Below are 55998 nucleotides of genomic sequence, written 5' to 3'. Positions count from 1 at the left end.
GGCGTCAGCGCCAAGCAGGCCGCGGCTCCGCAGGCGGACGAGGCGATTGCCTCCAATGTGGTGGGCGTCTATAGCTCGGGCCACGTCAGCTCCTTGTTGACCAAGTCCCGCACCGCCAAGCAGGAGTGGCAGGCGCTCAGCCGCAGCGCGGTAAGCGGCGTCAGTTACGCCGGCAATTGCTCGGTGAGCCAGCAGTCGCAATCGCGCGACGGCGTGGTGGCGGCGGGCGCGATGGCCGATGAGGCCGCGGCCTATCTGAACGGCTCGCCATCCAGCACTCCGCGCTATACCACGTGGTTCGGCAAGTTCAGCCAGGCTAACTGGGCCACAGCCAAGTCGCATTACGTGAAGATCAAGGATGCGCTGGACAGCAAACCGATCCAGCTGGATTGCAGCTGCACCGACGGCGGCACTTATGCCTACGTTTATCCGTCGCAGCCTTACACCGTTTACCTGTGCGGCGCGTTCTGGACCGCTCCGACCAAGGGAACCGACTCCAAGGGCGGCACCCTGGTGCATGAGCTGTCGCATTTCACCGTCGTCGCGGGCACTCAGGACCATGTCTACGGCCAGGCCGGCGCCAAAAACCTGGCCAAGAGCAGTCCCGCCCAGGCGCTGGACAATGCGGACAATCATGAATATTTCGCCGAGAATACTCCGGCGCAGCAGTGATTAGGCCGGTTGTCTGACCGTTCCATCCCCGCCGCGGCGCCTGCTGCGTCGGGGATGTTTGCATTGCGGCGCAGATGGCGTATCGGCTAGGCCGGGGCGGGATGGCTGGTCTATTATGTGCCGCAGCGGCGGCCGATAGTGGGCTATGCTATTGACAAGGGCAGGGTTCGGGTGACGGCCCGGCTTAACGGCCAGGCCGCAATGTCATGCCGACCGGCAGCATACATGGGCTAGAGGGAGCGATGTCGTCGACGACCATTTTGCTGGTAGAGGATAGCGCCACCAACCGGTACTTCATCGAGCAGTTTGTCATGGAGCTGGGCTATCAATGCGTGGCGGCTAAGAATGGATTGGAAGCGGTGGCCTATTGCAGGGACAAGGTGCCGGATTTGATCCTGATGGATGTCATCATGCCGGAAATGGACGGCCTGCAGGCAACCGCCGAGCTGCGCCGGATGTTTGGCGAGCATTGGGTGCCCATCATCTTTCTCACCAGCCTGAACGAATTGGAAAGCGTGGTGGGAGGGCTGAAGTCGGGCGGTGACGACTATCTGGCCAAGCCGGTGAGCTTCGATCTGCTGTCTGCCAAGATCCATGTCTTCCTGCGCATCGCCGAAATGCAGAACCAGATCAATCAGGATGCGGTGCGGCTGGAGAAATACTATCGCGAGAACGAGGTCGAGCAGCAGCTGGCGCTGGAGCTGATCGAGCGGCTGATAGGCCAGCGCACCTCCAGGCCGGACCACGTCTGGCAGTATCTCAGCCCGGCAGCCGGTTTCAATGGCGACCTGATCATCATTTGCCAGCCGCCGTCCGGCGGAGAGCACATCATGCTGGCCGACTGCACTGGCCACGGCCTGACGGCGGCCATCAGCGCCTTGCCGGCGATCGACTGTTTCTATGAAATGACCCAGGCGGGCTGCGGCATGGCCGAGATCGCCAGAGGGGTCAACCAGAAGTTGCACCGCCTGCTGCCGGGAGGGCGCTTTGTGGCGGCGGCGCTGATCGCCATCGATCCGGACGGCGTGCGGGTTAGCATCTGGAATGGCGGCGTGCCATGCGTACTGCTGTTCAACGAGCGGGCCGAAGTGGCCGCCAGCTGCAACTCCACCCATCCGCCATTGGGCATTTTGCCGGCCGAGGCGTTCGACGATTCGATGCAGTCGCTTGATTGGCAGCCGTCGCAGGTGCTGGTGGTGAGTTCGGACGGCATCACCGAGGCGAAGGACGGCAACGGCGTGATGTTCGGTTTGCCGGGGGTGGTGGAGGCGGTGGGCAGGGGCTGGCCCGCCCGGATTGGCGAGGGCGTTCTGGAAGCGGTCAAGGCGCATATGCATGGCGACGCGGCGAGCGACGATATTTCCCTGCTGGTGATCCGCCACGCGGCGGCCGAGCAGCCGCCGGGCGGCTAAACGGCGCAAACGCGCGCGCGGCCGGTTTTCTTGGCCAGATAGAGCTGATCGTCGGCCAGTTGAATCAGGTGCTGGCTGTTGTTGTCGGCGTCCGGTTCGACGGTGGCCACGCCCAAGCTGAGGGTGACGACATCGGCGGCCGCCGAGTCGGCATGTTCGATATGCAAGGCGCGGATCGCCGCTTCCATCTTGATAGCCACGGAGACGGCACCCGCCAGGCTGGTTTCCGGCAGCAGACAGGCAAACTCCTCTCCGCCCAGGCGCGCCGCCAGGTCATAGGGCCGGTTCAGCTGCAGTTGCAAGGTGTGCGCCACCTGTTGCAGACATTCGTCTCCCGACAGGTTGCCGTAGCGGTCGTTGTATTTCTTGAAATGGTCGATGTCGGACAGGATCAGGGCCAGGCTGGCGCGGTGGCGCTGGCAATGCCGCCATTCACGGTCCAGCCTTTCATTGAACAGGCGCCGGTTGGCGATGCCGGTCAGACTGTCGGTGAAGGCCAGCTCCCGCAACTGGTCGGCCTGGAATTTCAGCGTGAGATGGGCATGGACCCGGTTGCGCAGCGTCGCCGGCGTGACCGGCTTGGTGACGAAGTCCACGGCGCCGGCCTCCCAGCAGGCCATTTCCTGCTCCTGGCTCTGGAGTCCGGTCACGAAGATGACCGGGATGTCCCGAGTGTCCGGCCACTGTTTCAACAGCCGGCATACCTCCATGCCGTTCATCCCCGGCATCTCCACGTCCAGCAACAGCAGATCGGGCGGCGTGTTCTGACAGAAGGCGATGGCCTGCTCGCCGTTGGTGGCCATGAAAACCTCATGCAGCGGGTGCAATATCTGGTGGGCGACCACGATATTGGTCGGCTGGTCGTCCACTATCAGTATCCGGCCGCGGCGGCAGCCTTGGCTGCCGGATGTCGGGGAGGGGATGTCGTCGTTCATGACTGGTCTACCTTCTGCCGTTGCAGGATCTCCGCGCACAGGCTGGCGGCTGCCGCGAAGTTCATTTTCATGATGGCGTCGTTGAGCTGGTCGAACTCATTCGGCATGACGCGATAGTATTGCTGCCTCAGCTGGTCGAAAACGTTCATCGCGTCCAGATTGGACATGCTCAGCATGTGCCGCAGGCCGACCAGGCCGATCTGCAGGTCTTCGGCGTCCTGTTCGGTCGGGGCGTCCGAGTTTGTTTCCACGGCGGCGAGCGGCAGCTGCTGAGCCTCAAGCCGGGCGGCAGCCTCCGCGCGCTGCGCAGCCTCTTGCAGCGGCGAAAAGTCTTCCGGCCAAGGCTGGGCGGGATCGCGCATGGCTTTTTCCTCCGCGGCGGCCAGTCCGGCCAACTCTTCGGCGCCGACGGTGGCGGCCAGGCCCTTCAGCGTGTGCAGGGCTTGCACGGCCTGGTCCCGCTGCTGCTGTTGCCGCGCGTTTGACAGATTGGCCAGCAGCGAGTGGATTTCATCGCAGAAACTGAGCAGGGTGTGGCGGTAGATTTCAAGATTGCCGCCGAAGCGCGGGATGGCCGCCTGGCTGTTCATCACCCGATTACCGCCCGCCGTCGCCTGCGGCGGAGGCGACGGGGCCATCGGCGGAGCCGATTGGCGGCTGGTGTGGTGCAGGATGACTTCCACCAGTTGGGTCAGGTCAAAAGGTTTGCCGACGTGATCGTTCATGCCTGCCGTCAGCGCGGCTTCGCGGTCGGCCGGCATCACATTGGCGGTCATGGCGATGATGGGCAGTTGCTCGGCGGAGAAGCTGGCGCGGATCAGCCTGGTGACGGTGTAGCCGTCCATATCGGGCATTTGGATGTCCATCAGCACCAGGTCGTATAAGGGGGAGGCTTTCTGCATGGCAAGCAGCGCCGCCTGTCCGCAATCGGCCACATCCACCTGCGCGCCTTCATTGTTCAGCAGTTCGCGGGCGACCTGCTGGTTGGTAAGGTTATCCTCCACCAGCAGCAGGTGAAGTCCGTTCAGCCGGGGCTCGAGATCCGCTGGGCGGCTGGGTTGCGGGGTGGGTTGGCCATGGTTGGCGTGGGCGTCTGCCACCGCGTCGAACAGCATGGAGGCGGTGATCGGCTTGATCAGCAGGCTGTCGAAGATGCCGGGATTCAGCTTCTGCCTCTGGGCAAACAGTTCGCGTCCATAGGCGGTGACCATCACGATCACCGGCGTGTGCTTGCCGCTTTGCATCTGCCGCAGATGGTTGCAGGTTTCCCAGCCGTCCATGCCAGGCATACGCCAGTCTATCAGGATGATGTTGTAGTCCCTTTCCGGGCCGCCTTCCGCTACCATTTCCAGCGCTTCCTCGCCGCTGCGGGCGACGTCCACCTGCCAGCCGAAAGAGCTCAGGATGGCGCCTTGCGCTTCGCGCGCGGTGTCGTTGTCCTCGATCACCAGGCAGCGCAGGCTCTGCAGCGAGATGCGGCTGGCCTCCGGGGGGGACGATGCGCTTTCCGCCCTGTCGCATTCGATGGTGAAGCTGAAAGTGCTGCCTTGTCCCTGCGTGCTTTTCACATCAAGTTGGCCGCCCATCAGGCTGACCAGGCGCTGGCTGATGGCCAGGCCCAGGCCCGAGCCGCCATAGCGGCGCGCGGTGGAGGTCTCCGCCTGTGAAAAGCCTTCGAAGATGCGCTGGCACTGTTCCGGCGAGATGCCTATGCCCGTGTCGCGCACGGCGAAGGCGATTCTCATCAACTTGCCTTCCTGGTGCAGCAGCCGGGCCGACAATACCACTTCGCCGTGCTCGGTGAACTTGATGGCATTGCCTGACAGGTTGATCAGGATCTGCTGCAGGCGCAGGGCGTCGCCGATGATCCAGTTGGGCAGCTCGGGATCGATGTCGAACAGGATTTCGACATCCTTGCTGCCCACATTGGAGGACAGGATCACACCGATGTCGCGCAGCAGCTTGTCCAGGCTGAAAGCATGGGGGTCCAGCGTCAGCTTGCCGGCCTCCACCCGCGAGAAGTCTAGGATGTCGTTGAGAATGGCCAGCAGCGTGCGCGCCGCGGTGCTGGCTTTCTCGGTGTAGTCGGCTTGGCGCATGTTCAGGCCGGTCTGCTGCAGCAGTTGCAGCATGCCGAGGATGGCGTTCATCGGCGTGCGGATTTCATGGCTCATATTGGCCAGAAACTCCGACTTGGCGCGGCTGGCGCTGTCCGCGGCGGCTTTGGCCGCCAGCAGCCAGTCTTCCTGCTGGCGTTGCAGGGTGACGTCGCGGTTGATGCCCAGCATGCGGCGGGGCTTGCCGCTGGCTTCGTATTCGATCAGCGCGGCGGCCTGCACGTAGCGGACTTCGCCGTCCTGCCGGACGATGCGGAAGATGGGGTTGTAGACGTCGGTTCCTTCCAGCGCGCCTTGCAGCTTGAGCTCCGCCATCTCGATGTCGTCCGGATGGACGCGCGAGCGCCAGTGATTGTAGTACAGGCCGAATGCCTTGAAAGATTTGGGGATGTCGTATATTTCGAACATCCGGTCGTTCCACTCCAGCGTATCGCTGTCTATCTTCCAGTTCCAAATGCCCAGCTCGGCCACTTCGGCGGCCTTCTCCAACTGGTCGCGCGCGGACTCCAGCTCGCGCCTGTCCTGCTCGCGCTGAGTGATGTCCGATGCGATGCCCAGGTAGCCGGTGATGGTGCCGACCTCGTTTTCCAGCGTGGAGACCGTCAGCAGCACCGGCAGCAGGCTGCCGTCGCGGCGGGTATAGGTCCACTGGCTTTCGTTGAACTGGCCGTGCCTTGACTTGGCTACGATGGCGTCGAAGCCGGCGGCCACGTTTTCTTGCAATTCCTGGGACAGCATGGCGGCCCGGGCGGCCAATTCGCTCTTGCTATGGAAGCGCGTCAAGGACTGCTGGCCCAACATGTCCTCCGACCGGTATCCCAGCATGCGTTCGGCCGCCGGATTGAACAGGGTGATCAGGCCTTCCGGGTCGGTGGCGATGATGGCATAGCCGGCATTGGCCAGGATGGCGTTCTGCAGCGCGGAGTAGATGCGGATCTGCGCGGTGCGCTCCTCCACCTGCTGCTCCAGGGAGGCGTTCAATTCCAGGATCTGTTTCTCGGCCGCCTTCTGCCGGCTGATGTCCCGTATGGTCTTGGCAATGCCTATCACCTGTTTGTGGCTGCCCAGAATCGGCGACATGGTGATGGCCACATCCATCCACTGGCCGCTGCGGGTGCGGTTGATGCTGTTCATGCTGATGATGGCGCTGCCCTTGCGGACTTGTTCCGTCAACGCCTCCTCTTCCGCCATGACTTCCGCCGGAATGATCAGCTGGGTCAGCTTCTGTCCTATGGCTTCCTGGGCGGAAAAACCGAACAGCTTTTCCGCGCCCTTGTTCCAGCTGGTGATGGTTCCATCCAGGGTCTTGCCGATGATCGCGTCGTGAGAGCTTTCCACGATGGCGGCCAGCTCCGCCTGCCTGGCGCTGGCTTGGCGGTATTTTCTCAGGTAAAGCGAGGATATGGCGCCTATCAGCAGAAAGATGCCGAGCGTGGTGGCCAGCGTGGCGCGGCGGGTGGTGTCCACCATGCGGGCGACATCCTGGTCTTGCAGCACCGCGTGCACGGTGGCGTAATGATTGGGAAAGTCGGAGTTGAACGGGATATCTATCGAACGGACATAGGCGGTGCCGTGAGGCGATGTGTAAGTCTGCAGGTCTTCCAGCTGTTCCGGTTTGGCGGCGGCCGGATGGAAGTCGTCTTGCCAGCGCCATTGCTGTTTCTTCACAAAGCCGAAGACGCGGTTGGCGTCCGGCTGGGCCAGATAGTCGCCGTCCTGGTTGGTGATGTAGAGCTTCAGTTCAACCGGAATGCTCTGGAATAGCGAGTCCAGCAGATTGCGCGCGTTGAAGTTGATGATCACGATGCCGAACACCTTGCCGTTCTGATCGTGGATCGGCGTGGCTACGCGGATGGTGGGGATCGCGCCGGTGCTGGCCGGTTTGCCGTGCGTAGAGCCCAAGTTGATGTCGGAGAAATATATCTGTCCAGGCCGCAGCTTGACGGTTTCCCGCATGTAGTCGCGGTTGCCGTGTGGTGCCAGCTGCTTGGCCGAGGCGGTTTCCACCTGGCCCTGCGCATTGCGTTGCGCCCGCACCAGTTCTTGCCCGCCGTTGGCGACGCCGATGAAGCGGATGGACGAGAATTCCGGGTTGGCGGTGAGGAAGGCGCTGAAAATGGAGGTTAGGCGCGCGTTCCAGGCCGCCATTGTGGAGCTTTCCTGCGGGTCGACGCCGCCATGCTCGCTGGCGCGGACCATGCCGGAAACCGGCGGCGTGGAACTGAGGAAGCGCACATCGCGCGCCAACTGGTCGAATTGGTTTCTCAGCATGACGTTGCGGGTGTGGATCACATAGCCCAGGCGTATCTGGTAGGTGGCAAGCAATTGCTGGCGCTGGTGTAATCCGGTCTGCAAAACGACTACGGTTGTGACGACTATCATCGTGCAGATAAATGCTATGGCGAGGCGCAACTCAGGCCGTGACCAGATGTGGGGACGGGGAATGGGCAAGTTGCCGCTCCTGAAGAGGGATCAAGGAGGTGCAGGCCCCCTGGGGGGGCCTTGTGCTTCATTATAGGAGCTGCTGCAGGTCATTCAAATTGCATCGGTCTCTCCTAGGCCTGCCGCCGGCTGCAAGCAGAAAAAACCCCGCCGCGGCGGGGTTGTAAGCGGAGTCAGCGCAGCTGTTTCCACAGGAAGGCGTATTCCATCGCGGCGATGCGCGCTTCCTCGTCGTGGTTGGCCGCCGCGCCGTGGCCGCCCTCGGTGCGCTCGTAATAGCGGACGTCGGCGCCGATCTGCTTCATGGCGGCGAACATCTTGCGGGCGTGGCCGGGGTGGACGCGGTCGTCCAGCGTCGAGGTGACGAACAGCGTGGCCGGATACGGTGTGCCCCGGCGGATGTTCTGGTACGGCGAGTACTTGCGGATATAGGCCCAGTCGGAAGGCTTGTCCGGATTGCCGTATTCATCCATCCAGCTGGCGCCGGCCAGCAGCTTGTTGAAGCGCTTCATGTCCAGCAGCGGCACCTGGCAGACAATGGCGTTGAACAGCTGCGGGTACTTGGTCAGCATCACGCCCATCAGCAAGCCGCCGTTGCTGCCGCCTTTGATGCCCAGATGATGCGCGTCGGCGATGCCGCGGCGCGCGAGATCCCTGGCGATCGACGAGAAGTCGTCGTAGGCTTTTTGCCGATGCTGCTTGCGCGCCGCCTCGTGCCAGGCCGGGCCGTATTCGCCGCCGCCGCGGATATTGCCCAGCGCGTAGACGCCGCCCTTCTCCAGCCACGCCTTGCCCAAAGTGCCGCTGTAGTAGGGCGTCATCGACACTTCAAAGCCGCCGTAGCCGTAGAGCAGGGTGGGGTTCTTGCCGTTCAGTTTCAGGTCTTTGCGCGCCACCACGAAATAGGGCACTTTGGTGCCGTCATCGGAGCGGGCGAAGAACTGCTTGATCTGGTAGCGGCTGGCGTCGAAGAAGGCCGGCTGCTGTTTCAGCAGCTCGCGCGCGTCGCTGCCGGCATGGGCCAGCGACAGCGTGGTCGGCGTCAGGAAGTCGGTGAAGGTGAAGAAGTAGTCGTCGGAGCTGTCGTTGTCCACCGGGCTGACGTCTATGCTGCCATAGCCTGGCGCGGTCACTTGGCGCGATTGCCATTTGCCGTCCACCACTTTCCATTCCACCAGCCGGCTCTTGACGTTGTCCAGCACGGTCAGGATCAGCGCGTTGCGGGTGCTGGCGTTGCTGGACAGCGAGGTGGTGGCGGTGGGTTGGAACAGCGGGGTGAAGTCGCGCTTGCCCTGCTGGTAGTCGTCCGCGCGTATCGCCAGCAGGCTGCCGGACTTCCAGCGGCGGCCGGCCACTTTCCAGTCCTGGCGGGGTTTCAGCAGCAGCCAGGGGCCGTAGAAGCCGGCCTCCACGTGGCCGGGCTTGTCCAGCTTCTGCCACTGTTCGCCCTGCTTCAGATAGGTGTCATTGCTGAAGAAGCTGGTGCCCTGGCTGATCAGGTCGTAGTGATGGCCGGCGGTGTCGATATGGCTGGCGTTGACCGAGATGTCGGTGCGCTTTCCCTCGAACAGGGTGCGGGCGGCGCTCAGCGGCTGGCCGCGCTTCCATTCCTTGACGATGCGCGGGTAGCCGGAGTCGGTCAGCGTGTCCTTGCCGAAATCGGTGCTGACATACAGCGTGTCGCGGTCTTTCCAGTTGACTTCGCTCTTGGCTTCCGGCACCAGGAAACCGTCGCCGACGAAGCGCTTGCCGGCCAGGTCGAACTCCCTCACCACCGCGGCGTCGCCGCCGCCGCGGCTCAGGCGGAGCAGGCAGCGGTCTTGCTGCGGCTTGACGCAGTCGGCGCCTTGCCATACCCAGTTTTCCTTTTCATCCTTGGCCAACTTGTCCAGGTCCAGCACGGTCTCCCAGGCCGGGCTGGCCTTGCGGTATTCGTCCAGCGTGCTGCTGCGCCACAGGCCGCGCGGATGTTCTGCGTCGCGCCAGAAGTTGTAGTAGCGGTCGCCTATCTTCTCGATGCCGGGGATGCGCGCGCCGGAGTTGAGAATGGACAGGATGTCCTGTTTCAAGGGCTGGAAATCCTGCCAGTGTTCCACTTCTTTGCTGGTGGTGGCATTTTGCTGGTGTACCCATTGCAGGGCATCCTGGCCTTGTACGGCCTCCAGCCACAGATAGGGGTCGTCGGCCGCATGGCATTGCGCGGCCAGCATCAGAGCGGCGGCGAGCAATTTGGTCTTCATGATGTTCTCCTGAGTGCGGAGCCCTTGCCGCCGGCGGAGCCGGCGTGCAGCGCGTCCTGTTGTCGCGGCGAGCCGCTTGCGGCGGCGGCCAGTCCCAGACTGTAGCGCGTTTCAAATCCTACTGTCATCACCGCGCCGCGACGGTTCTCCCTGCCTCTTGCTTGGTATATGCCTTGATGGCTACGCCCAGAGACTTCCGATGCCGGCGTGGTGTGCGGTGGCCGGGCATGGCCCTGTCACGTTTGAGCAGGCTCCCGCCTGGCTGGCGGAATGGGATAGCGGCTTGCTGAACGCCGCCGCTCCCCTGTTACGCCATTGGCGAGGCTCATTCTCCCCCGCCCATACTGTGGGTCTGCGGTCTTCCCGCGGCAAGCTCCGCTCCAGCTAGCCGGCTATCCGGAACAGCGCATCCTCCCGCCCGCCCGGCGCGACGAACTGCATGCCGACCGGCAAACCCGATGCCGCGTCCTGAAAAAGCGGAACCGACATGGCCGGCGATCCGGACGCGTTGAAGACCGGAGTGAAAGGCGAACTGCCCATCACCCGCTCGGTCCACTGCTGGCCGTCCATCGTTTCCGCGCCAACTGCATAGGCAGGGGCCAGATCCGGCAACGTCGGCGTCAAAAGCAGGTCGTAGCGCGTGAAGAACGCCGCAACGCTACGGGCGACCGCATTGCGCAGATCGAGCGCCCGCACTATTTCGGTTCCACGGATTTCGCGTCCCGTTCGATAAACCACGAGCGTCTGCGGCTTTAGCGTCGCCAGATCGACCTTGCGTTCCATCGCGGCCGCCATGTCGTCAACCCGGGCGGCGATGTTGACGGCCGACAGCGCCGAACTGGCGCCAAGGGAAGCTCGCTTCTTCCATGACATGGCCGAGGGATGGATGCCGCGGTGCGCTTTCCGTCCCAGGAATGGGGCATGACGCCGATGCGCAGATTGCCAGGGTCGGCGCCGATTTGCGAAAGATAACCGCCAGCGGGCCTTGAGATGGAGAAAGGCCCTGCGCAGTCCGCTCCGTGCACCGCGTCGACGAGCGCGGCGTTGTCGCGCACCGAACGGCTCACGTCCAGCTGCGCGGCCAGGCGATTGATCGCCTCGTCCTGCGCGGGTCCATCGGAAACACGGCCGCGCGTCGGCTTGAGTCCGGATACGCCGCGGTCGAGCTGTTCTACAGCGGGCGAAGGCGTAGCCTGGGGAGAGCGTCGCGGCGCAATGAAAAAGCCCCGCGGATCGGCGGGGCTGGAGAGTAGCTTATAGCGCGGGGTAGTCGGTATAGCCTTCCGCGCCGCCGCCGTAGAAGGTTTCCGGCTTGGGAGGGTTAAGCGGCGCATTGCGTTTCAGCCGCTCCACCAGGTCGGGGTTGGCGATGTAGCTGCGGCCGAAGGCGGCAGCGTCGATATAGCCTTTCTTCAGCAACGTTTCGGCCTTCTCCGCGGTGTAGCCGCCGGCGCCGACGATCACGCCCGGGTAGCGCTGGCGCAGTTCGGCGCGGAAGGCGTCGTCCAGCGCCGGGCCGCCGGCCCAGTCCGGTTCGGAAATGTGCAGGAAGGCCAGCTTGCGCTTGGCCAGCTGTTCTGCCAGGTACAGCGCCATTTCCAACTGGTCGGTGTTGGACACGCCGTTGAAGATGCCCAGCGGCGAGATGCGGATGCCGACATGGCCGGCGTCCCATTCCGCCACCACCGCGTCCACGACCTCTAGCAGGAAGCGGGCGCGGTTTTCCACGCTGCCGCCGTACTGGTCGGTGCGGACATTGGCTTGCGGCGACAGGAACTGGTCCAGCAGATAGCCGTGGGCGCCGTGGATTTCCACCAGGTCGAAGCCGGCGCGGCGCGCGTTGTCGGTGGCGCGGCGGTAGTCTTCCAGGATGTCGTCGATTTCCTCGATCTCCAGCGCGCGCGGGGTGTCGCACTGTTCGCGCACCAGGCTGCCGTCGGCGGCGCGGATATTGGTGCGGCTGTCGGCCTGGATGGCGGACGGGCCCACCGGCGCGTCGCCGTTAGGCTGCAGCGAACGGTGCGAAATGCGGCCGGTGTGCCACAGCTGCAGCGCGATCTTGCCGCCGTCCCGATGCACGGCCGCGGTGACTTCGCTCCAGGCCCTCACCTGCTCTTCGCTGTAGATGCCGGGCGCGCCGGCATAGCCCTTGGCGGTGGCGGAGATGTGGGTGCCTTCGGCCACGATCAGGCCGGCGCTGGCGCGCTGACGGTAGTATTCCTTGGCCAGCGGGCCCGGCACGTCGCCCGGCTCGATGTTGCGCAGGCGGGTCAGCGGCGCCATCGCCACGCGGTTGGCCAGGGTGACGGCGCCCATTTGCAGCGGCGTGAACAGTTTGTCGGCTTGCATGTCTTGGTCCTCAAAGAATGGGGTGATGGCTTACTGCTCGAATCCGAAGCCCTGGCGGCGCGCGGCCGGCGCCACCTGGGGGAAGTACACCTGGCGGTAGTAGCGGGCGGTATTGCTGGTCCACGCTTCGCCGTCGCCGCGGCCAATGTCCTGCCAGTGGCGCTGCAGGATCCGATCATAGTCGGCGATGTGGCCGGCGAGGCCTTCGGCCTGGTAATGCTCGGTGTGGACGAAACTGGCGCGCGGCAGGCGCGGCTTTTGCTCGCCGTCCTGATCGGTGTGGCCCAGCACCAGTCCCACCAACGGGAAGGTCAGCTCCGGCAGCTGCAGCAGTTCAATCATCGCCTGCGGATCGCGGCGGATGCCGCCGATCGGCACCACGCCCAGGCCGGCGGCGTGGGCGGCGGTCATCATATTGCCCAGCGCGATGCCGGCATCGACCGCGCCGACGGCGAACGCCTCCACGCTGTTGTGTATCACCTGCTCGGCGCCGGCCATTTCCACGCCCAGGCGGGTCTTGTGGAAGTCGATCACCACGGCGACGAATACCGGCGCTTGGGCGATCCAGGGCTGGCCGCCGGCGATCTCGGCGATGCGCTGGCGGCGTTCGGCGTCTCGCACCACTACCAGCGAGACCTGCTGGCCGTTGATGGAGGTGGGGCCTTTCCAGGCGGCGTCCAGCACCGCGTCCAGCGTTTCGGCGGCGATGGGCTTGTCCTGGTAGCTGCGCACGCTGCGGTGTTGCTGCATCAGTTGCAAGGTTTCGTTCATGACAACTCCATTTAGTAGACCAGTCGTCTAGTTTTTGTGTCAACAAAACCCGCTGCGCGCAGCGGGCATTCAGGGGATTAGCCGCCGCAGCTGACTGCGGACGGTATCTTCAACATGGCTTCGGTCAGCTTCAGCGCATTGAGCATCGGTTGGCCGGAACGTTGCACCTTGTACAGCAGGGCGCTTCCCACCCACAGGCTGTATAGGCTGGCGGCCAGTTCGTCCGCCGGCAGATGAACGCACAGGCTGCCTTCCTGCTGGCCGCGGCGGATGGCATCGGCCAGCCGCGCCATCACCCGGGCCATGCCTTCCGCCAGCGCCTCGCGCATCGGCTCGGACAGGTCGGATACCTCGGCGGCCAGTTTCACCGCCAGGCAGGTATGGCTTTGCGCATCGCAGCGGTGCTTGTTCACCCAGCCATCGAAATATTTGAGCAGGGCGTCGCGGGCCGGGCCTGTTTCCGGGCGCAGCAGTACAAGCAGCTGTTCGTCGTAGTTGAGGAAATAACGACGCAGCATCTCCACGCCATAGCCTTCCTTGGACTGGAAGTAATGGTAGAACGACCCCTTGGGCACGCCGGCGCTGGACAGGATTTCCGCCAGGCCGACAGCGGCAAAGCCCTTGCCCAGAATGATTTCTTCTCCTGTGGCAAGCAGGTGCTCACGGGTATCGGCGGTGTGATTGGCTCGTGACATGGATTGATACTACTAGACCAGTCGTCTAGTTTCAAGGCAGTTGATCATTTCTTCGGGCGGAATGTTGCGCAAAGCAGACAAGCATGCGGCGATGGCGGCCAGATTTGCCTGTTTGCGCGCGCTCGCCACCTGCTTGGCCTTCTCATTCGGGCTGGGCATCCCCCCGCAGTCGGCGGCCTTCGGCACGGAAGCGTACGTGTTCGGCGGCCGGCACCAGCGAACCACCGGTGGACCAGACGACATGGGTGGCGTTGGCAAGCAGATGGCCCAGTCCGTTGCGATCCAGATAGGCGCGGCCGGTTTCCGAGCGGCAGATCCAGGCCGGGCCGGGCAGACCGGCGGCCGCGGAGGGCTCCAGCTCGATGCCTTCGGCTTCGAACAGGCTGAGCAGCGCGGCGAACAGCTGCCTGTCTTCCACGGTAAACACGCCGGAGAGCAGGCTGGCCATCAAGGGACTGACCAGCGGGGAGGCCAGACCCACCGCCAGCCCGTCCGCCTCGGTGCGATTGTCCAGGCCGATGTCGTAGACTGACACCGGCGCGCCCAGCCCCGCCGCCAGTTGCACTAGCATGCAGGGCGCGGCGGCCGGCTCGGCGAAGAAGCAATGCACATGTTCGCCGAACAAGGTTTTCAGTCCCAAGGCGATGCCGCCGGGCGCGCCGCCGACGCCGCAGGGCAGGTAGACGAACAGTGGGTGTGCCGCATCCACCATGCGGCCGGCCTGCTGCAATTGGTCCGCCAGTTCCCGGGCAGCGGTGGCGTAGCCCAGGAACAGTTCCAGCGAGTGTTCGTCATCGACGAAGTGGGTCGTCGGGTCGGCCAGGGCGGCGGAGCGGCCGGCGGCCACCGCCTGCGCATAGTCGCCAGCGTGTTCCACCACTTGCACGCCGTGGCGGCGCAGCCGCTCCTTCTTCCATGCTTTCGCGTCCACCGACATGTGGACCACGGCGCGGAATCCCAATGCCGCGGCGATCAATCCTATGCTCATGCCCAGATTGCCGGTGCTGCCGACCATCACCGCATGATGGGAGAAGCATTCGCGCGCGGCGGGCGAGGCCAGCGCGGCGCGGTCGCCGGCTTCGTCCAGCAGGCCGTGGCGCTGGGCGATGGATTCCGCCAGCGCCAATACCTCGTGAAAGCCGCCGCGAGCCTTGATCGAGCCTGCCACCGGCAGCGCGTGGTCGGCCTTGAGCAGCCACATGCCTTCTCGCGCGGCGTCGCTGCCTTGGGCCTGCTGCAGGCTCGCCAGCGGCAGCAGCGGCGACTCGATGGCGCCGCCGTTGCCGGCCAGCTGCGGAAATAGTTTCGCCAGCAGCCCCCGGCAGCGTTGCAGCCTGGCGCGGGCGGACTCTATGTCGGAAGGCGCCGGCTGCGGCGGCACGGGGGCGGATCCCGCATTGTCGTTCAGCCATAGCATGGCCTGTTTGGACAGAAGTCTGGCGGATAGCGGGCTAGGAAGGTGCTGGCTCATGGCGGCGGCGGAGAGTGGGATACCGGCAAATCCTATAAGGACAAGCGGCGGGCGGGAAGCGATAATTGCTGCTTCTATCATTAGCCAGGCTAATGCCAATGCTCGATTCCTCCGTGCTCGGCGCGCTGAAAAGCTTCGAAGCCGCCGGGCGCCTGCTCAACTTCACCCGGGCGGCGCAAGAGCTGCATCTCACTCAGGGCGCGGTGAGCCAGCAGATCCGCAATCTGGAAGACCGCCTGGGATACCGGCTGTTCCTGCGTGGCCGGCGCGCGCTGTCGCTGACGGAGAAGGGGACCGTGCTGCTGCAGACCGTGGCCCGGTCGCTGGACGAGATCGAGCGGACGCTGGCGCGCTTGGGCGCTGACGCCGCGCCGTTGCGGCTCAGCTGCGTGCCTTCCTTCGCGCTGTGCTGGCTGATGCCGCGACTGACCGAGTTTCAGCGCCTGGCGCCGGACGCGCCGCTGCGCATGCTGGCCGAATTCCAGGCGTGGGACGGCCTGGCGGAGGGGCCGGGGGGCGCGGACATTTCGATCCGCTACGACACCGCGTGCTGCGCCATCGCGCAAGCCCGGCCGCTGTTGGACGAATACATGATGCCGGTGGCCACGCCCGCCTACCTGGCGAGCCATCCGGCCTTCGCCGCCGGCGAATCCATCGCAGGCGTCGCGATGCTGCACGACGCCTCGCCATGGGCCGGAGCCGGGGATTTTGCCGAATGGCGCGTGTGGCTGGCGGCGGAGCGGCCAGACTGGCTGCCGATGCTGGGCGGCGCGCAGTTCAACCTGTCCAGCCTGGCTCTCGGCATGGCGTTGAATCACCAGGGCGTGGCGATGGCGCGCAGCGCGCTGGTGTGGGATGAGCTGCGGAGCGGCAGGCTGGTGGACGTGTTTGGCCGGTGGGTGGCGTCGCCGGCGCGCTACATGCTGCTCAGCCGCGATCCCTTGCGGCGGGAGACCCGAGTATTCACGGACTGGATGACGGCTGTCTGCAAACGCTTCGACGCCGAACGCAGACAGGCGTTGTGGCCTGGAAGCCAAGCTTTACCGGAAGCGTGACCGTCGGGCGGTGGGGGCCTGGGTTCGGATAGACTTGGCGAAATATTTGTTATGTTATAACATTTATATGTTACGGTGTAACATGATAATTTATTTCGATGGATGGGACTGGCCAGCGTGGCGGAGGCTGCGGCAAGCGCCAGCCTGCGGCTTTCAAGGAAAATCCGATGCAGAAACTTCCCGTCACCGTATTGTCCGGCTTCCTCGGCGCCGGCAAGACCACCTTGCTCAACCATATCCTCAACAACCGCGAGGGTCGGCGGGTGGCGGTGATCGTCAACGACATGTCCGAAGTCAATATCGACGCCCGGCTGGTGCGCGAGGGTGGTGCCCAATTGTCGCGCGCCGAGGAAAAACTGGTGGAGATGAGCAATGGCTGCATCTGCTGCACCCTGCGCGAAGACTTGCTGCTGGAAATCGGCAAGCTGGCGCAGGCGGGGCGTTTCGACTACCTGCTGATCGAATCCACCGGTATTTCCGAACCGTTGCCGGTGGCGGAGACTTTCACGTTCCGCGACGAGCAGGGGCAGAGCCTGTCCGATATCGCCCGGCTGGATACCATGGTGACGGTGGTGGATGCCTTCAACTTTCTGCGCGACTACGGCTCGCGCGCCAGCCTGTCCGAGCGCGGCGAAAGCCTGGGCGAGCAGGATGATCGCACCGTGGTGGATCTGTTGGTGGAACAGGTGGAGTTTTGCGACGTCATCGTGCTGAACAAGACCGATCTGGTGGGCGAGGACGATCTGGCCCGGCTGGATGGCATGCTGCGCGCGCTCAACCCGCGCGCCGACATCGTGCGCGGCGCGTTTGGCGCGGTGCCGCTGGCAAGCGTGCTGGACACCGGCCGCTTCGACTTTGAAGCCGCCGCCGAAGCGCCGGGCTGGCTGGCCGAGCTGCGCGGCGAGCATCTGCCGGAAAGCGAGGCTTACGGCATCGCCAGTTTCGTCTACCGCGCGCGGCGGCCGTTCCATCCGCAACGGTTGTGGCGGTGGCTGGCGCGCGAATGGCCGGGGGTGGTGCGCTCCAAGGGCTATTTTTGGCTGGCCAGCCGGCCGGATTTCGCCGGGATCTGGTCGCAGGCCGGCGCCGTGGTCCGCCACAGCCGGGCCGGATTGTGGTGGGCGGCGGTGGATCGCCAGGATTGGCCGCGGGATGAGGACAGCCTGGCGATGATAGCGGCGCGCTGGCGAGAACCCCATGGCGACCGCCAGCAGGAATTGGTGCTGATCGGCGCCGGGATGGATCAGGCGGCATTGACCGCCGGCTTCGACGCCTGTCTGCTGAATGACGCGGAGATGGCCGAGGGCGAGCTTGGCTGGCTGCGTCTGTCCGATCCGTTTCCCGCCTGGGCGGATGCCGAGGAGGCGTCATTGCCGGCCTGATGACGGTGGTCCGGGATCAGTTCTGGCTGGCGAGTGGCTTGTACATCAGCGTGGTGGCGTCCAGCTGGCGGCCATGCACGTCCAGCGCGAAGCCGGGAATCACGCCGGCGATTTGATAACCCAGCGCCCGGTACAGCGGCTCGGCCTTGTCGCCGCTGCGGGTGTCCAGGGTCAGCAGGCAGCGGCCCCGCGCGAGGGCGTGCTCTTCCGCCGCGCGCATCAAGGCCTTGGCTATGCCCTGGCGGCGGTTGTCGGGATGCACCATCAACTTGCATATTTCGGCGCGGTGCGGCTGATTCGGCGGCGTGTCGCAGTCCAACTGCACGCTGCCTACCAGTTGTTCCCGCAAGAATGCCGCCAGCAGCAGGCGGCCATCGCACCGCAGGGCCGGCAGCGCCTTGTTTTGCCAGAAGCCGGCCGCATCCTCGCGGCGGAACGGCAGGATGAAATTGAGGCTGGCGCCGTCCCGCACGCAGGCGCGCAGCAGTTCCGCCAGTTCCGGCAGCAGGGCTTCGGCTTGTTCGGCGCTGAGTGTCACGATTTCCAGCTTGGCCATGGCTTGTTGCCTCATACGATGAACAGCAGATAGCGCGCCGGCGCGTCGCCGGTGCGAAAGGCGCTGGCACCGGATAGCCGATAGCGCAGGCAGTCGCCGGCCTGCAGCCGGTAGCTTTGCCCGTCCACGCTGATTTCCAGGCATCCGTCCAGCATCAGCAGGTGGTGTTCCAGCCCGCGGCGCGGCGGCGCGTCGTAGCGGATGTCGCAGAACGGCGGCAGCTCGCATCGCAGCACCTCGCCGGCCAGGCCGCGCGCCGGCGGCGAGACCGAATGGCGGCGCTGGCCGCTGGCGGGGTCGGTCCACAAGGGCTGGACGGCGGCTGGCAGCAGCGGCGTAAATTCGTCTTCCACCATGCGCATCAATTGCGACAGCGCCAGGCCGTGGGCGGCGCATAATTTGCCCAGCGCGGCGGCGGTAGCGCTGACTTCGGCGTTTTCCAGCCTCGACAGCGTGGCCCGGCTGAGCCCGCTGCGCCGCGCGAGCTCGTCCAGCGGCCAGCCGCGCGCGCGGCGCAGCGCTTTCAACCTGTCGGCGATCTGGCGGTCAAGGTTGGGATTGTCGGTGTTTTCCATATATGGAAATATATTTCACAAGTGGAAATCATGGCAAGGGATAAGGAGGCAATCCGCGCGTAGCCAGGCGTGCCGGGGCGAAAGCCGCAACCGGCCCCGGCAAGGGGCCGGCCATGGCTCAGGGATCGGGCGGGCGCGGCAGTGGCTTGGCGTCGGGGATGTCCGGCGCGCCGCGCTGGACGTCCGCCTTGGCCACTACCGGCGCCGCCTCCGGCCGCCAGCTGTTGCCGCCTTTCCTCACCGGCGGCAGCGCCGGCCGGCTGGGGGGATGCCAGGGCGTGGCCGGGGTGGGGCGGCTGACGATGGGCCGGGCCGGCGGCGCGGCAGCCGCGGCGCGTGGCGCGGGAGGAGCGGCCGGTTCTGGAGCCGGCCACAGCCGCCAGGCCGCGCCGCCGGCCACCGCCATCAGCAGCGCGGCGGACCAGGCGCGGCGCCGGCTCACCAGCTCACCTGATCGTTCAGGCTGAGGCCGCCGCTGGCCGGCGTCGCCATGCTGCGGTTGCCGGAGAGGTTTTCCCAGCTGACGCTGCCGTCGGCGTTCTTGCGGTAGTACTTGTAGGCGATCCGCTGGCCGGCCGGCAGGTTGACGCTGTTCTGCCATAGCGGGTAGTTGGCCGGGTCCACCGGGAGGCCGAGGTCGGTGTTCCAGTTGCCCAGCGCGCGGGCGTTGCCGGTGATGTAAACCTGCTGGCCCCATTGGGTGGCGGCGTTGACGCTGATGCTGACCGGCGCCTCGCCGGCGTTGGGCGCGGCTGCGCAGTTGTGGTAGCGCGCGCATACCACTTGCGGAATGTCGACGATGCGGCCGGCGTGGATCGAGGCCAGCAGGCTGATGTATTCGCCCATCGCCCAGTTCAGCGGCGCCATCGACTTGGTGGGGGCGCCTGCTTGATAGCCGGCCGGCGTGGTAACCGCCCAGCCGTCCGGCAGCGTGGCGCTGTTGGACCATACCTGTTCCGGCAACATGCCTTCCGGCGTGGCCAGCAGCCTCAGCGTGGCGAAGTAGGGCTGGCCGGCGCTGCCTGCGCGCTGGCGGGCGATTTCGTAAATGCCGCGTTCGGCGGTGAAGATGGGCCACAGCCGGCCGGCGCCGCTGCCGTCGAAATCGTTGCCGTCGTTGTGTTCGCCGTAGCCGTCGAAGTTGTAGCGGAACCACGCGTTGGCGGGCAGCGCCGGCGCGCCCGGCAGCGCGAGGCTCTGCCCCAGCACGCTGTCGAACACGCCTATGGTGTTGGCGATGGTGGGGTCGTTGGCGCTTTTCACGCCCATCCGCACCAGTTCCAGGAAGCCGCCGTCCACCACCCGGCGCGCGTCGTGGCTGCCGCCGCCGTTCTTGATCGTCAAGGTCTGGGGAGTGTCCGGGCCGCTTTGCGGCGCGAAGCTGGCGCGGTCGGCGCCTGCGCCTGCGCGCGCGGCCGGGTTGATCCGCAGGTAGTAGCTGCCGTTGCCGAAGCTGCCGCTGCTGGTGTAGGTCCAGGCTGCGACATTCTCTTGCCAGTAGTCGGCGGCGGACAGATAGCGGCCGGCGCTGGCGTCGTCGCCGTTGTTGCGGGCGATGTCGGCGGCGGCCACCAGGCCGGCGATCTCGGCGGCGATGGTGGACGGCGAGTAGCCGGAGTTCTCTTCCCAGCGCTCCTGGTAGCTCCACGGTCCGGTGGCCACGATGTAGTCGGCGGTCAGCTTGATCTTGGGCCACAAGGGATTGGACACCGCCGGCCCCAGCCGCCAGGCCAGCAGGATGGGCATGGCCTGTTCGTCCATCTGGGTGCCTTGCCAGTAGGGCCAGCCGCTGACCCAGGCGTTCTGCGGGAAGCGGCCGATGCGGCTGTAGCCGGCCGCGCAGCCGGCGGCGTTGTATTCGGCCGTGCCGCAGTTGCTGGTTTGCTGCAGTGTATTGAACAGATAGCCCACCACGGTGGTGGCGCTGGCGCTGTCGCCGGCGGTGTAGAGCGCGTTGGCGAACTTGAACAGGTCGCGCGGCCATACCAGGTGGTAGCCGCCCTGGTTGGCGTCGCCCTGGGTTTCGCCCCATGGCGTGCCGATGCCGGCCACCATCGCGCCGTTGCTCTTGTCCTGCATGGTTTTCAGCGTCATCGCCGCCAGGTAGTAGCGGTCGTCGGCCAAGCCTCCCTGGCCGGACAGGCCGGCGGCATAGTTGTGCCAGCCATTGTCGTACTGCTGCTGCGCGGCGGTGAGGTCAGAATCCAGCGAGGCGGCGGCGGTATTGAGCGCGTCGCCCTGGCTGGCGCCGAAACCCAGCACCACGTCGAAGGACACGCTGGCGGCGGCGGGGTCGCCCAGGTCCAGCCAGCCCATCTGCGCGACGTTGCCGTTGGTCGCCGAGCTGTAGCTCCAGTTCATGGCGTTGTCGCCGCTGCCTATCAGGTCGGTCCAGCCGTCGCTGTGGCCGACGAAGCCGTTGGAGACCATGCTTTGGCCGTTCACAACCTTCCACTGCAGGCTGGCCAGCAGCGCCGAGGCGCGGCTGTTGTGGCTGGCGGCCAGCGCGTAGCCGCCGGCGGTTGCCACGGTCTGCGCGCTGTTGCCGCTGCCGGCGTTGTCCAGATAGGGCTTGAACAGCAGGTAGAGGTTGAAGTCTCCCACCGTGCGGCCGTTGAGCGCGGTGAAGGTGACGCGCTGCACCAACGCGTCATGGCTGGGGTCGGTGAAGATGCGCTTGCTGATCTGCCAGTTGTGGCCGGCGTTGCCGGTGCTGGCCAGCCAGCTCATGGTGCGGCTGTCGCTCTGGCTGGCCGAATAAGCCTGGCGCTTCTCTTCATCGACGAAGGTCTTGCCGGCGTCGCTGACCAAGAATTGCAGATCCACCGATTCCGGCGTGTCCAGCACCGGGTAGTACACCTCGGACACGATGCCGCGGTAGCCGGTGAAGTAGACGCGCGAGGAACTGCCCACCGCTGTGCCGAGGAAGGACTTGGCGGCCGGGCCGCGTACCGGGGCCTGGCCGGGAGAGCCGAATGCCTCATCGGCGCGGGCGAAGGGGTTGAATAAGCTGGCGATCAGAAGGCCCAGCAACGCCGGGCGGGCAAGGGATGGGTGAGGCATGGTGTTGTCTCCATTTGTAGTTTTGTCTGCCATTTACTACAGGTTTTGCCTGATGTAAATGTAGTTTTACTACTAAATATATCAAATAAATAGCAAATGTCATTTTTTGGTTGGTGTGAATGAAGGCGGCGCCGTTGTCTTATCGGCGCCAACCCTGTGCGGAGAGGACCCGGTAGTACGGTCAGCGATGGCCGGTGTTTGCGGCGCGCTAGTCAGAAAGGCCAGCTCTCGGCCGTGGCGAAATGGCTACGATGCGTGCAGCCGGTTTGCCGTCTGGCGACGCCGGTTTTGTTTATTTCCATCATTCAAGGGGATTGCCATGAGTCAAACCAAGATGGAGTCGAAAGCCGGCCTGCAGCCCAGGCATGGCCAGGTGTTCAAACCGGAGTCGCGCGGCCAGTTCTGCGTGGACGGCGTCAACGCCCAGTGTCCGCTGCAAAGCTGGCAGGTGAATGGCCTGGAGGGCGGCAAGTTCTTCCCGGCGGCCGCCGCTGGCCTGATGGATCCGCTGGCGCCGACCGATACCCCGAATGCGGCGCCGCCGGCCGACGGCAAGATCGCCAGCGCCGGCCAGGCGCACTCGGCGGTGCTGGACGAGCAAAGCGCCGAGCGCTGGCGCAAGCATCCGGTCAGGGCCGGGCAGGAGATGGAGTTCAAGTGGAGCTACCATGCCCGCCATCTGACCCGGCGCTGGAACTATTTCATCACCAAGGCCGACTGGAATCCGAACCAGCCGTTGACCCGCGCCCAGTTCGAGGCCACGCCGTTCCACAAAGTGGAGATGACTGCCCAGCCATACTGGGAGCACAGCGCCGAGCTGATGCCGCCGGAACCCACGATTCATATGATGCGCATGCCGCAACGCCAGGGTTACCACGTGGTGCTGGCGGTGTGGGAAGTCGCCGATACCGGCAATGCCTTCTATCAGGTGATCGATTTCGATTTCTCTTGAAGCGCGGATAGCTGACGCGGGCCAGGCGTCCCCGCCGGTTTTTCCGGCGGCCGCCCGGCCCGATCCTTTGCCGCCCGGCGGCGGCGTTGAGTAAAAATGGCAACACTTAATGGATGGCTTTGCATGCGATGGCTGACAGGCGTATCTTTAAGATGTATTATTTTTACATCTTAAGTTTGCAAGCCTCCTTCGCGAGGTATTTTTCGATCATTAAAGATGTATTTTATTTATATCTTATAAGGGGCAAAACATGCTGAGCGAACACACCCGTTCCCTGGTCAAGGCCACTGTGCCGGTGCTGCAACAACATGGCGTGGCGCTGACCAGCCATTTCTACCGCCGCATGTTCGAGCACAATCCGGAGCTGAAGCACCTGTTCAACCAGGGCCACCAGCACTCCGGCCAGCAGCAGCAGGCGCTGGCGATGGCGGTGCTGGCCTATGCCCAGCACATCGACGATCCGTCGCCGCTGCTGCCGGTGTTGACGCGGGTGGGGCACAAGCATGCCAGCTTGGGCATCCGCGCCGAGCACTATCCGGTAGTCGGCAAGCACCTGTTGGCTTCTATCCGCGAAGTGCTGGGCGAGGCCGCCAGCGACGAGTTGATCCAGGCCTGGGCCGAGGCCTATGGCCAGCTGGCGGGCCTGATGGCGGGAATAGAGAACGAGCTGTATCAGAGCACTACCGCCGGCGATGGCGGCTGGAGCGGCTGGCGGCCGTTCCGGGTGGTGCGCAAGGAGGCGGAGAGCGAGGAGATCACTTCCTTCTACTTACAGCCATCGGACTGCGGCGCGCTGCCCGTTTTCCGTCCCGGTCAGTATGTGTCGGTCAGGCATTTCGTGTCGGAGTGGGGGCTGAGCCAGCCGCGGCAGTACAGCCTGTCCGACGCGCCCAACGGCGTGCACCTGCGCATCTCGGTGAAGCGCGAGGATGCCGGCGCGGGCAAGCCGGCGGGGCGGATGTCCAATCTACTGCACGGCGAAGTGAATGTCGGCGACGTGCTGGACCTGAGCGCGCCGCAGGGCGATTTCTTCCTGAACGAGCAAGGCGATGGCCCGGTGGTGATGATCAGCGCCGGCGTCGGCCAGACGCCGATGCAGTCGATGCTGGGCCATTTGCTGGCCGGCGGCGGCCAGCGCGAAATCCGTTTCCTGCACGCGGCGCGCCACGGCGGCGCGCATGCGATGAAGCACAAAGTGCGCCAGTTGGCCGAGCGCCATCCACAGCTGAAACTGCATGTCTGCTACGAACAGCCGCGCGCGCAGGACGTGGCCGGCACGGATTACCACGCCGCGGGCCGGCTGCAGTTGTCGGACGTGAAGAGCCTGGCGCTGCTGCCGGACGCCGATTACTACCTGTGCGGCCCGCTGGGTTTCATGCACGCGCAGAAGGGCAGCCTGCTGGAGTGGGGCGTGCCGGCGGCGCGCATCCATTACGAGGTGTTCGGCTCCAATCCGTCTGCGGACTGAGCGCTGTCGCGGGTCGATTGAGGCGGCGCGCCAATCCGGGGTATGCTGCCGCCCATTGATTCATGTGAAAACCATCGATGCGACCATCACCATGCAACTGACCCGCTTCACCGACCTCGGCCTGCGCGTGCTGATGTACCTGACCGGCCTGGAGGCCGGCCAACTGGCCACCATTCCGGAGATCGCCGAGCGCTTCGCCATCTCGCGCAACCATCTGGTGAAGGTGGTGCATTTCATGGCACAGCAGGGTTGGCTGGCCACCAGCCGCGGCAAGGGCGGCGGGCTGGCGCTGGCCAGGCCGCCGGAGCACTTCCGGCTGGGCCAGGTGGTGCGCGCGCTGGAGGGCTTGTCGCAACTGATAGACTGCGCCGAGCCGCCATGCGCGCTCTACGGCGGCTGTCGGCTGAAGGGCGCGCTGGACGCGGCCTTGCTGGTGTTTTTCCAGACGCTGGACGGCTACACCCTGCGCGACATCATCGCCAGTCCCACCGGCGAGGCCATCATCCGCATGCACCGCGGCTTGTCGGCCTTTCAGGCCGAAGGTGGCCCCTTTCGCTCCACCGCCTCGCCGCCCGGATCGGGCAGGTAGCGCGAGGCCTGCGGCTTTCGGCGCCTGGCCGGCTCCACCTGCAATGGCGCCCCGGCCGCGCCGACGGAATGAGGAAGGGAAATAATGGAGATGCTATCTGGTTTGCTGCGGACAACTGGCCTGTTTGTCCTGACCGCGCTGGCGGAAATTCTTGGCTGCTATCTGCCCTGGCTGGTGTTGCGCCAGGGCAGGCCGATGTGGTTGTTGTTGCCGGCGGCGGCTGCGCTGGCGCTGTTCGCCTGGCTGCTGACGCTGCACCCCACCGCCGCAGGCCGCACCTACGCCGCGTACGGCGGCGTGTACGTGGTGGTGGCGCTGGGCTGGCTGTGGCTGGTGGACGGCGTCCAGCCCAGCCGCTGGGACGCGCTGGGCGCCGCCATCGTGCTGGCCGGCATGGCGGTGATCATGCTGGCGCCGCGCGGTTGAACTTAGCGGGCTATTTCAATGCGGCGGTAGCCGCGCGCATCCAGCCCGCGCCGGCGTAGCGCCGCATTGGCGGGGTCCGTGACGAGGCGTGCAACCAGCGTCGCCGTCAGCATGCTCAGTAATAGAAATACCGCCAGCCAAGGAAGGCCCGTGGCGAAGCTCAACTGATCCTTGTTGACCAGATTACGCAATAGCGCCAGCACGATGATGTGAAACAGATAGAGTTCATAGCTGCGCCGGCCCAGCCAGCGCAGTGGCGCGCTCAGGCGCAGCCGCCATATCCCCGGTGAGGATGCGTGGGCCGAACCGATTAGCCAGCAGGCGCTGGTCAGGGCAAGCAGCGAGAAGCCTGCGATTTGATGGCCGTCGATGCCCTGCAGGTAGACGGCCGATATCGACAGCGCCGCCAACAGTCGCAATCCGGCTGCTGTCCGGTCGGAGAGGGTGACGCGATGCGACAGCAAAGCGGCCAGGCAGCCGATGGCGATGGCGTCGAAACAGGCGAAATAGCCATACAAATAGAAAATCTCATTGTTCAGATTGGCGGCGCGGTACAACGGGCCGGCGATAACCAGTCCTAGGCAGACCAGCGCCAGCATCCAGGTGCGGCCCAACAACGGGCAGAGCAGTGGCAGAGTCAGATAGAACATTTCCTCCACCGCCAGGGCCAGCAGCAGCGGTAGCAGAATGCGGGCAAAGCGCAGGATATAGAATGCGCGCAGTTCCATCGCGGGCAGTTTTTCCGCCGCCGCCGGCCGGCTGGGCTTGACCAAGCCGGCGGCCTGCAGAGCCAGCCGCAGGGCCTGCTGCGCCTCAGCGTGCCGATGGCCTTCGGCCGTTTGCACCTGTCGCCGCTAGTGCCGCAGTTCCTGCGAGAGCATCCGGGCATCCAGTTGGACATGGCGATGGACGACAGGATGGTGGATCTGGTGGAGGGCGGCTACGACCTGGCCATCCGCATCGGCAATCTGCCGGACAACCGCATGGTGGCGCGCCGCCTGGCGCCGTGCCGGGTGGTGATGTGCGCATCGCCGGACTATCTGGCGGCGCATGGCGCGCCCCGGCATCCGGCCGAGCTGGTCAGCCACAACTGCATCCATTATTCCGATTACCGCGGTGGCGCCAGCTGGGTGTTCGGCGGACCGGACGGACCGCACAAGGTACAGCCGCGCGGCAATTACCAGGTCAACAACAGCGAAGCGCGCCGCAACGCGCTACTGGCGGGGCTGGGCATCTGCGAGATGCCCACCTTCATCGTCGGGCCGGATCTGCTGGCTGGCCGTTTGCAGGCGGTCCTGCAGGACTACCCGCTACCGCTGCATGCGATCTATGCGGTGTTTCCCGAGCGGCGGCAGGTGGCGGCCAAGGTGCGCGCCTTCGTCGATTGCATCGAACAGCGGCTGGGACGGGATGCTCCGGACTGGGACCAGGGCCTGAGAATCTGGTCTAGCGGGACCGGCTGATTCATACTGCGTTTCTTTGTCGTCGCTCCGGAGCCTTGCATGTCCGAACTCCATCAAACCGCCCTGGTCTGGCTGCGCCGCGATCTGCGGCTGGAAGACCATGCCGCCTTGTACCATGCGCTCAAATCCAGCCGCGCCGCGCTGCCGGTATTCATTTTTGACCGCGCCATCCTGGATGGGCTGCCGCGCGATGACCGCCGCGTCGATTTCATCTGGCAAAGCGTGGCGGCGCTGAAGGCGGAATTGCAGGCGCTGGGCGGCGATCTGCTAGTGCGCCACGGTCTGCCGGCCGAGGAGATTCCGCGCTTGGCTGTCGAGCTGGGCGCTCAGGCGGTGTTCTGCAACCATGATTACGAGCCGGCGGCGCGGGCGCGCGACGCCGAGGTGGAGCGGCGGCTGGCGCGGCAGGGCGTGGCGATGTTCAGCTTCAAGGACCAGGTGGTGTTCGAGCGCGACGAGGTGCTGACCGGCGCCGGCAAGCCGTTCGGGGTGTTCACGCCGTACAAGAACGCCTGGCTGAAGAAGCTGACGCCGTTCTACCTGCAGGCCTACCCGGTGCGGCGCTATCTGCGGTCCTTGATGCCGCGGACGGCCGAGCCGATGCCGCCGCTGACCGATATCGGCTTTCGCGCGAGCGATTTGGACTCGCTGCCGGTTCAGCCGGGCTCGGCCGGCGCGGAGGCGCTGTTTGCCGACTTCGCCGGCCGAATCGATCATTACCAGGCGGCGCGCGATTTTCCCGCGGTGAAGGGTGTGTCCTATCTCAGCGCCCACCTGCGTTTCGGCACGATTTCCATCCGCCAGCTGGCGGCCTACGCCTGGCATGAGGGCAGCGCGGGCGCCATGTGCTGGCTGGGCGAGCTGATCTGGCGCGACTTCTATCAACAGGTGCTATGGCACCGGCCGGAGGTGGCAGAGCATGCGTTCAAGCCGGAGTACGACGCGCTGCCGTTTCCCAACAATCCGGAGTGGTTCGCAGCCTGGCGCGAGGGCCGCACCGGTTATCCGCTGGTGGATGCGGCGATGCGCCAGCTCAACCGCAGCGGCTATATGCACAACCGGCTGCGGATGGTGGCGGCGAGTTTCCTGGTGAAGGACCTGCTGATAGATTGGCGCTGGGGCGAAAAATACTTCGCAGAGAAGCTGCTGGACTTCGATCTGGCGGCCAACAACGGCGGTTGGCAGTGGGCGGCCAGCACCGGCTGCGACGCCCAGCCGTACTTTCGCATCTTCAATCCGGTCAGCCAGAGCGAGAAGTTCGATGCCGCCGGCCGCTTCATCCGCCGCTACGTGCCGGAGCTGTCGCGGCTGCCGGACAAGCTGATCCACGCCCCGTGGCAGGCCAAGGCGGAACAGCTGGCGGCGGCCGGGATCCAGTTGGGGCGCGATTATCCGCATCCCATCGTAGACCACGCGGTGCAGCGCTTGCTGGCGCTGGCGCTGTTCAAACGCTGAGGCCATCCTGCCACTGGCCATCCTGCAATAGCTGGCGGCGGTAGCGCTCCGGCGAATCGCCCAGCTGTTTCTGGAACATGGCGATGAAGGCGGACGGGGTGGCATAGCCCAGCGCCGCGGAAATATCTTGCACGCTGTCGCCCTGCTTCAGCCGCGACAGCGCCTCCAGCAACCGCGCCCGGGCGCGCCATTGGCCGAAGCTCATCCCCAGTTCGCGTTGAAACAGCCGCGCCAGCGTGCGCTCGGTGCTGAACACCTGTTCCGCCCACTGCTTGAGCGTGGTGGCGTCGGCCGGATCTTGGCGTATCGCCTGCAGGATCGGTTGTAGCAGCCGCTGGGCGCTGTCCGGCAGATAGCTTTCCTCGTGGCTGGCGCGCACCAGCCTTTCCACCAGCAGCTCGGCCTGGCGCGTGTCCCATGGGTCGGATATCACGGTGATCTGGCGCTGGCAGAAATCGTCGAGCAGCGCGCGGATCAGCGACGTCTGTTCGATCAGGCAGATATGCGCCGGCAACCGCGCTGCCTGTTCGCGATTGATGTAGATCGAGGTGTAGTGCATGGCGTGGCGGATATAGGCGGCATGTGGCACTTCGGCCGGCGTCCACAACAGGTATTGCGCCGGAGCCACCACCCGCCGGTCTTCCAGCAACAGCTCCATCAGTCCCAGGCTGATGCGGCTCAACTGCCCCCAGCGGTGGCGGTGGCGGCCGAATTCGCTGTGGGGGGCGAAGCGGTGGTAGCGGAAGGTCAGCGGCGCCGGTTCCGCCAGTCCCTGATCCACCAGAAAGTATTCAGCGTCCATCTTGTCGGATTTGCCTCAGCATCTTGTCTGTTTTGAATTATATAGCCGGTAACGGACGGTACTAGAATAGCAGGGTCGAATATTTGCCGGAGGCTGCGATGGCCATGCTGTTCCCCTTGCTGGCGGTGCTGATCTGGGCCGCCAATACCGTTGTTTCCAAGGCTGCCGCCCAGGTGCTGGACCCGGCGGCGATCTCCTTCTACCGCTGGCTGCTGGCGGCGCTGATCTTGACGCCGTTCTGCCTGCGCCCGCTGTGGCGTTTGCGCCATGAATTGCGCCCCTGGCTGGGCAAATTCCTGCTGTTGTCGGCGCTGGGCATGGTGATGTTCCAGTGCCTGGCCTATTATGCCGCGCACAACACCACTGCCACCAATATGGGCGTGATCACCGCGCTGGTGCCGCTGCTGGGCCTGGTATTGAACGCGCTGGCGTTCCGCCAGCCGGTGGGCGGGCAGGCCTGGTTCGGCGTGGCGGTGTCGCTGGCCGGCGTGCTGTATCTGCTGGGGCACGGCAATCCGCTGGGGCTGATCGCCAATGGCATCAACCACGGCGACGCGCTGATGCTGTCGGGCGCCGCCGCCTATGCTCTGTACGGCATTTTGCTGCGGCGCTGGGCGCCGCCTTTCGGCGCCTGGCTCAATCTTTATCTGCAGGTGGGCATGGCGGTATTGTTGCTGGCGCCGTTGACCTTGACCGCCGACAGCATGGCGATTCCGGCGCGCGGCGTCGGCCTAGTGTTGTTCGCCGGCATAGGCTCGTCGGTGCTGGCGGCTTATCTGTGGATGCGCGGCATCCAGCGGTTGGGCAGCGAGCGCACCGCCATCTTCATGAACCTGCTGCCTTTGTTCACCGCGCTGATGGCCAGCGCGACGCTGGGCGAAACCATCCATTCCTACCACTGGCTGGGCGGCGGCATGATTCTGCTGGGGGTGGTGCTGGGACAGGGCATGCTGCGGCTGAAAACGGCTGGCAGGCCGGCTTTTGTAAATAAATAATACAAATCGTTCACAAAAAATTTACTGTGTGATTTTGGCGTTTTGTTGCGTGAAAATCGCAATCGGAGCGCCAATTTTTTTCTTTTGGCGAATGCGAGGTTGTCTTGTGGCAGCTTGCCGCCAACCGCGCTGCCGCGCCGCAAAATCTTGATGTCATCGGGTGGTTGACGATGATTTCGCCGCGGGATTAACATCTCGCCGTTTTCGTTACTGGGGGCTGATGCCTTGGAAAGTTGCAGTAGTAGTTGGTTAACGACAGGGTCGTGCCGACCGGCAAAGGCATAGCTTCCATTCTGAATGGCCGCTGTCTTGCCGCGAGGCGAGACGGTGCGCATCTTGAGCGGTCCATCCGGGCCGCCGCCGCGTATCCACCCATACCATTGTTGCTAGTTACTGCTTGATTACTGCGTCCTGCCATGTACTGGGCGCCGAGTCAGGCTTGCGCATGTCGTGTCTGCACCGGGCGGGACTTTCATGTCTTCCGCCATCGCAGCCGCGTTCGTGCCCGCATGCCTTCGTTTGCTTGCAAAACGACGGGCGGTCCTCCCTTGGCCGCCGGTCGGGAGATAACAATGACCAATCCAATCAAAAACGAAGCTGTACTGGATAGCGCCCACGTCGGCGACATCCGCGGTGCTTTCGGCACCATCCGCCATGGCGATGTGGCGGCCCGCAAAGGCGTCTGGCAGCGTCTGCGCACGCTGATGGCCATCCTGGGCCCTGGCCTGATCGTGATGGTGGGCGACAACGACGCCGGCGCTTTCAGCACTTATTCGCAGGCCGGCCAGAATTACGGCACGTCGTTGCTGTGGACGCTGATCCTGCTGATCCCGGTGCTGTATGTGAATCAGGAAATGGTGCTGCGCCTGGGCGCCGTCACTGGCGTCGGCCATGCGAGGCTGATCCTGGAGCGCTTCGGCAAGTTCTGGGGCGCCTTCAGCGCCATCGACCTGTTCCTGCTCAACGCGCTGACCATCGTCACCGAGTTCATCGGCATCACCCTTGCCTTGCAGTATCTGGGGCTGCCCAAGGAGTGGGGGGTGGTGGCGTCCGCGGTGCTGGTGATGGCCGCGGCCAGTACCGGCGACTTCCGCCGCTTCGAGCGCTTCTCGATGATACTGGTGGTGTTCAGCCTGCTGTTGGTGCCGGTATTCATGATGGTGCATCCGCCGCTGGCGCAGATCGGCCATGACCTGTTTGTGCCGGGCATGCCGGCCGGCGGCAAGATGTCCGACGTGATGCTGCTGATCATCGGCATCGTAGGCACCACCGTGGCGCCGTGGCAGCTGTTCTTCCAGCAAAGCTATGTGATAGACAAGCGCATCACCCCGCGTTTCATCAAGTATGAGCGCGCTGACCTGTGGCTGGGCATCGTAATGGTGTTGATCGGTGCCATCGCCATCATCGCGATGGCCGCCGCGCTGTTCGCCGGCAAGCCGGAATTCGGCAATTTCCAGGACGCGGGCGCGGTTGCCGCCGGGCTGGGCAAATACCACAGCCATCTGGCCGGGGTGTTGTTCTCGGTCGCGCTGATCGACGCCAGCCTGATCGGCGCCAGCGCGGTGTCGCTGTCCACCGCCTACGCGCTGGCCGACGTGCTGAACATGAAGCACTCGCTGCACCGCAAACCGACCGATGCGCGCGCCTTCTACCTGGTGTACTTCCTGCTGATCGCCGGCGCCGCCGCGCTGGTGTTGATTCCGGGCGTGCCGCTGGGCCTGCTGACCAATGCCGTGCAAACGCTGGCCGGCGTGCTGTTGCCGTCCGCTTCCGTTTTCCTGCTGTTGCTGTGCAATGACAAGGAAGTACTGGGTCCGTGGGTGAACGGCCGCTGGACCAATCTGTTCACCGGCGCCGTCGCCGCGGTGCTGGTGCTGTTGTCGGTGATTCTGACCGCTTCGGTGCTGTGGCCGGACATCAGCAGCCAGACCATCATCAACATCCTGGTGGGCGGCGGCATCGTTGGCGGCATCGTGGTGATCGCCGCTCACACCGTCAAGCTGCGCCGCGACGCCGAAACCGGCGCCGATCTGGCGGAGGAGGCCAAGCCGACCAAGCTGTACCTGCACAACTGGCGCATGCCGCCGCTGGCGCAGCTCAAGCCCATGGTGCTGTCGCGCACCAACCGGCTGTGGATGGGTGTATTGCGCGGCTATCTGGTCGTGGCTGTCATCATGGTGGTGTACAAGGTGACAGAGCTCGCCTTGCTAGCCCACTGAGAGGCGGGTTAAGGTGTGGCCGGCGACGTGGAATTTGGCGCCGCCGGCGGTGTGGAAGCCGCCCCTCGTGGGCGGTTTTCGCATTAGGGCCTGGGCATGGTGGTTTTCATGGAAAGCCACGATGCGCGTACCTTATATATCAACACTCAACAAGCAGGAGGACGCATGCATTACAACCTGCATAATCTGTTCGATATCGACCTGTTCGGCATGTTGCATACCTTGGTCTGTCTGGCGACGGCTTTCATCTCCGGCACGGTGATCGGCCTGGAGCGGCAATACCGGCAACGTACCGCCGGCTTGCGCACCAACGCGCTGGTGGCGGTGAGCGCGGCGGCCTTTGTCAATATGGCCTTGCAACTGGATGGCACCGGCAGCGCGGCCAGAGTGGTGGCCTATGTGGTGTCCGGCGTCGGTTTTCTCGGCGCGGGCACCATCATGAAGGAAGGCCTGAACGTGCGCGGCCTGAATACCGCCGCCACGCTGTGGGGCTCGGCGGCCACCGGCGCTTGCGCCGGCGCCGGCATGCTGGGCCAGGCTTTTCTCACCACGCTGTTCGTGCTGGCGGTGAACACGCTGCTGCGGCCGGTGGTGAACTCCATCAATCGCCGCCCGATCGACGACGAGACCAGCGAAGTCACTTATCAGCTGTGCGTGATCGCCAGCCGCGACGAGCAGAAGCGGGCGTTGGCGCAGGTGGGCGAGCTGTTGGAGCAGGCCAACTACCCGGTGGGCGATCTGGATGTGGAGTCGTTCAGCGACGACGAGGTGGAGATGACTGCCACCCTGCTGGCGACATCGGTGGATTCCGATGAACTGGACCGCATCGCCGCCGCGCTGGCCGCCCATCCCTACATCAGCCAGGCGTATTGGAATACCAGCACCAGCGAGTAATACGCTGCTTTTTGCGCAAGGCCGCAGCCGCCGCGACTTCCGTCCGGCGGCTGTTTTTGTTGCGGGCGGGCGCGGCGCAGGATGGTTGGCGATGAGATCGTCCGCATGCCTTGTCCGGGATCAAAGTTGGTGACGGACAGTGATACAATTCAGACAGGTTTTTAGTTGTCGCGCGGCGCCGGAATTGCGGGGGCGCCGGTGCGGCGGGGTAATCCACGGGCGGCCGCATCGGCGCCCGGTTTCTCGAGACAGCCTTATGACCATCATCCGGCAGGACGACTTCATTCAGAGCATCGCCGATGCTTTCCAGTACATCAGCTGTTATCACCCGAAAGACTATATCGACGCGCTGTACCAGGCCTACCTGAACGAGGAAAGCGTCGCCGCCAAGGACGCGATGGCGCAGATCCTGGTCAACAGCCGCATGTGCGCCGAAGGGCAGCGTCCCATTTGCCAGGATACCGGCATCGCCGTGGTATTCCTCAAGGTGGGCATGCAAGTGCAATGGGACGCCACCCTCAGCGTGCAGGAGATGGTCAACGAAGGCGTGCGCCGCGCCTACAACCATCCGGACAACAAGCTGCGCGCCTCGGTGCTGCTGGACCCGGCCGGCAAGCGCCAGAACTCCAAGGACAACACCCCGGCGGTGGTCCACTTCGAGATCGTCGAAGGCGACCAGCTGGACGTGATCTGCGCGGCCAAGGGCGGCGGCTCGGAGAACAAGTCCAAGATGGTGATGCTCAATCCATCCGACTCCATCGTCGATTGGGTGTTGAAGACGCTGCCGACCATGGGCGCGGGCTGGTGTCCGCCGGGCATTCTCGGCCTGGGCATAGGCGGCACGCCGGAAAAGGCGATGCTGCTGGCGAAAGAGTCGCTGATGGACCACGTCGACATCCACGAACTGAAGGCCAAGGCGGCTGGCGGCGCGGAATTGTCCCGCGTCGAGCAACTGCGTCTGGAGCTGTTCGAGAAGGTCAATGCGCTGGGCATAGGCGCGCAGGGCCTCGGCGGCCTGACCACCGTGCTGGACGTCAAGATCCTGGATTATCCGACCCACGCGGCGTCCTTGCCGGTGGCGATGATCCCCAACTGCGCGGCCACCCGCCACATCCATTTCCATCTGGACGGCAACGGCCCGGCGTATTTGGAGCCGCCTAAGCTGGAAGACTGGCCGGACATCACCTACGACCCTTCCAACGGCAAGCGGGTGAACCTCGACAACATCACCCGCGAAGAAGTGGCCAGCTGGCAGCCGGGTGACGTGCTGCTGCTCAACGGCAAGATACTTACCGGCCGCGACGCCGCCCACAAGCGCATGATTGACCTGCTGAACAAGGGCGAGAAGCTGCCGGTGGACTTCACCAACCGCTTCATCTATTACGTCGGCCCGGTGGATCCGGTGCGCGACGAAGTGGTCGGCCCGGCCGGCCCCACCACCGCCACCCGGATGGACAAGTTCACCCGCCAGATGCTGGAGCAGACCGGTCTTCTGGGCATGATAGGCAAGGCCGAGCGCGGCCCGGCGGCGATCGAGGCGATCAAGGACAACAAGGCGGTGTACCTGATGGCGGTCGGCGGTTCGGCTTATCTGGTGTCCAAGGCGATCAAGGCGTCCCGCGTGGTGGGCTTCGCCGATCTCGGCATGGAGGCGATCTACGAGTTCGAGGTCAAGGACATGCCGGTGACGGTGGCGGTGGATTCCTGTGGCACCTCGGTGCACAACACCGGCCCGGCGGAGTGGCGGGTGAAGATAGGCAAGATTCCGGTGAGTATCGGTTGATATCCGCGAGTTCATAGGCTCGATGTCGGCAATGCCGTTCGCTTGTATCCAGTGGACGGCATTTTTTATTCTGTTTCGGCGGCGGGGCGCGACGCCTGACAGCTTGTGCTGCCTAAGAGATCCCGGCTGAGGAGATATTCTGCAGGGCGGTTTTTATGGTGATAAATGGCGGAGCCTAGGTTGTCCCGCTGCCATTGCTGAACTTCCTGGCGCGGATTGCCACTGTTTTCAGGCTAGCATGGCCTGCAATCAAGCAGTATTTTTATGGCAAATAAATTTAATATTCAATTATTAAGTTATTTTATTATTTTAATACCATAGAGATGGTAACGGCAGCATTTGCCCCACCCACTGCGGGCACCGCATCGGTGTCGCGGTGTTGTGGATGAGCGTTTTCTTTAAACCATTGATTTTTAATTGATATTGTCGTCGTGTGAAATCGATTGAGAGTGTCCTGCTGTTGTTGTAGAGTGGCGGCACTAGTGAGAGAATATGAAAGAAAAAACGCGGTTGGGCTTGCAAATGCCGTGGTTACAGCATAAATACTGAAAATGTTTTCGGCATTGTTTCAGTGGTTCTACCTAGCGAGTAATGAATATGGCCCCCGGTTCCGTAGCAACCTTCAGCCTGTACGCCGATCTGTACGCGCGTTATCGTCCTTCCTACCCGGAAGAGTTGTACGGTTGGCTGCTGCCGTTGTGTCCCGGTTACCAGCGGGCGTGGGATTGCGCTACCGGCAGCGGCCAGACCGCGGTCCGGCTGGGCGAGAGCTTTGCCCGCGTCGATGCCACCGATATCAGCTCTACCCAATTGTCGGTTGCCGAACCGCATACCCAGGTGTATTACCGCGAGTGCCCGGCGGAGGTGACGCCGTTCGACGATGATTGTTTCGATCTGGTCTGCGTGTCGCAGGCCTTGCACTGGTTCCACCACCCTTCGTTCTGGCCAGAGGTGCAGCGGGTCTTGAAGCCGGGCGGGATTTTTGCCGCCTGGGGTTATCACCATTGCGTGGTGACGCCGGAAATAGACCGCGCCTGCAGCGTGTTGTGGTCCATCATCGAACCGTTCTGGTCCAGCCGCTGCCAGCTGCTGTGGGATGACTTCCGCAGCAGCGGCTGTCCATTGCCGCTGCTCAAGGCGCCCTGTTTCACCATCAGCAATGATTGGACGCTGGAGCACTTTCTGGGTTTTCTCAACACCACTTCCGCCAGCAAGCTGTGCAAGCAGGCACTGGGGGAGAATATCCTGGACGACGCCTGTCTGCGCATTGCGCGCGCCTGGGGCTTGCCCAGCCAGACGCGGCGGGTGGAACTGCCGCTGCACCTGATGGTGGCGCGCAAGGATATGCCACGGGATTTTTCCGTTTACGGTTGAGTCAACGCCGGCGCTCGTATTCGGCCTGCAGGTCGGACAGCAGGATGTTGAGCGCGTCCGACGAGCGCACCAGTTCCAGCAGCGACACCGCCAGCGAGCCTATCATGCTCAGCAGGCTTGCGCCGAAAGTGATTTCTCCCCACGCCTGCCAGCCGGTGTAAACCTGAAACATCGCCACCGTGCACAAGAACAGGCTGGCGATGCCGAGAAACTGCATCCATTTTATCAGCGTGATGCGGGTGCGCAGATTGCCGATCTGGCGCAGGATTTTCGGGTCCTGGCTGTCGCGGTATTCTTCGTACAGATTGCGGATGATGCCGGCCAGGCCGAGGAAGCGGTTGGTGTAGGCCAGCAATAGCAGGGAGATGGCGGGAAACAGCAGCGCCGGGGTGCTCAGGGTCAGTGCGGAATGCATCAGGAGTTCTCGTCTATCCATACGTCGACGCCAGTGCGGGTGGCGTCGAACAGTTCAATCACATCGTGGTTCTTCATGCGGATGCAGCCCAGCGAACTGGGTGTTCCCCATGGTACATGATCACCGGCGCCGTGGATGTAGATGGCGCGATCATAGCTGTCGACATCACCGCCCTGATTCAATCCCGGCTCCTGGCCGCACAGCCACAGGATGCGGGTAAGGATCCAGTCCTTGTTCGGATATTGCGCGTGCAGCTCCGGCGTGTATTTCCATGGCGTGATCTGGCGGCGGAAGATGATGGTGTTTTCCGCCGCGCCGTCGCCTATGCGCTGGCAGACGGTGTGCCAGCCGCGCGGCGTCTGGTAGCTGCCGCTGCTTTCGCCCACGCCGTTCTTCGCCGTGGACACCAGATATCGCTTCTGCTGTAGACCCCAGCCATCGAACAGCCGCAGGCTTTGCGACTTCACTCCCACCCAGATCCAGGGCGCGCCGTAATGGCGCGGATTGGCGTGGGTTTCCCGCAGCGGCGCGTCGGTTTGCGCCTGCAGCAGCATGGCGGCCGGACTGTCGTTCGCCTGGCAGGCCAGGGAGAAGCCGCATAGCAGGATAGCGGCAGGGACGCGCATTCAATCCTCCTTGTTTTGTCGGCGAAGCTGGAAGAAAGCGGATAGTTGTTCCGCGCAGCGTTCGGCCTCGATGCCGCCGAAAACCGCCGCATGGTGGTTCAACTGCGCATTGGCGAACAAATCGACGGTGCTGCCAGCCGCGCCGGTCTTGGCATCGCGCGCGCCGTACAGCACGCGGGCTATGCGGGCGTGCAGGATAGCGCCGCTGCACATCGGGCAGGGTTCCAGCGTCACGTACAGGTCGCAGCCATCCAGCCGGTAATTGCCCAGATGCCGCGCGGCGTCGCGCAGCGCCAGCATCTCGGCATGAGCGGAAGGGTCGTGCAGGCCTATCGGTTGATTATAGCCGCGGCCTACCACCATCCCATTTTTCACCACCACTGCGCCTACCGGCACTTCCCCCTCGACGGCGGCCAGTTCCGCCAATTGCAGCGCCTGCAGCATGAAGCCGCGGCGGCTGGCCTCATCCGGCGGCAGCGCTACCGGAGGATGGCTGGCCAACTGCTGCAACAGGGCTGCCCGGTCTCCGTCGTTCAATTGCTGCCAATGTATGCCACGGGCGGCGGCTTCCAGCGCGAACAGCAGGCGGCGGGTGACGGTGTGGCCGGCGGCCTTCAGTTGCAGAAAGGCCGTGACGGCGCCGCGCTGCTGCAATTGCGGGCGGGTGCGGATGTTCAGGCTGGCAAGCCAGCCTATGGCGGCGGGAGGAAGCGGCGGGGAGCTGAGTGTCACGGCAATGGGCTATCGGGATGTGGTTTAACGCTAGCTGCTGGCGCGAGGTTTTGCAGCCGACGCGGCAAGGTACACCGAAACGCCGCCGCTTGCCAGCGCGGATTGGATGGGCGGCTTCCGCTCAAGCATCGGCGCTTGTGGCCGATATGAAAAGCATAAACACTAAAAAAGAAGCATGCCATGTCCGTGATATCGTCAGCAACCGCCGGGCTGTCGCCCATTGCCGTCAGGCAGGCGGCGCAGTCCGCATCCAAGCCTGCATCTATTCCACCTTCGAACCCTCTGGACTCTATGGCCGGCAATGCCGCTGCCCCATCCGCTGGGGGCGCGTTCCGGGGGCTGGAGCAAAGCCTGTTGGCGATAGCCAATCGCAGCAAGGTGTTCTGGCCGGCGTCGTCAAAGCCCAAGGGGCAGGTGGACCCCTTCATGAAGGAAATGTTGAAGAAAAAGGTGGAAATGCTGCAGTGGATGATGCGTACCGCCGGCCACGACAAGGGCAGCCTCAAGGCGCTGGCGGCCCAGTTGGCCCAGGTGGCGCGCGAGTTGAAGCAACTGGTTGGCGATGCGCAGGGCGGAGGCGACGATACGCAGATATCGGCGAATATCGCCGCGCCGGCCAGTGCGGATGCCTCCGCTGCCGCTTCCGGCGGGCAGGGCGCGCTTGCTGCCGGAGCGGATGGCTCCGCCGATGGCGGGGATGCCGAAAACGATGCGCCGGCAGACCCCGAGGCCGAGGCTGCTGCCAGTGCCAGTGCCAGTGCCAGTGCCAGTGCCAGCGCCAGCGCCACGGTTGCCGCTTCAGCCGGCGGCGGGACCAGCGCGGACGCGGGGGGCGAGGCTGGCTCAGGCGGGAAAGATGCGAGCGGCAGCCAGGTTGCCGCGTCGTCTGGCTCCGCGAAAGCGGGGAATGGCGCAAGCGCCGATCCTGACGTCATGCAGATGCTGCAGACGCTGAAAGCGATTCAGAGTTGGTTGAAGCAGCAGACGAGGCAGATGCGCGGCAGCGACCGGGAGCTGTCGGAGAACCTGGACAAGACGGACAAGGCGTTGCATGGAGTCGATCAATTGCTGGCCGGCCAGCCCGACGATGCCGGCTTCGACGACCTGCGGATCAACATCGATCAGGGGAGCATGTCGTCGCTGGGGGCGACCAGCGCCTGAGGCTCAGCGCCGCAGCCAGCGCCGGGCCAGCCGCCATAACAGCCAACCGCTGCCGCCGGCTTTCAGCAGCCGGCGCAGCCTGGCCGAAGGTATCCAGTCCTCCAGCAATGAAAGCCAGCGTTGCAACTGCCGGTTTTCAGCCAAGAGACCAACGCTGGCTCCCGCAGCCTGCCATGGCTGGCACAGCCTCTCCTTCTCCAGTCTGAGCTTGAGGCGCAGCGCCTCTCCCTTCATCAGCAGCAGTTGTTTCCTCAGTGCGCGGTCTTGCGGACTCATTTGGGCTCCTGTCCGGACATGGCGCCCCAATCCTTGCGCAGCTCCTGTATGGTGAGGGCGAAGGCTGGACCCTGGCGGAGCAGGCGGCGGCGCAATTGCCACAGCAGCAGCAGGCTGCCGCCTATGAACAGCAGCGCCATGCTGGCCATTGCCCATGCCTTGAATGCGACAGGAGTCAGTATCCACAGCAAGAACAGGGTGGCCAGCAGGCCTATGGCCAGCAAAATCAACGCCAGCATGCCGCTGAACAGGTTGGCCAGGATTTCGTCCTTCAATTCCTGGGCTTCCAGCGTCAACAGCTCGGCACGGGTCAGTAGCAGCGAAACCACCCCATCGGCAAATGAGCTCAGGCTGCCGGGGTGGTGAGAGTGCTGTTTTTCAGACATGGGCGGGGCGCGGACTCAGCGGCGGGAAACCAGCATGCCCAGCAGGAAGCCGACGCCGGCAGCGATGCTGATCGACTTCCACGGATTTTCATGCACGTACTGATCGGTTGCCTTGACCGCCTCCTTGGCTTTGCCGACCACCACTTGCTCGGCCTCCACCAGCTTGGCCTTGGCCACGGTCAGCTTGTCGGCCAGCCGTTTGCGCAATTCCTTGCTTTGCTGGCTGCCATCGTCGATGGTGGCATTCAGCAACTCCTCCGTGCTGGCCAGCACCTGGCGCACGTCATCCAGTAACTGTTCTTTTTCCTTGGCAATTGCGGCAGTAGACATAGCAAGCTCCTGGCGAATGAAAATAAGGAAGAATCGGGACGGCGCGGGTTTGCGCAGCGTAGCAACTCGGCCGGCAAGGTTCAAGCTAACAGGCTGGCGCGGCGCCGTCAAACCGCGCCAGCCCAGGTTTCAGCCTTGCTGATACAGCGCCTCATCCAGGGCCGGCGTTTTGCCAGCCTGGGCGCGGCGAGCGCAGAACAGGCCGACAACGGCCATCAGCGCGCAGTAGAACACACAGATCCACGGGCTCCACGGCATGGCGGCGATCAGCAGCAGCGGGGTGACGCTGGCCCAGATCGAGTAGGCGATGTTGTAGGTGAAGGAGATGCCGGAAACGCGCACTCTGGCCGGGAACATGCCGACCATGATGGAGGGCACCACGCCGACGATGCCGCAACACAGGCCGGCTACCGCGTAGGCAAGTCCCGGCCAGCCCCAGCCGCCGATCAGGCAGGCGTACAGCAGGCCGATCCCCAGTGGCAGCAGCAGGCTGTACAACGCCAGGCTGCGGCGCTGGCCGATGCGGTCGCAGGCGTGGCCGGCGATGACGCAGCCGATGTTGAGGAAGACGATGCCTATGCTGCTCAGGCCGAAGGCGTGATCGGCGCTCATGCCAAAGCGTTGTTGCAGCAGTGTGGGGGTCACCACGACCAGCACCACCACCGCGGAGGTGAGCACGCAAGTGAGCAGGGCCGCCGGCAGCAAGGTGGCGCGGTGTTCCCGGATCACCGTCAACAAGGGATAGGAAACCTGTTCGGCCTGGCGGCTGCGCATCGCCAGAAAGATGGGGGTCTCGTTGAGCCAGCGGCGCAGCCATACGCCCAGCAGGCCGAACGGCCCGCCCAGCAGGAAGGGAATGCGCCAGCCATAGTCCAACATTTCCTGCGGGGTGAAAACGCGCGCCAGCAGGGTAGCGGTGAGCGCGCCCAGCAGGTAGCCGAAGGTCAGCCCGGCTTGCAGCACACCCAGCGCATAGCCGCGGCGCTTAAGCGGCGCATGCTCGGCGACGAAGGACCAGGCGCTGGGCACCTCGCCCCCTACCGCCGCCCCCTGCAAAATGCGCAGCGCCAGCAGGATCAGCGCGGCGGCGTAGCCGATGTCGGCATAGGTGGGGAGCAGGCCTATCAGCAGGCAGGGGCCGGCCATCAGCAGGATGGTCAGGCTGAAGATGCGCTTGCGGCCGAGCACATCGGCGAAGTGGGCCATCAGGATGCCGCCCAGCGGCCGGGCCAGGTAGCCGGTGGCGAAGATGCCGAAGGTCTGCAGCAGGCGCAGCCATTCCGGCATGTGCGGCGGGAAGAATAGCTTGCTCAGCGTGGTGGCGAAGAAGGCGAAGATGATGAAATCGTAGATTTCCAGCGCGCCGCCCAGCGCCGCCAGGCCCAGAGTCTGGTAGTCGGCGCGGGAAAGCGTTGCGGAGTGGGAGTCAGTCATGTGCAATCACGAAGTGCTTGGGCCGCCGGCATGCGGTTCGGCTCTGAGTAGTAATGATGGGTCCGCTCAGCTTTGCCGGCGCGCATGCCTGAGCCATGTGGCGGCGGTGCGTAGAAGCGGCTGCAGAGGGCCTGCATGGCGGCCAGTTTAGCGCGTGAGCGGCATTCTGCGGGAATAATGATATTCCTATTGCATTTCTCTGCGCGGGAAGTGCGATCACGGTTTTGCTGGCGATAGAAGCCGCTCGGCCAGAAAGTCGATGAATACCCGCAATTTGGGTGGCTGGTGGCGGCTAGAGGGCCAGACGGCGGAGAACTTTCCCGGTTCGGCGGCGTAATTCTCCAGCACGGGCAGCAACCGGCCATCCGCCAGTTCGCGGCCAACCGCGAAGTCGGGCAGCCAGGCAATGCCCAAGCCGTCGGCGGCTGCGGCGACCAGCGCTTCTATGCTGTTGCAAGTCAGGAAATGGCTCAGTTGCGGCGTTGCCACATCGCCAATATGACGCAAGGCCCAGAGCTGCAGTTGGCCGTTGTACGGAAACCGGTAGCGCAGGCAGGCATGGTCAAGCAAATCTCCAGGATGCAGGGGCAGGCCGCGGCGGTGGAAATAGCCGGGCGAGCCGACCAGCATGAAACGAAATGGTCCCAGCAGCCTGGCCTGAAGCCTCGAGTCGCTCAGTTCGCCGCTACGCACCGCAACATCGAATCCCTCTGCCACCAGATCCACCATGCGGTCGCTGAAGTCCAGCTCCAGTTCGATCTCCGGGTAGCGGGCGTGGAATTCCGGCAGCAGGGGCGACAGCATGCGGTGGCCGATCAAGGGCAAGCTGGCTTTCAGCCGACCGCGAGGCGCAGCGGCATTCTGCGCCAGTTCGGCCGAAGCCTCTTCCAGCTCCGCCATGATGCGGCGGCAGCGTTCAAATAGCAGGAGACCTTCCTGCGTCAGACTGATGCGGCGGGTGCTGCGGTGAAACAGCCGCGCCGCCAGCTTGTCTTCCAGGCGGCTGATGCTTTTGCTGACCGCGGAGGCTGAAATGCCCAGACGATCGCCCGCGGCGACGAAACTGCCCAGCTCCGCCGCGCGGACAAAGGCCAACAGGCCGCTCAAACTGTCCATGCCATTCATGGTAAGCACCATTTGCCGATATTAAGTCATGAATAAGATGACATTGTGCCCATTTATTGAAGTAATTGCCCGGCTTATCATTTTCTTGATTGCAACCAGCGCCTGGCTCAGCCTGGGCGCGCTGGACGGAGGAAGAGGGAAAATGGAGCCAAGAGGTGGAGGAGGCGGGCGATGGTCGGTATTGGCGGCGGTATGCTTGGCTGCGCTGGCGTTGCCGTGGAGTTTTGTCGGCGGCGCGGTGGCCACGCCGGCCGTGGGGCGCGAGTTGGGCGGCAGCCCGCAGGCGCTAGGCTGGGTGACCAGCGCCTTCATGCTGAGTTTTGGCAGCTGCCTGATGGCGGCGGGCGCGCTGGCTGACCAGTTTGGCCGCAAGCGGCTGTTCGGCATCGGCATCGCGCTATTCGGGCTGGTCTCGCTAGCCATCTGCCTGGCGCCGGACATATGGTGGCTGAACGCGCTGCGCGCGGCGCAGGGGCTGGCGGCCGCGGCGGCGATGGCTGGCGGCTCGGCCGCGCTGGCGCAGGAATATGAAGGAGAGGCTAGAGGGCGCGCGTTCAGCCTGCTGGGTACGACTTTTGGCCTGGGGCTGGCCTTTGGCCCGCTATTGTCCGGCTACTTGATCCAGTGCTTGAGCTGGCGGGCCATATTCGCCTGTGGCGCGGCCATGGGCTTGCTGGCCCTGCTGCTGGGATTGCCGCGCATGCACGAGTCGCGTGATCCGAATGCGGCGGGGCTGGACTGGCCGGGAGCCTGCAGCTTTACGGCTATGCTGGCGCTGTTCACTACGGCCTTGCTGCAGGGGCCGCAACTGGGGTGGCATAGCTTGCTTGTACGCATGCTGTTGCTTGGATCTCTGGCGCTATTGCTGGCTTTTGTCTGGATAGAGCGGCGCGTGGCGCGTCCGATGTTGGATCTGTCTCTGTTTCGCTACCCGCGCTTTGTCGGCGTGCAGTGCTTGCCGATTGCCACCAGCTATTGTTATGTGGCGCTATTGGTGCTGCTGCCGCTACGCTTCATCGGCATCGAGGGAGTGGGAGAGGTGGGGGCGGGCTTATGGATGTTGGCCTTGTCTGCGCCGATGCTGGTGGTGCCGTCTCTGGCGGTATCGCTGACGCGCTGGCGCTCCGCCGGCTTCATTTCCGCCATGGGCCTGCTGCTGGCGGCGATCGGACTGCTTGGCTTGAGTCAGGCGCGGGCAGGCTCGCCCGCCATGTTGCTGGCGCTGCTGCTGATAGGCTGTGGCAGCGGCCTGCCCTGGGGCTTGATGGACGGCTTGTCGGTGAGCGTGGTGCCCAAGGAGCGCGCCGGCATGGCCAGCGGCATCTTCAGCACCACCCGGGTGGCCGGCGAAGGCATCGCGCTGGCGATGGCCGGCGCGCTGATGGCCTTGTTTACCGGGAAGGGTTTGGCGGATGCCGGGCTAAGAACCTCGGCCGCTGTCGTGCAGCGCCTGGCCTCGGGGAATCTGACCCAGGCTCATGCCCTGTTGCCCATGGTGAATCCTGCGCGGCTGGCAGAGACCTATGGACTGGCTTTCCAGCAGTTGCTTTATCTGCTGATTGCGCTGACGCTGCTGTCGGCGGGGATGGTGCTGGTTTTTCTGCGAAGCGAAACCGAGAGTCGCGTCTAGCGAGGGGCAATAAAAAACGCCCCGTTCGAATCGGGGCGTTTTGCGCGGGGATGGCCAGAGTCAGGCTCATTCCCACTCAATAGTAACGTTGGTTGAAAACGTAGCATTTATAGGGGTTACAGCGCACCGTAAGTCCGTTGTGTAACTTTTGCGCAACTTTACCATTGTGTATTTAAGCACTCTTTTTTACGTTGGTTGTTGTGTTTGTTAGATTTTACACGCTTATGGTTACACGTTGCGCGGCAGAAACAGAAAACACTTTGAGCTGCTACGAAGCACGAGTAAAATGAAGCGTCGCCACACAACAAATAACATGACGCATGACGCACGAAACACAAACTTGCTACGAAAAGAACCAAAACTTCAATCCGCTTGTAAGTTGGCTACATAGCATTAGGTACAAATATCTGATTGAACTTTTTGACCAGCTAAGAAATGAAAATCCAGACAAGCAACTAAAGGTTGTCGATATAGGCTGCGCACACGCAAAAACGTTTGGCTTATTGAACGAACGATACAACATAAGTTATGTTGGCATTGAACTTGATCAGACGTTTGCTGAAACAGCCAAATCGAGATACGGTTCAAAATCTAACTTTCGAATAATCAACGACAGCATTGAGAACCACTATACAGAGCTTGAAAACGTTGATTTTTTAATGTCTCTCGAAACGTTAGAGCATATTCCAGAAAATATCGTCGTTCGCCTAATCGAGCATATCGCCGCCGCAAATCCAAAATACTTTGTTTGCTCCGTTCCAAACGAAGTGGGCCCGATAGTATGGATTAAAAATGTCGGGAGCTTACTAATGGGCTATATGCGACACACGGAGTATAAGTGGAGCGAAACTTTATACGCTGGACTTTATCAACTCGACAAAGTAGAAACGCACGGAACTGGGCACAAAGGTTTTGATTGGCGCTGGCTTGCGCAGACTATTAGGCACAATAGGAAGATAACTCAAACGCTTTCCAGCCCTTTCCGCTGGCTACCAAAGACATTTTCTGTTTCGGTTATTTTTATTTCTCGTCGTTCAGACTAAACCAACTCAATAGCAGCTTTAATAACAGCTGGGCGCAAGTCAATATAGCGTTGTGTAGTCGCCATATTGCTGTGTCCAGCCAATGCCATAAGCGTTCTCACACCCACTCCACGTTCCGCTAAGTTTGTAAGTCCAGTGCGTCTTCCACTATGCGACGTTGCGCCACTAATGCCTGCGACTTTGTAAATGCCATTCACAATGTGCGTCAACGTGTTAGCTGTAAATCCGTCACTGCGCTGCGTATAAAACAATGGCTGTGTAAGTTGCTTTGGTTTGTGCGCTGACAGATAAGCAGCAAGTTCAACACGTATCTTTTCAGCAAACCAAACCTTACGTGCTTTGTTGCCCTTCGTTTGTGCCGCACTAATCGTTGTCTCCGCTTTAATCTCTCCGTCTGCGTCAACAACGTCGCAATAACGCAAAGCGGCAACTTCGCCAACACGCAACATTGCGTAATACGTCAGTAAAATAATCGCTCTGTTACGCTTGGAGTGTCTGCGTGTTCGCAAGTAATCTAAAACACGTTGTAGCTGCTGCTGTGTCAGTGTTGCTGCCTGTGCCATTTTGTAGCCCTTTCGCTTTGGTGCTGTTTTGCTACATATATTGTGTTTTCTGTTCAAAGTTTTTCCTACCTCTTTTTGCCAGCACAAACCACGTTGATTTTGTTAGTTTGCTTTGTGTATTTTTTGCGCTGCTATTTTCAGCACATACCCATTTTCTTTTGTGCTGGTGATTTTTACCTATACCCCATTTTTTTGCTACTTTGTATAGCAAACCTACATTGCCATTGCCAGTCTCACTTATTGTTAGCATTCAATAGTCTGTATTGTGTGTTTGAAAGACTTAGACAATACCAATACAACTAACACTTCATCCAGTGTCAGCAAAGTCGTTTATGTTGTCCAATCAGTTTTTGTTTGTCGCCAGCGCTGCGTCAAACGCCAAGCCGTGCCTATGTGTTGTAGATTAAATCGCTGCCAGTATGTGCTTTGGTGCTTGTGTGTTGCTGTAGTCAATAACTTCCTAGTTGCCTATATGTGCGTCTTTACTAATATATTCATTCCAACGTTGTTCAGTGCCTTTTGTTAGCTTATCTAACTTTATGTCTGTTGTGCTACTGCTGTTGCTGCCCATAACTGCCTAATGCCGTCTTCTAATAAATCGTGTGTAGCAGCATTCGGCAAGTTACCTAACGCTATGTGTATGTGTATGTGTATGTGTATGTGTAGTGTTCTATTCTATCGTATGTGTTTCGCGTGCCTTCAATCGCAGCAACAAACACGGGCACATATTTGTCATTGCGTAGCCAGCCATTACCAGTTAGCAAGCGATTTAGACGAAGACGAAACTGACACAAGCTACTTCGTGTTGCGTCTAAACGCTATTCCATAGTTGTCGCGCTGATAGCGTAAGTTGGTAAGCTGGTTTGTAAAGTCAGTGCGTAGTCACAATGCTGCGCTAATCGTTCCAAATAGTCTGCTTGCGCTGCCACATATGCCGTTTTGTTAGTGTTTTGCTTTTCATTATTCATACCCTTATTTATGTTTGAACAGAAAAAGTTAAATATTTTTACCTTATCTGTTCATACAGCCTTAAAGCCTTGTCCAGCAACGCTTTACGAGCATATTGTTAGTGTTGCGCTGCGTCATAAATCGCTTACGCACACAACTGAAAAACTGAAAGGACTGAAAATGACACTGGCAAACTTAAAACTCACTGCTGCTAAAAAGCCCACTCAAATCTCTGCTGTTGTTCAACGTCGCAATAGGCTCGTTATGCGTTTGCGCGAACAAATAAAACTGGCGAAAGCGGAACAAAATGGCACAGCATATTTGCCAACAAAACTACGAAGCGTGACTGACACTGAAACTGGTATTCGCAAGCAAGTCGCTCTGCCAAAGCGTCTTAAAAGTTGGGCGTTTGTTACTGAAAACGGCAAGCTCTGCGTCAATGTGCGTTACGGCGCACGTATTTTGGAGTTGGCTAAAGGCAAAACAGCGATTGAAGTAGCCACAGCGAAAGAACTTGTCACAACGTTTGAGACAATATGTGCTGCGGTAACTGCTGAAGAGTTAGACGCTGCGATTGACGCAGCAAGCAATCAGCTGCGTTCTGGCTTTACCAAATAACATCCAAGCTCGTCGCTTCTGCTGTCACTCTTTCTGTTCAATAAATACATTAGCAACATAGGGACTAATGTATGAGAATATTTGAAATAGCTGACGCAGAAGCACAACTAGTGTTATGGAAGCTGGTAAATGATAGCAGTTTGGACTGCTATACAGACGCAACAACACGAACAAGCTAAACAGAAAGCCGCAGCACAGCAGCAGAAAAAAGCTAAACGCAGCAAACGTGTTGGTAAACGTATTGCCTCTGCGCCAGCACCCATACTAAAAATACCAAAGCCATCACCTAAGTTAGCAGCACCCAATAAGCCCAATGCCAACCCTCAGCAACAACCTATACAAAAAACTGCCACCCCCAGTAACGTTCAACCCAACCCACAGCACGTAACACCATACCCACCCAAAGCCTTACCAACAAAAAGTGCCACCCCCTACATAAACCCAACCAACCCAACCAGCAATGTAGCCACAACTGCTAACCCCACCTACCCACAAAGTCAGCAAACATTGCCACAACAAAATGCGTTATCGGCGCAAAAGAAGCGTGTTTTACCCAATAAACGTGTGTAAATAAAAATCTTAAACACACGGACGACAGACATAGCTAAAATGGTTACGACTACTTTGGAATAAGCAAGCCGTCTCTATATTCAAACTGCGGCAGCGCATTGGTAATCATTTTCGCTTCGCTTGTATGGATGTAAGTTTTTTCAATCTGCGCCGTGCTCGTGCCGCACGTCTCAGCCACTTGCGTTGGCGTTGCGCCTCTGTTTACTCTGTCCGTAATAAAGTAATGGCGAAAGCTGTATGGCACTAAGTCACGTGTGTCTGTATCTTTAATCTCAGCCAACTCTACTATTTTGTCAAAGTGATAGCCAATAGCACGGGGCGTTAGCATTGAAGTTCCGTTTGCGCTAAAAACAAATGTGTCACCAAATGCTTTTGCTTTTTTGTTGTCTTTGTTTGCTTTTACATAGCGCGGCTGTAGCAACTTAAATAACTCGTCAAAATATTCCGAATCTTTAACAACGAAGTGTCGTGTTTTCCTAACCTTCGTTGTTTCTGCTCGCACCGTTATTTTGACTAAGTTATATGTATCGTCCGATGTTTGTCCTTTTACATTCTTTTCAAGCCATTTAATGCCGCTCCACTTTAGCTGTATCTGCTCGCCTCTGCGTAAGCCAGTAATAATGGATATGAGCAAATAGTAGCCCGTTATTGCTTTCGCTAAGTTGCCTTCTTCTTTTATGTTTTTCTTTGCGTCAGCAATGTATGTTTCAAGCTCTGTTTTAATCCTAACTATTTCGTCGTCTTCAAATGTGCTGCGCCTTAGTGCTTCGTCACATCTGTCAATACGTTTTAACGGCTTAAAATCAAACGCTTCAATGTATGTTTCATTACGCTTATACAGCCAAGCCATCATTGCGTTTATTGAACTTTGTTCATTCGCTACCGTTGTTTGACTGACATTGATTTTCTTTTTTGTTTTAGTGCGCGAATGTAAGTAGTTCTCGCAATCAGTGCGTTCAAGCTCTTTCAGCTTTGTGTCTCGTCCAATAAAATCAAGCCAATGTTCCAAATGCGTTTTAATAGTGCCATAACGTCCTTTCACTATTAGCTCCGCTTCAACGTCAAGCGCACGTTGCTTCAAATATTCTTCAACACCTTGCTTTGTTGTTTTGGAGAAATACGTTTTACCCGCTAACTGCTGTGCCATTAGCTCGTGATAGTATTTTTTCGCTTTATCTATTGCTGTATCTCTATTGCGTGTGCGTAAGCTAAAACGTGCGTATTTCTTTTCCTTTCCTAACCACATACGCATTTGCCAATACTCGCCGCGCTTATACACAACAGCCTCGTCGTATATCTCTATTTCGTCAGCATTAAACGTTTGTTTTTTTAGCGGCATATGTGCGTTGGGTTACTACGTTTTTGAACGGCTACAGCGTTTTGTAGCTTTACGTGTAACTTTAATGCCAACGCCCAACTAAATCAACAACTTAGTTGGGCGTGTGTCTGTTTTGTGTAACTACAAAACATATATAAATCAACAGCTTACGACGGTATTTCTACTCCCACTCGATGGTAGCCGGCGGCTTGCCGCTCACATCGTAGACCACGCGGTTGATGCCGCGTACTTCGTTGATGATGCGGTTGGAAGCGCGGCCCAGCAGCGCGTAGGGCAGTTCGGCCCAGTGCGCGGTCATGAAGTCGCTGGTGACCACGGCGCGCAGTGCGACGACGTAGTCGTAGGTGCGGCCGTCGCCCATCACGCCGACCGACTTCACCGGCAGGAACACCGCGAATGCCTGACTGGTCAGTTCGTACCAGTTCTTGCCGGTTTTTTCGTCCACGGTGTTGCGCAGCTCTTCGATGAAGATGGCGTCGGCCTGGCGCAGCAGGTCGGCGTATTCCTGTTTCACTTCGCCGAGGATGCGCACGCCCAGGCCCGGGCCCGGGAACGGGTGGCGGTAGACCATGTCGTGCGGCAGGCCGAGCGCCACGCCCAGCTGGCGCACTTCGTCCTTGAACAGTTCGCGCAGCGGCTCCAGCAGCTTCAGGTCCATGTCTTCCGGCAGGCCGCCCACATTGTGGTGGCTCTTGATGGTGTGGGCCTTCTTGGTCTTGGCGCCGGCCGATTCGATCACGTCCGGATAGATGGTGCCCTGGGCCAGCCACTTGGCGTTGGTCAGTTTGCCGGATTCGCGCTGGAACACTTCGACGAACTCGGCGCCGATGATCTTGCGTTTCTTCTCCGGGTCGGCTTCGCCGGCCAGCTTGGCCATGAAGTCGGCTTCGGCGTTGACTTGAATCACCTTGACGCCCAGGTTCTGGGCGAACATTTCCATCACCATCTTGCCTTCGTTCAGGCGCAACAGGCCGTGGTCGACGAAGACGCAGGTCAGCTGGTTGCCGATGGCGCGGTGGATCAGCGCGGCGGCGACAGAGGAGTCCACGCCGCCGGACAGGCCGAGAATCACTTCCTCATCGCCCACCTGGTCGCGGATCTTCTTCACCGCTTCATCGATGTAGTTGGGCATGGTCCAGCTGGGCTTGCAGCCGGCCACATGCAGCACGAAGCGGTGGAGCATCTCGGTGCCGCGCTTGGTGTGCGTCACTTCCGGGTGGAACTGCACGCCGTAGAAGCCGCGGGCCTCGTCGGCCATCGCCGCGATCGGGCAGGACGGGGTTTCGGCGATGACGTGGAAGCCGGCCGGCAACTGGGTGACCTTGTCGCCGTGGCTCATCCAAACGTCCAGGAAGCCGTTGCCGGCGTCGTCGATCTGGTCCTGCAGGCCTTCCAGCAGCTTGGAATGGTGGCGCGCCTTGATCTGGGCGTAGCCGAACTCGCGCTTGTCGCCGCCTTCCACCTTGCCGCCCATGGTTTGCGCCATGAACTGCATGCCGTAGCAGATGCCCAGCACCGGGATGCCCAGCTCGAACAGCTTGGGATCGGCCTGGTAATCGGACTCGTATACCGAATTGGGACCGCCGGACAGGATGATGGCCTTGGGCGCGAAGGCCTGGATCTCTTCGATCGGCATGTCGAAAGAGTGAAGCTCACAGTAGACGTGAGCTTCGCGTACGCGGCGGGCGATCAGCTGGGTGACTTGCGAGCCGAAATCGAGAATGAGGATCTTGTCCATGCCTATCCTTGAAAGTAATGCAGGCCGTTAAGGCCATTATCGTCAATGCTTGAAAAAATATTTGTGTTTCAGACTATTGGCGGGCGATGTCTTCCATCGCCGCGCGCCGGCCTGGATCAGTCGTCCCGCGGCGGCAGCCGGCGCGGCGGTTCGCGGCGTTCCGGTATGCTGTCGCTGCGCGCCACCAGCATCAGCACGCCCATCAGCACCATGCCCAGCGCCGCGAAATGGCTGGCGCGCAGGCCCAACTGGTCTATCGCGTAGATGGCGGCGCCGGTGTAGGCCAGCATTGGGCTGGTCACCAGAGTGGATTTGTTGAATCCGTCCAGCGCCAATAGCAACACGCCCGCCGCGAACAGCAGCAGGGCGAGCAGGGTGGCGGTGCTGGGCAGCAGGGCGGTGCTTTTCAGCAACCAGACGCAACCCAGGCAGATCAGGACGATGGGGAGGGCGGCGCCGCGCTTCATGCCGCGCCCCGATGATTCTTCATCACGCGCTGCTTCTCGCGCTGCCATTCGCGGTCTTTCTCGGTGTCGCGCTTGTCATGCAGCTTCTTGCCCTTGGCCAGGCCGACGTTGGCCTTGACGTTGCCCTTGGAGTAGTGGAGGTCCAGCGCCATCATGGTGTAGCCGGCGCGTTCCACCTTGCCGATGAAGCGGTTGATTTGCTCTTGCGACAGCAGCAGTTTGCGCGGGCGCACCGGGTCGGGCTTGACATGGGTGGAGGCGGATTGCAGAGGGGTGATGTGGCAGCCGATCAGCCAGAAGGCGCCGTTCTTCCAGTCGACGTAGCTTTCCTTCAGCTGGACGCGGCCGGCGCGGATGGCCTTGACCTCCCACCCTTCCAGCACGAGCCCGGCCTCGAGTTCTTCCTCGATGAAGTAGTCGTGGAAAGCCTTGCGGTTCTGGATGATGCTCATGTGATGGTGAGTTCCTTAGAATCCGGCATTGTACCAGAAGCCGCCGGCCAACCAAAGTCACGCAAATTCAGTGGCTTGATGTGGAGATATTTTCGCCGCTGACGGTCTGAGGGGGGGCGGCTGGCGGCGGCAGGACAGCAACGGGTGGTTTTTGCTAAAATCACCGCTTGATTGTTCAGCTTCGAGACCCCGGCGGCGCCGGGTTTTTGCCGATGCAGCTTGTCGAAAAGAGCGTCCTGGTGGCGCATACCCCGGCGCAGATGTACGCGCTGGTGGACGATGTGGATCATTACAGCCGCTTTCTGCCATGGTGCGGCAAGGCGGAGGTATTGTCGCGCGATGAAGAGCAGGTGGTGGCCAGCCTGCATATCGATTATTTGAAAGTGCGCCAGCATTTCACCACCCGCAACCGCAACGTCAAGGACGAGTCCATCATGATGGAGCTGGTGGAGGGGCCGTTTGAATTGTTGGAGGGGCGCTGGCATTTCAAGCCGCTGGGCGACTTTGGCTGCCGGATAGAGTTCAGCCTGCGCTACCAGTTTTCCAGCCGCATCCTGGAAAAGTTGATCGGCCCGGTGTTCGGCCACATTTCCGGCTCGCTGGTGGACGCTTTCATCAAGGAGGCGGACAGGAAATATGGCAGCGACTGAAATGCTGGATGTCGAAGTGGCTTACGCGCGGCCGGACCGGCAATGGCTGATCGCCGTCAGCCTGCCGGCGGGCGCGACGGTGGCGCAGGCGGTGGCGCGATCGGGCATTCTGGCGCAATGCCCGGAACTCGACGCGGAGGCGTTGAGGCTGGGGATTTTCGGCAAGGCGGTCAAGCCGGAGGCCGAATTGAGGCAGCATGATCGGGTGGAAATCTACCGCCCGCTGCTGGCCGATCCGAAGGAAGTGCGAAGGCGGCGTGCCGAAGCCGGCATGCGCATGAAAAAAGGCGGCGGAGCCGCCTGAAACCAAAAGATGGCCGGAGGCCATCCCTCACAACCGGTCCATCCATTCAGTCCTGGCTCAGGGCTTCCTCGGCCGAACAGACCCGGTTCTTGCCGTTGATCTTGGCCTGGTACATCGCATGGTCGGCGCGCTCCAGCACGTCGGCCTCCTGCTCGCCCAGATGCCAGCGGGCGACACCGGCGCTGAAGGTGATCAGCAGCTTGTCGTTGTTGGCCAGGAAGAAGGTTTTGGTCAATTCGCGCTGCAGCCTCTGCACTGTCAGGATCGCTTCGTTCTCGGGCGTATCCGGCATCAGGATCACGAACTCCTCGCCGCCGAAGCGGGCGACGATGTCGGCCGGGCGCAGGCTGTGCTTGATCACGTCCACCAGATATTTGAGCGCGTCGTCGCCGGCCAGATGGCCGTAGCGGTCGTTCAGCTGCTTGAAATTGTCCACGTCTATCAGCGCCACCGACAACGGCGCGGCGGTGCGTTCGGCGCGGCCGATCTCGCGTTGGAAGTATTCTGCCAGGCCGCGGCGGTTGTAGGCGCCGGTCAACTGGTCTTCCTTGACCTTGGCGCTGGCGGTTTCCAGCGCGGTTTCCAGTTCCTGGATGCGGTATTCGGCCGCTTCCACCTGCTCCTTGGCGGAAATCAGCTCGTCGCGCGAGCGGGTGAGGTCCAGCTGCATCACCGATGTGTCTTCCATCAGCGCGCTGATGATGCCGCCCAGATCGTCGACATTCTGCGTCTGCTTCAGCTTCTCGCTGTGGCTCTGGATCTTGGCGTGGAAATCGTCGGTGCTGTCGGTCATCAGGGCCAGCCGGGTGACGAAGCGGTCAAGCAGCGCGCGCAAGGAGCTGGCGGCCTCGTCCAGCGAGCTTTTCAGCATGCCCTGCTTGCGTATCACTTCCTTCAGGCTGGTTTCCAGCTGGTAGATCTGCTGCATGGACAACGGCTCGTGGGTGAGCATTTCCTGCAGCGAGCTCACCTGGCCCAGCAGATATTCGTCCGAGCGGTTCAGTTCCGCCACATTGTCCAGCATCAGGCGCAGCAGGCTGGTGAGTCCCGAGGTGAGGCGGCCCTCCTGCTGCGATTGCAGCTCCAGCTTGATCATGAAGGCCCTGAGCTTGGGCATGAAGGCGTTCAGGCTGGCGTCGTCGGCGATCGCGTCCAGCTCTTTGAGCAGGCTGCCCAGGCTATCCACCAGGTCGGGATAGCTGGCCAGGCGCGGCTCCAGGCCGTGCTTGAGCGCGAAGGCCAGTGTGCGCTGCCAGGACAGCCAGCTGCTGGAAGCGGCGGGCTCTTCGCCTGCGTCGGCATCCTCCGGCGTCGGCACGGTTTCCCTGGCCGAGGGGGAGGCGTTCCAGTTCTGCAGCAGTGCCGCCAGTTTCTGATTGAGTTCTTCCGGCTGATTGCCGTAATTGATCAGAACGCGCTCGAGCGCGCTTTGCTTATGATGCTGAGGCAGGTCGGGCTGGCGCGTGTCCCAGCTGCGCATCAGGCTTTGGATCAGCAGGCCCCAGCTCTGCGACAACTGCTGGGTGGCAAAAGTGCTGCGCAGGAAGTCGATGACCAGTTGCGGCGCCTGCTCCCAGCGGTTTTCCTCAAACGCCTGCCGCAGGCGCGACAGGGTCACCTTGGCCTGGACGTTGTCCTGGGGCAAGGTTTCCAATGCCCGCAACAACAGAACGGCCAGTTTGTTGTCGCGCACCATCGGGGTTTGCGTCAACTCGTGGTAAACCCGCTCGAAGTTCTCCGGCGTCGGCAGCAGCTTCCGCAATGACAACTGCTTCAGGGTTTCGCGTGCAACTTCGATAGGGTTTTGTGTCGTCATTGCCCAAACCTTGGTGCTTTTAAGGCCTGCCATCATGAGTTGTCAGTGGGAGTGAGTGTCCGTTGTCGGGTGGCCCGCCAGCGGGGTATTTTTGCTTGCATCCAGTAACTGGAAAAATACCTCGCCATTGCGAATCATGCCAAGTTCGTTACGAGCTCTTTCCTCTATCGCGTCGCTGCCTTGCTTTAGGTCGCGGACTTCGGCGTCCAGGGCGGCGTTGCGGGCAACCAGCTTTTGGGTGGTCGCCCGCTGTTCCTGCAGCTGCTTGTCCAGCTGCCAGACCCTGAGCCAACTGCCTTTGCCGAACCACAGCGGCCATTGCAAGGCAAGGATCACGGTTACCAGGGTCACGGTCAGCCAGCGCATGCAATCACTTCAGATGGTAAAACGCTGCGCGGCCCGGGTAGTAGGCGGCGTCGCCCAGCTCTTCCTCGATGCGCAGCAGTTGGTTGTACTTGGCCATGCGGTCGGAACGCGACAGGGAGCCGGTCTTGATCTGCATGCAGTTGGTGGCGACTGCCAGATCGGCGATGGTACTGTCCTCGGTCTCGCCCGAGCGATGACTCATAACGCAGGTATAGCGGGAACGCTTGGCCAGATCAACTGCTTTCAGGGTTTCCGACAGCGTGCCGATCTGGTTGACCTTCACCAGCAGCGAATTGGCCACGCCCTTGGCGATGCCGTCGGCCAGAATCTTGGGATTGGTGACGAATACGTCGTCGCCAACGATTTGCACTTTTTGGCCCAAGCGTTCGGTCAGCAGGTTCCAGCCGGCCCAGTCCTGCTCGGCCATGCCGTCCTCGATCGAGATGATCGGGTACTTGTCGGCCAGGTTTTCCAGGTAGTCGGCGAACTCTTCCGAGCTCAGCGACAATTTTTCTGCGGTCAGGTGGTACTTGCCGTCGCGGAAGAATTCGGAGGCGGCGCAGTCCAGAGCGATCAGCACGTCCTGGCCGGCCACATAGCCGGCGGCGTCTACCGCCTCAAGGATCAGCTTGATCGCGTCTTCATGGCTTTCCAGGTTGGGCGCGAAGCCGCCTTCGTCGCCGACGGTGGTGGCATAGCCCTTCTTGTCGCAGATCTTTTTCAGGCTGTGGAAGATCTCGGCGCCGCAGCGCAGCGCTTCGCGGAAGGTTTGCGCGCCAACCGGGATGATCATGAATTCCTGGATGTCCAGGGTGTTGTTCGCGTGTTCGCCGCCGTTGATGACGTTCATCATC

53 protein-coding genes (2 of these 53 only partly in view) are annotated in these 55998 nt (G+C 62.1%); 22 read left to right on the top strand and 31 right to left on the bottom strand.

All coding sequences use genetic code 11. The annotated features are described in order from the left end of the window. Both BI344_RS00515 and BI344_RS00510 read left to right on the top strand, forming a co-directional pair. Window positions 1-672: the 3' portion of a M35 family metalloendopeptidase gene (locus tag BI344_RS00515; protein WP_071111029.1), read on the top strand. Its footprint begins 423 nt before the window's first position; only the last 672 of its 1095 coding nucleotides appear in the window; the start codon falls outside the window, past its left edge; its stop codon occupies window positions 670-672. 242 nt (window positions 673-914) lie between these two features. Beyond that, on the top strand, window positions 915-2084 hold the full coding sequence (locus tag BI344_RS00510; RefSeq protein WP_071111028.1) for a PP2C family protein-serine/threonine phosphatase: 1170 nt from the start codon (window positions 915-917) through the stop codon (window positions 2082-2084). On the opposite strand, the gene BI344_RS00505 is transcribed toward BI344_RS00510, so the two are convergent. From BI344_RS00505 to BI344_RS00465, 9 genes are all read right to left on the bottom strand, one after another. Beyond that, entirely contained in the window at window positions 2081-3019 is a 939-nt protein-coding gene (locus BI344_RS00505) for a GGDEF domain-containing response regulator (protein WP_071111027.1), read from the bottom strand. The genes BI344_RS00510 and BI344_RS00505 overlap by 4 nt on opposite strands. After that, on the bottom strand, window positions 3016-7518 hold the full coding sequence (locus BI344_RS00500) for a PAS domain S-box protein (protein ID WP_083370008.1): 4503 nt from the start codon (window positions 7516-7518) through the stop codon (window positions 3016-3018). The genes BI344_RS00505 and BI344_RS00500 overlap by 4 nt, the downstream gene beginning before the upstream one ends. A 233-nt stretch (window positions 7519-7751) precedes the next feature. Then, window positions 7752-9818, bottom strand: a complete 2067-nt coding sequence (locus tag BI344_RS00495) for a prolyl oligopeptidase family serine peptidase (protein ID WP_071111025.1) — start codon at window positions 9816-9818, stop codon at window positions 7752-7754. Then, window positions 9815-9946: a hypothetical protein gene (locus BI344_RS25700; protein WP_275637133.1), complete on the bottom strand. Its 132-nt coding sequence runs from the start codon at window positions 9944-9946 to the stop codon at window positions 9815-9817. Before BI344_RS25700 ends, BI344_RS00495 begins: the two co-directional genes overlap by 4 nt. 256 nt (window positions 9947-10202) lie before the next feature. Next, window positions 10203-10691: an amidase family protein gene (locus BI344_RS24660; RefSeq protein WP_071111024.1), complete on the bottom strand. Its 489-nt coding sequence runs from the start codon at window positions 10689-10691 to the stop codon at window positions 10203-10205. 381 nt (window positions 10692-11072) lie between these two features. After that, window positions 11073-12167, bottom strand: a complete 1095-nt coding sequence (nemA, locus tag BI344_RS00480; protein ID WP_071111022.1) for an alkene reductase — start codon at window positions 12165-12167, stop codon at window positions 11073-11075. Window positions 12168-12197: 30 nt separating this feature from the next. After that, complete coding sequence (locus BI344_RS00475) at window positions 12198-12938, bottom strand: NADPH-dependent oxidoreductase (protein ID WP_071111021.1); 741 nt, start codon at window positions 12936-12938, stop codon at window positions 12198-12200. Between the two features lie 77 nt (window positions 12939-13015). Next, window positions 13016-13633: a TetR/AcrR family transcriptional regulator gene (locus tag BI344_RS00470; protein ID WP_071111020.1), complete on the bottom strand. Its 618-nt coding sequence runs from the start codon at window positions 13631-13633 to the stop codon at window positions 13016-13018. A gap of 142 nt (window positions 13634-13775) precedes the next feature. Then, window positions 13776-15104, bottom strand: coding sequence for a D-serine ammonia-lyase (locus tag BI344_RS00465; RefSeq protein WP_071111019.1), 1329 nt, complete (start codon window positions 15102-15104; stop codon window positions 13776-13778). A 98-nt stretch (window positions 15105-15202) separates the two neighbouring features. Between BI344_RS00465 and BI344_RS00460 the strand changes: the two genes are divergently transcribed. Together BI344_RS00460 and zigA are read left to right on the top strand one after the other, a co-directional pair. Beyond that, window positions 15203-16159 carry a LysR family transcriptional regulator gene (locus BI344_RS00460; protein WP_095210764.1) on the top strand — a complete coding sequence of 319 codons (957 nt, stop codon included), beginning with the start codon at window positions 15203-15205 and terminating at the stop codon, window positions 16157-16159. Between the two features lie 167 nt (window positions 16160-16326). Further along, entirely contained in the window at window positions 16327-17541 is a 1215-nt protein-coding gene (gene zigA, locus BI344_RS00455; RefSeq protein WP_071112006.1) for a zinc metallochaperone GTPase ZigA, read from the top strand. 16 nt (window positions 17542-17557) lie between these two features. Here zigA and BI344_RS00450 read toward each other — a convergent pair whose 3' ends face one another. The 4 genes from BI344_RS00450 to BI344_RS00435 form a co-directional block, all read right to left on the bottom strand. Continuing rightward, entirely contained in the window at window positions 17558-18097 is a 540-nt protein-coding gene (locus BI344_RS00450) for a GNAT family N-acetyltransferase (RefSeq protein ID WP_071111017.1), read from the bottom strand. 11 nt (window positions 18098-18108) lie between these two features. Beyond that, a complete protein-coding gene (locus tag BI344_RS00445; protein ID WP_071111016.1) occupies window positions 18109-18672 on the bottom strand; it encodes a helix-turn-helix domain-containing protein in 564 nt (187 codons plus the stop codon). A gap of 118 nt (window positions 18673-18790) precedes the next feature. After that, on the bottom strand, window positions 18791-19114 hold the full coding sequence (locus BI344_RS00440; RefSeq protein ID WP_206600301.1) for a hypothetical protein: 324 nt from the start codon (window positions 19112-19114) through the stop codon (window positions 18791-18793). Continuing rightward, entirely contained in the window at window positions 19111-21735 is a 2625-nt protein-coding gene (locus BI344_RS00435; protein WP_083370007.1) for a glycoside hydrolase family 15 protein, read from the bottom strand. The genes BI344_RS00440 and BI344_RS00435 overlap by 4 nt, the downstream gene beginning before the upstream one ends. Window positions 21736-22054: 319 nt before the next feature. Here BI344_RS00435 and BI344_RS00430 point away from each other — a divergent pair, with 319 nt between their 5' ends. The 4 genes from BI344_RS00430 to BI344_RS00415 all read left to right on the top strand — a co-directional run bounded on the left by BI344_RS00430 (window position 22055) and on the right by BI344_RS00415 (window position 25170). Beyond that, a complete protein-coding gene (locus tag BI344_RS00430) occupies window positions 22055-22687 on the top strand; it encodes a lytic polysaccharide monooxygenase auxiliary activity family 9 protein (protein WP_071111014.1) in 633 nt (210 codons plus the stop codon). 250 nt (window positions 22688-22937) lie between these two features. Beyond that, window positions 22938-24155, top strand: a complete 1218-nt coding sequence (gene hmpA / locus BI344_RS00425) for an NO-inducible flavohemoprotein (protein WP_071111013.1) — start codon at window positions 22938-22940, stop codon at window positions 24153-24155. Window positions 24156-24219: 64 nt separating this feature from the next. Continuing rightward, entirely contained in the window at window positions 24220-24744 is a 525-nt protein-coding gene (locus BI344_RS00420) for an Rrf2 family transcriptional regulator (protein WP_239690831.1), read from the top strand. A gap of 84 nt (window positions 24745-24828) precedes the next feature. Continuing rightward, window positions 24829-25170 carry a YnfA family protein gene (locus BI344_RS00415; protein ID WP_193430940.1) on the top strand — a complete coding sequence of 114 codons (342 nt, stop codon included), beginning with the start codon at window positions 24829-24831 and terminating at the stop codon, window positions 25168-25170. 2 nt (window positions 25171-25172) lie between these two features. Here the strand turns inward: BI344_RS00415 and BI344_RS00410 are convergent, their stop codons facing one another. Further along, window positions 25173-25943 (bottom strand): acyltransferase family protein, encoded by a 771-nt coding sequence (locus BI344_RS00410; protein ID WP_083370006.1) that lies wholly within the window; start codon window positions 25941-25943, stop codon window positions 25173-25175. Between BI344_RS00410 and BI344_RS00405 the strand changes: the two genes are divergently transcribed. Further along, complete coding sequence (locus BI344_RS00405; protein WP_338152207.1) at window positions 25878-26633, top strand: substrate binding domain-containing protein; 756 nt, start codon at window positions 25878-25880, stop codon at window positions 26631-26633. The two genes, BI344_RS00410 and BI344_RS00405, sit on opposite strands and share 66 nt — an antisense overlap. 39 nt (window positions 26634-26672) lie before the next feature. Next, complete coding sequence (locus BI344_RS00400; protein WP_071111012.1) at window positions 26673-28088, top strand: cryptochrome/photolyase family protein; 1416 nt, start codon at window positions 26673-26675, stop codon at window positions 28086-28088. On the opposite strand, the gene BI344_RS00395 is transcribed toward BI344_RS00400, so the two are convergent. Beyond that, the gene (locus BI344_RS00395) at window positions 28078-28890 is read right to left on the bottom strand and encodes an AraC family transcriptional regulator (RefSeq protein WP_071111011.1); all 813 of its coding nucleotides are present in this window, start codon (window positions 28888-28890) and stop codon (window positions 28078-28080) included. The genes BI344_RS00400 and BI344_RS00395 overlap by 11 nt on opposite strands. Before the next feature lie 98 nt (window positions 28891-28988). Between BI344_RS00395 and BI344_RS00390 the strand changes: the two genes are divergently transcribed. The 5 genes from BI344_RS00390 (at window position 28989) to BI344_RS00370 (ending at window position 36155) form a co-directional block, all read left to right on the top strand. After that, window positions 28989-29885 (top strand): DMT family transporter, encoded by an 897-nt coding sequence (locus BI344_RS00390; RefSeq protein ID WP_071111010.1) that lies wholly within the window; start codon window positions 28989-28991, stop codon window positions 29883-29885. 572 nt (window positions 29886-30457) lie between these two features. Then, window positions 30458-32104 carry an Nramp family divalent metal transporter gene (locus BI344_RS00385; protein WP_071111009.1) on the top strand — a complete coding sequence of 549 codons (1647 nt, stop codon included), beginning with the start codon at window positions 30458-30460 and terminating at the stop codon, window positions 32102-32104. 165 nt (window positions 32105-32269) lie between these two features. Continuing rightward, window positions 32270-32998 (top strand): MgtC/SapB family protein, encoded by a 729-nt coding sequence (locus BI344_RS00380; protein WP_071111008.1) that lies wholly within the window; start codon window positions 32270-32272, stop codon window positions 32996-32998. 256 nt (window positions 32999-33254) lie between these two features. Further along, on the top strand, window positions 33255-34781 hold the full coding sequence (locus BI344_RS00375) for a fumarate hydratase (protein ID WP_071111007.1): 1527 nt from the start codon (window positions 33255-33257) through the stop codon (window positions 34779-34781). 591 nt (window positions 34782-35372) lie between these two features. Further along, entirely contained in the window at window positions 35373-36155 is a 783-nt protein-coding gene (locus BI344_RS00370) for a class I SAM-dependent methyltransferase (protein WP_083338727.1), read from the top strand. Window position 36156: 1 nt separating this feature from the next. On the opposite strand, the gene BI344_RS00365 is transcribed toward BI344_RS00370, so the two are convergent. The 3 genes from BI344_RS00365 to tadA are packed head-to-tail and all read right to left on the bottom strand — an operon-like array spanning window position 36157 to window position 37928. Continuing rightward, window positions 36157-36570 carry a DUF2721 domain-containing protein gene (locus BI344_RS00365; RefSeq protein WP_071111005.1) on the bottom strand — a complete coding sequence of 138 codons (414 nt, stop codon included), beginning with the start codon at window positions 36568-36570 and terminating at the stop codon, window positions 36157-36159. Next, window positions 36570-37196 carry a L,D-transpeptidase gene (locus BI344_RS00360; protein WP_071111004.1) on the bottom strand — a complete coding sequence of 209 codons (627 nt, stop codon included), beginning with the start codon at window positions 37194-37196 and terminating at the stop codon, window positions 36570-36572. The genes BI344_RS00365 and BI344_RS00360 overlap by 1 nt, the downstream gene beginning before the upstream one ends. Continuing rightward, window positions 37197-37928 (bottom strand): tRNA adenosine(34) deaminase TadA, encoded by a 732-nt coding sequence (tadA, locus tag BI344_RS00355; protein ID WP_071111003.1) that lies wholly within the window; start codon window positions 37926-37928, stop codon window positions 37197-37199. It abuts the gene before it with no gap. A gap of 354 nt (window positions 37929-38282) precedes the next feature. Between tadA and BI344_RS00350 the strand changes: the two genes are divergently transcribed. Further along, window positions 38283-39089 (top strand): hypothetical protein, encoded by an 807-nt coding sequence (locus BI344_RS00350; RefSeq protein WP_139166834.1) that lies wholly within the window; start codon window positions 38283-38285, stop codon window positions 39087-39089. 3 nt (window positions 39090-39092) lie between these two features. Here BI344_RS00350 and BI344_RS00345 read toward each other — a convergent pair whose 3' ends face one another. From BI344_RS00345 to BI344_RS00325, 5 genes are all read right to left on the bottom strand, one after another. After that, window positions 39093-39365, bottom strand: coding sequence for a hypothetical protein (locus tag BI344_RS00345; protein ID WP_071111001.1), 273 nt, complete (start codon window positions 39363-39365; stop codon window positions 39093-39095). Next, window positions 39362-39751: a phage holin family protein gene (locus BI344_RS00340; RefSeq protein ID WP_071111000.1), complete on the bottom strand. Its 390-nt coding sequence runs from the start codon at window positions 39749-39751 to the stop codon at window positions 39362-39364. Before BI344_RS00340 ends, BI344_RS00345 begins: the two co-directional genes overlap by 4 nt. Window positions 39752-39766: 15 nt before the next feature. After that, window positions 39767-40081: an ElaB/YgaM/YqjD family protein gene (locus tag BI344_RS00335; RefSeq protein WP_071110999.1), complete on the bottom strand. Its 315-nt coding sequence runs from the start codon at window positions 40079-40081 to the stop codon at window positions 39767-39769. Window positions 40082-40210: 129 nt separating this feature from the next. Then, entirely contained in the window at window positions 40211-41515 is a 1305-nt protein-coding gene (locus BI344_RS00330; RefSeq protein WP_071110998.1) for an MFS transporter, read from the bottom strand. Between the two features lie 216 nt (window positions 41516-41731). Next, window positions 41732-42640 (bottom strand): LysR family transcriptional regulator, encoded by a 909-nt coding sequence (locus tag BI344_RS00325; RefSeq protein WP_241499221.1) that lies wholly within the window; start codon window positions 42638-42640, stop codon window positions 41732-41734. Window positions 42641-42725: 85 nt separating this feature from the next. Between BI344_RS00325 and BI344_RS00320 the strand changes: the two genes are divergently transcribed. After that, window positions 42726-44270, top strand: a complete 1545-nt coding sequence (locus BI344_RS00320; protein ID WP_206600300.1) for an MFS transporter — start codon at window positions 42726-42728, stop codon at window positions 44268-44270. Window positions 44271-44590: 320 nt separating this feature from the next. Then, window positions 44591-45313, top strand: coding sequence for a class I SAM-dependent methyltransferase (locus tag BI344_RS22580; RefSeq protein WP_083338728.1), 723 nt, complete (start codon window positions 44591-44593; stop codon window positions 45311-45313). Here BI344_RS22580 and BI344_RS22575 read toward each other — a convergent pair. Then, complete coding sequence (locus BI344_RS22575) at window positions 45310-45933, bottom strand: tyrosine-type recombinase/integrase (protein ID WP_204378009.1); 624 nt, start codon at window positions 45931-45933, stop codon at window positions 45310-45312. The genes BI344_RS22580 and BI344_RS22575 overlap by 4 nt on opposite strands. Before the next feature lie 921 nt (window positions 45934-46854). Here BI344_RS22575 and BI344_RS22570 point away from each other — a divergent pair. Together BI344_RS22570 and BI344_RS23530 are read left to right on the top strand one after the other, a co-directional pair. After that, the gene (locus BI344_RS22570; RefSeq protein WP_206600299.1) at window positions 46855-47442 is read left to right on the top strand and encodes a DUF6641 family protein; all 588 of its coding nucleotides are present in this window, start codon (window positions 46855-46857) and stop codon (window positions 47440-47442) included. Window positions 47443-47571: 129 nt separating this feature from the next. Then, window positions 47572-48012, top strand: coding sequence for a hypothetical protein (locus tag BI344_RS23530; protein ID WP_139166833.1), 441 nt, complete (start codon window positions 47572-47574; stop codon window positions 48010-48012). A 49-nt stretch (window positions 48013-48061) separates the two neighbouring features. Here the strand turns inward: BI344_RS23530 and BI344_RS00315 are convergent, their stop codons facing one another. From BI344_RS00315 to smpB, 4 genes are all read right to left on the bottom strand, one after another. Beyond that, on the bottom strand, window positions 48062-49351 hold the full coding sequence (locus BI344_RS00315; RefSeq protein WP_071110995.1) for a tyrosine-type recombinase/integrase: 1290 nt from the start codon (window positions 49349-49351) through the stop codon (window positions 48062-48064). A 160-nt stretch (window positions 49352-49511) separates the two neighbouring features. Continuing rightward, the gene (gene guaA, locus BI344_RS00310) at window positions 49512-51095 is read right to left on the bottom strand and encodes a glutamine-hydrolyzing GMP synthase (protein ID WP_095210763.1); all 1584 of its coding nucleotides are present in this window, start codon (window positions 51093-51095) and stop codon (window positions 49512-49514) included. 110 nt (window positions 51096-51205) lie between these two features. After that, a complete protein-coding gene (locus tag BI344_RS00305; protein WP_071110993.1) occupies window positions 51206-51556 on the bottom strand; it encodes a hypothetical protein in 351 nt (116 codons plus the stop codon). After that, window positions 51553-52008: an SsrA-binding protein SmpB gene (smpB, locus tag BI344_RS00300; RefSeq protein ID WP_071110992.1), complete on the bottom strand. Its 456-nt coding sequence runs from the start codon at window positions 52006-52008 to the stop codon at window positions 51553-51555. Before smpB ends, BI344_RS00305 begins: the two co-directional genes overlap by 4 nt. A 212-nt stretch (window positions 52009-52220) precedes the next feature. Between smpB and BI344_RS00295 the strand changes: the two genes are divergently transcribed. After that, entirely contained in the window at window positions 52221-52658 is a 438-nt protein-coding gene (locus tag BI344_RS00295; protein ID WP_071110991.1) for a type II toxin-antitoxin system RatA family toxin, read from the top strand. Then, window positions 52645-52962: an RnfH family protein gene (locus BI344_RS00290; protein ID WP_071110990.1), complete on the top strand. Its 318-nt coding sequence runs from the start codon at window positions 52645-52647 to the stop codon at window positions 52960-52962. Before BI344_RS00295 ends, BI344_RS00290 begins: the two co-directional genes overlap by 14 nt. 46 nt (window positions 52963-53008) lie before the next feature. Here BI344_RS00290 and BI344_RS00285 read toward each other — a convergent pair whose 3' ends face one another. The 3 genes in view from BI344_RS00285 to eno are tightly spaced (at most 42 nt apart) and all read right to left on the bottom strand, a layout consistent with a single transcriptional unit that may run on beyond the window. Beyond that, on the bottom strand, window positions 53009-54778 hold the full coding sequence (locus BI344_RS00285) for a GGDEF domain-containing protein (protein WP_071110989.1): 1770 nt from the start codon (window positions 54776-54778) through the stop codon (window positions 53009-53011). Window positions 54779-54820: 42 nt separating this feature from the next. Continuing rightward, window positions 54821-55144, bottom strand: a complete 324-nt coding sequence (gene ftsB / locus BI344_RS00280; protein ID WP_071110988.1) for a cell division protein FtsB — start codon at window positions 55142-55144, stop codon at window positions 54821-54823. A gap of 4 nt (window positions 55145-55148) precedes the next feature. Then, window positions 55149-55998 carry the 3' portion of a phosphopyruvate hydratase gene (eno, locus tag BI344_RS00275; protein WP_071110987.1) on the bottom strand. It continues 434 nt past the right edge of the window, so 850 of the gene's 1284 nt are visible here — the last part of the coding sequence; its start codon lies beyond the right edge, outside the window; the stop codon is at window positions 55149-55151.

Origin of the sequence: Chromobacterium sphagni (assembly GCF_001855555.1) — a bacterium.
Classification (GTDB): domain Bacteria; phylum Pseudomonadota; class Gammaproteobacteria; order Burkholderiales; family Chromobacteriaceae; genus Chromobacterium; species Chromobacterium sphagni.
The sequence above is the reverse complement of the archived record's forward strand: the minus strand, read 5'-3'. Positions and strand labels throughout refer to the sequence as shown.

What these genes read in the sequence shown, in the direction of transcription:
- BI344_RS00510 (WP_071111028.1), top strand. Translation starts at nt 915, where the DNA reads ATGTCGTCGACGACCATTTTGCTGGTAGAGGATAGCGCCACCAACCGG.
- BI344_RS00505 (WP_071111027.1), bottom strand. Translation starts at nt 3,019, where the DNA reads ATGAACGACGACATCCCCTCCCCGACATCCGGCAGCCAAGGCTGCCGC.
- BI344_RS00500 (WP_083370008.1), bottom strand. Translation starts at nt 7,518, where the DNA reads ATGATAGTCGTCACAACCGTAGTCGTTTTGCAGACCGGATTACACCAG.
- BI344_RS00495 (WP_071111025.1), bottom strand. Translation starts at nt 9,818, where the DNA reads ATGAAGACCAAATTGCTCGCCGCCGCTCTGATGCTGGCCGCGCAATGC.
- BI344_RS25700 (WP_275637133.1), bottom strand. Translation starts at nt 9,946, where the DNA reads ATGACAGTAGGATTTGAAACGCGCTACAGTCTGGGACTGGCCGCCGCC.
- BI344_RS24660 (WP_071111024.1), bottom strand. Translation starts at nt 10,691, where the DNA reads ATGTCATGGAAGAAGCGAGCTTCCCTTGGCGCCAGTTCGGCGCTGTCG.
- nemA (WP_071111022.1), bottom strand. Translation starts at nt 12,167, where the DNA reads ATGCAAGCCGACAAACTGTTCACGCCGCTGCAAATGGGCGCCGTCACC.
- BI344_RS00475 (WP_071111021.1), bottom strand. Translation starts at nt 12,938, where the DNA reads ATGAACGAAACCTTGCAACTGATGCAGCAACACCGCAGCGTGCGCAGC.
- BI344_RS00470 (WP_071111020.1), bottom strand. Translation starts at nt 13,633, where the DNA reads ATGTCACGAGCCAATCACACCGCCGATACCCGTGAGCACCTGCTTGCC.
- BI344_RS00465 (WP_071111019.1), bottom strand. Translation starts at nt 15,104, where the DNA reads ATGAGCCAGCACCTTCCTAGCCCGCTATCCGCCAGACTTCTGTCCAAA.
- BI344_RS00460 (WP_095210764.1), top strand. Translation starts at nt 15,203, where the DNA reads ATGCTCGATTCCTCCGTGCTCGGCGCGCTGAAAAGCTTCGAAGCCGCC.
- zigA (WP_071112006.1), top strand. Translation starts at nt 16,327, where the DNA reads ATGCAGAAACTTCCCGTCACCGTATTGTCCGGCTTCCTCGGCGCCGGC.
- BI344_RS00450 (WP_071111017.1), bottom strand. Translation starts at nt 18,097, where the DNA reads ATGGCCAAGCTGGAAATCGTGACACTCAGCGCCGAACAAGCCGAAGCC.
- BI344_RS00445 (WP_071111016.1), bottom strand. Translation starts at nt 18,672, where the DNA reads ATGGAAAACACCGACAATCCCAACCTTGACCGCCAGATCGCCGACAGG.
- BI344_RS00435 (WP_083370007.1), bottom strand. Translation starts at nt 21,735, where the DNA reads ATGCCTCACCCATCCCTTGCCCGCCCGGCGTTGCTGGGCCTTCTGATC.
- BI344_RS00430 (WP_071111014.1), top strand. Translation starts at nt 22,055, where the DNA reads ATGAGTCAAACCAAGATGGAGTCGAAAGCCGGCCTGCAGCCCAGGCAT.
- hmpA (WP_071111013.1), top strand. Translation starts at nt 22,938, where the DNA reads ATGCTGAGCGAACACACCCGTTCCCTGGTCAAGGCCACTGTGCCGGTG.
- BI344_RS00415 (WP_193430940.1), top strand. Translation starts at nt 24,829, where the DNA reads ATGGAGATGCTATCTGGTTTGCTGCGGACAACTGGCCTGTTTGTCCTG.
- BI344_RS00400 (WP_071111012.1), top strand. Translation starts at nt 26,673, where the DNA reads ATGTCCGAACTCCATCAAACCGCCCTGGTCTGGCTGCGCCGCGATCTG.
- BI344_RS00395 (WP_071111011.1), bottom strand. Translation starts at nt 28,890, where the DNA reads ATGGACGCTGAATACTTTCTGGTGGATCAGGGACTGGCGGAACCGGCG.
- BI344_RS00390 (WP_071111010.1), top strand. Translation starts at nt 28,989, where the DNA reads ATGGCCATGCTGTTCCCCTTGCTGGCGGTGCTGATCTGGGCCGCCAAT.
- BI344_RS00385 (WP_071111009.1), top strand. Translation starts at nt 30,458, where the DNA reads ATGACCAATCCAATCAAAAACGAAGCTGTACTGGATAGCGCCCACGTC.
- BI344_RS00380 (WP_071111008.1), top strand. Translation starts at nt 32,270, where the DNA reads ATGCATTACAACCTGCATAATCTGTTCGATATCGACCTGTTCGGCATG.
- BI344_RS00375 (WP_071111007.1), top strand. Translation starts at nt 33,255, where the DNA reads ATGACCATCATCCGGCAGGACGACTTCATTCAGAGCATCGCCGATGCT.
- BI344_RS00370 (WP_083338727.1), top strand. Translation starts at nt 35,373, where the DNA reads ATGAATATGGCCCCCGGTTCCGTAGCAACCTTCAGCCTGTACGCCGAT.
- BI344_RS00365 (WP_071111005.1), bottom strand. Translation starts at nt 36,570, where the DNA reads ATGCATTCCGCACTGACCCTGAGCACCCCGGCGCTGCTGTTTCCCGCC.
- BI344_RS00360 (WP_071111004.1), bottom strand. Translation starts at nt 37,196, where the DNA reads ATGCGCGTCCCTGCCGCTATCCTGCTATGCGGCTTCTCCCTGGCCTGC.
- BI344_RS00345 (WP_071111001.1), bottom strand. Translation starts at nt 39,365, where the DNA reads ATGAGTCCGCAAGACCGCGCACTGAGGAAACAACTGCTGCTGATGAAG.
- BI344_RS00340 (WP_071111000.1), bottom strand. Translation starts at nt 39,751, where the DNA reads ATGTCTGAAAAACAGCACTCTCACCACCCCGGCAGCCTGAGCTCATTT.
- BI344_RS00335 (WP_071110999.1), bottom strand. Translation starts at nt 40,081, where the DNA reads ATGTCTACTGCCGCAATTGCCAAGGAAAAAGAACAGTTACTGGATGAC.
- BI344_RS00330 (WP_071110998.1), bottom strand. Translation starts at nt 41,515, where the DNA reads ATGACTGACTCCCACTCCGCAACGCTTTCCCGCGCCGACTACCAGACT.
- BI344_RS00325 (WP_241499221.1), bottom strand. Translation starts at nt 42,640, where the DNA reads ATGAATGGCATGGACAGTTTGAGCGGCCTGTTGGCCTTTGTCCGCGCG.
- BI344_RS22580 (WP_083338728.1), top strand. Translation starts at nt 44,591, where the DNA reads ATGACGCACGAAACACAAACTTGCTACGAAAAGAACCAAAACTTCAAT.
- BI344_RS22570 (WP_206600299.1), top strand. Translation starts at nt 46,855, where the DNA reads ATGTTTGAACAGAAAAAGTTAAATATTTTTACCTTATCTGTTCATACA.
- BI344_RS23530 (WP_139166833.1), top strand. Translation starts at nt 47,572, where the DNA reads ATGATAGCAGTTTGGACTGCTATACAGACGCAACAACACGAACAAGCT.
- BI344_RS00315 (WP_071110995.1), bottom strand. Translation starts at nt 49,351, where the DNA reads ATGCCGCTAAAAAAACAAACGTTTAATGCTGACGAAATAGAGATATAC.
- BI344_RS00305 (WP_071110993.1), bottom strand. Translation starts at nt 51,556, where the DNA reads ATGAAGCGCGGCGCCGCCCTCCCCATCGTCCTGATCTGCCTGGGTTGC.
- smpB (WP_071110992.1), bottom strand. Translation starts at nt 52,008, where the DNA reads ATGAGCATCATCCAGAACCGCAAGGCTTTCCACGACTACTTCATCGAG.
- BI344_RS00295 (WP_071110991.1), top strand. Translation starts at nt 52,221, where the DNA reads ATGCAGCTTGTCGAAAAGAGCGTCCTGGTGGCGCATACCCCGGCGCAG.
- BI344_RS00290 (WP_071110990.1), top strand. Translation starts at nt 52,645, where the DNA reads ATGGCAGCGACTGAAATGCTGGATGTCGAAGTGGCTTACGCGCGGCCG.
- BI344_RS00285 (WP_071110989.1), bottom strand. Translation starts at nt 54,778, where the DNA reads ATGACGACACAAAACCCTATCGAAGTTGCACGCGAAACCCTGAAGCAG.
- ftsB (WP_071110988.1), bottom strand. Translation starts at nt 55,144, where the DNA reads ATGCGCTGGCTGACCGTGACCCTGGTAACCGTGATCCTTGCCTTGCAA.